At 74.0% G+C, this 55,601-nt stretch carries 55 protein-coding genes and 1 pseudogene (1 of these 56 running past the window's edge); 32 read left to right on the plus strand and 24 right to left on the minus strand.

Going from position 1 to position 55,601, the window contains the following annotated elements; all coding sequences use genetic code 11:
• Both QC282_RS25195 and QC282_RS25200 read right to left on the minus strand, forming a co-directional pair.
• On the minus strand, window positions 1–775 hold a 775-nt coding region (locus QC282_RS25195), incomplete at its 3' end, for a maltotransferase domain-containing protein (RefSeq protein ID WP_279551844.1).
• An 84-nt stretch (window positions 776–859) separates the two neighbouring features.
• Complete coding sequence (locus QC282_RS25200) at window positions 860–1,159, minus strand: DUF5133 domain-containing protein (RefSeq protein ID WP_279551845.1); 300 nt, start codon at window positions 1,157–1,159, stop codon at window positions 860–862.
• 301 nt (window positions 1,160–1,460) lie between these two features.
• Here QC282_RS25200 and QC282_RS25205 point away from each other — a divergent pair, with 301 nt between their 5' ends.
• Complete coding sequence (locus QC282_RS25205) at window positions 1,461–1,973, plus strand: pep a2 (protein WP_279551846.1); 513 nt, start codon at window positions 1,461–1,463, stop codon at window positions 1,971–1,973.
• Window positions 1,970–4,111, plus strand: a complete 2,142-nt coding sequence (gene glgX, locus QC282_RS25210; RefSeq protein WP_279551847.1) for a glycogen debranching protein GlgX — start codon at window positions 1,970–1,972, stop codon at window positions 4,109–4,111. Before QC282_RS25205 ends, glgX begins: the two co-directional genes overlap by 4 nt.
• Window positions 4,112–4,117: 6 nt before the next feature.
• On the opposite strand, the gene QC282_RS25215 is transcribed toward glgX, so the two are convergent.
• Window positions 4,118–4,921: a VOC family protein gene (locus tag QC282_RS25215; RefSeq protein WP_279551848.1), complete on the minus strand. Its 804-nt coding sequence runs from the start codon at window positions 4,919–4,921 to the stop codon at window positions 4,118–4,120.
• 216 nt (window positions 4,922–5,137) lie between these two features.
• On the opposite strand from QC282_RS25215, the gene QC282_RS25220 reads away from it, so the two are divergent.
• Window positions 5,138–5,458 carry an ANTAR domain-containing protein gene (locus tag QC282_RS25220; RefSeq protein WP_279551849.1) on the plus strand — a complete coding sequence of 107 codons (321 nt, stop codon included), beginning with the start codon at window positions 5,138–5,140 and terminating at the stop codon, window positions 5,456–5,458.
• Between the two features lie 57 nt (window positions 5,459–5,515).
• Here the strand turns inward: QC282_RS25220 and QC282_RS25225 are convergent, their stop codons facing one another.
• Window positions 5,516–6,307: an RNA polymerase sigma factor SigF gene (locus QC282_RS25225; protein ID WP_279551904.1), complete on the minus strand. Its 792-nt coding sequence runs from the start codon at window positions 6,305–6,307 to the stop codon at window positions 5,516–5,518.
• 521 nt (window positions 6,308–6,828) lie between these two features.
• Between QC282_RS25225 and QC282_RS25230 the strand changes: the two genes are divergently transcribed.
• A complete protein-coding gene (locus tag QC282_RS25230; protein ID WP_279551850.1) occupies window positions 6,829–7,350 on the plus strand; it encodes a hypothetical protein in 522 nt (173 codons plus the stop codon).
• Window positions 7,351–7,381: 31 nt separating this feature from the next.
• Here QC282_RS25230 and hemC read toward each other — a convergent pair whose 3' ends face one another.
• From hemC to QC282_RS25245, 3 genes are all read right to left on the minus strand, one after another.
• Window positions 7,382–8,320, minus strand: a complete 939-nt coding sequence (hemC, locus tag QC282_RS25235; RefSeq protein WP_279551851.1) for a hydroxymethylbilane synthase — start codon at window positions 8,318–8,320, stop codon at window positions 7,382–7,384.
• A 100-nt stretch (window positions 8,321–8,420) separates the two neighbouring features.
• Complete coding sequence (locus QC282_RS25240) at window positions 8,421–9,197, minus strand: NPP1 family protein (protein ID WP_279551852.1); 777 nt, start codon at window positions 9,195–9,197, stop codon at window positions 8,421–8,423.
• Window positions 9,198–9,353: 156 nt separating this feature from the next.
• The gene (locus tag QC282_RS25245; protein ID WP_279551905.1) at window positions 9,354–10,334 is read right to left on the minus strand and encodes an ATP-dependent DNA ligase; all 981 of its coding nucleotides are present in this window, start codon (window positions 10,332–10,334) and stop codon (window positions 9,354–9,356) included.
• A 317-nt stretch (window positions 10,335–10,651) separates the two neighbouring features.
• On the opposite strand from QC282_RS25245, the gene QC282_RS25250 reads away from it, so the two are divergent.
• The gene (locus QC282_RS25250; protein ID WP_279551853.1) at window positions 10,652–11,032 is read left to right on the plus strand and encodes a hypothetical protein; all 381 of its coding nucleotides are present in this window, start codon (window positions 10,652–10,654) and stop codon (window positions 11,030–11,032) included.
• Window positions 11,029–11,511: a peroxiredoxin gene (locus QC282_RS25255; RefSeq protein ID WP_279551854.1), complete on the plus strand. Its 483-nt coding sequence runs from the start codon at window positions 11,029–11,031 to the stop codon at window positions 11,509–11,511. Before QC282_RS25250 ends, QC282_RS25255 begins: the two co-directional genes overlap by 4 nt.
• Before the next feature lie 12 nt (window positions 11,512–11,523).
• On the opposite strand, the gene QC282_RS25260 is transcribed toward QC282_RS25255, so the two are convergent.
• Window positions 11,524–12,147, minus strand: coding sequence for a DNA polymerase ligase N-terminal domain-containing protein (locus QC282_RS25260; protein WP_279551855.1), 624 nt, complete (start codon window positions 12,145–12,147; stop codon window positions 11,524–11,526).
• A gap of 91 nt (window positions 12,148–12,238) precedes the next feature.
• Window positions 12,239–13,069: an aldo/keto reductase gene (locus QC282_RS25265; RefSeq protein ID WP_279551856.1), complete on the minus strand. Its 831-nt coding sequence runs from the start codon at window positions 13,067–13,069 to the stop codon at window positions 12,239–12,241.
• Window positions 13,070–13,235: 166 nt separating this feature from the next.
• On the opposite strand from QC282_RS25265, the gene QC282_RS25270 reads away from it, so the two are divergent.
• Window positions 13,236–14,213: a TauD/TfdA family dioxygenase gene (locus tag QC282_RS25270; protein WP_279551857.1), complete on the plus strand. Its 978-nt coding sequence runs from the start codon at window positions 13,236–13,238 to the stop codon at window positions 14,211–14,213.
• Window positions 14,214–14,397: 184 nt separating this feature from the next.
• On the opposite strand, the gene QC282_RS25275 is transcribed toward QC282_RS25270, so the two are convergent.
• The 3 genes from QC282_RS25275 to QC282_RS25285 form a co-directional block, all read right to left on the minus strand.
• Window positions 14,398–14,889, minus strand: a complete 492-nt coding sequence (locus QC282_RS25275; protein WP_279551858.1) for a DUF1360 domain-containing protein — start codon at window positions 14,887–14,889, stop codon at window positions 14,398–14,400.
• 97 nt (window positions 14,890–14,986) lie between these two features.
• The gene (locus QC282_RS25280) at window positions 14,987–15,742 is read right to left on the minus strand and encodes a dienelactone hydrolase family protein (protein WP_279551859.1); all 756 of its coding nucleotides are present in this window, start codon (window positions 15,740–15,742) and stop codon (window positions 14,987–14,989) included.
• A 133-nt stretch (window positions 15,743–15,875) separates the two neighbouring features.
• Window positions 15,876–16,496, minus strand: a complete 621-nt coding sequence (locus QC282_RS25285) for an L-threonylcarbamoyladenylate synthase (protein WP_279551860.1) — start codon at window positions 16,494–16,496, stop codon at window positions 15,876–15,878.
• A 282-nt stretch (window positions 16,497–16,778) separates the two neighbouring features.
• Here QC282_RS25285 and QC282_RS25290 point away from each other — a divergent pair, with 282 nt between their 5' ends.
• The 11 genes from QC282_RS25290 (at window position 16,779) to rfaE2 (ending at window position 29,905) form a co-directional block, all read left to right on the plus strand.
• A complete protein-coding gene (locus QC282_RS25290) occupies window positions 16,779–18,311 on the plus strand; it encodes a helix-turn-helix domain-containing protein (protein ID WP_279551861.1) in 1,533 nt (510 codons plus the stop codon).
• 429 nt (window positions 18,312–18,740) lie between these two features.
• Entirely contained in the window at window positions 18,741–18,977 is a 237-nt protein-coding gene (locus QC282_RS25295; RefSeq protein ID WP_279551862.1) for a hypothetical protein, read from the plus strand.
• Window positions 18,978–19,551: 574 nt separating this feature from the next.
• Window positions 19,552–20,076 (plus strand): hypothetical protein, encoded by a 525-nt coding sequence (locus tag QC282_RS25300; RefSeq protein ID WP_279551863.1) that lies wholly within the window; start codon window positions 19,552–19,554, stop codon window positions 20,074–20,076.
• A 629-nt stretch (window positions 20,077–20,705) separates the two neighbouring features.
• Window positions 20,706–21,698, plus strand: coding sequence for an NAD-dependent epimerase/dehydratase family protein (locus QC282_RS25305; protein ID WP_279551864.1), 993 nt, complete (start codon window positions 20,706–20,708; stop codon window positions 21,696–21,698).
• Between the two features lie 53 nt (window positions 21,699–21,751).
• Window positions 21,752–23,413 carry a carbamoyltransferase C-terminal domain-containing protein gene (locus QC282_RS25310; RefSeq protein ID WP_279551865.1) on the plus strand — a complete coding sequence of 554 codons (1,662 nt, stop codon included), beginning with the start codon at window positions 21,752–21,754 and terminating at the stop codon, window positions 23,411–23,413.
• Window positions 23,410–24,474: a glycosyltransferase family 2 protein gene (locus tag QC282_RS25315; protein WP_279551866.1), complete on the plus strand. Its 1,065-nt coding sequence runs from the start codon at window positions 23,410–23,412 to the stop codon at window positions 24,472–24,474. The genes QC282_RS25310 and QC282_RS25315 overlap by 4 nt, the downstream gene beginning before the upstream one ends.
• Before the next feature lie 94 nt (window positions 24,475–24,568).
• The gene (locus QC282_RS25320) at window positions 24,569–25,657 is read left to right on the plus strand and encodes a glycosyltransferase family 9 protein (RefSeq protein WP_279551867.1); all 1,089 of its coding nucleotides are present in this window, start codon (window positions 24,569–24,571) and stop codon (window positions 25,655–25,657) included.
• Window positions 25,654–26,619: a glycosyltransferase gene (locus QC282_RS25325; RefSeq protein ID WP_279551868.1), complete on the plus strand. Its 966-nt coding sequence runs from the start codon at window positions 25,654–25,656 to the stop codon at window positions 26,617–26,619. Before QC282_RS25320 ends, QC282_RS25325 begins: the two co-directional genes overlap by 4 nt.
• Complete coding sequence (locus QC282_RS25330) at window positions 26,616–27,893, plus strand: glycosyltransferase (RefSeq protein WP_279551869.1); 1,278 nt, start codon at window positions 26,616–26,618, stop codon at window positions 27,891–27,893. Before QC282_RS25325 ends, QC282_RS25330 begins: the two co-directional genes overlap by 4 nt.
• 84 nt (window positions 27,894–27,977) lie before the next feature.
• Complete coding sequence (locus tag QC282_RS25335) at window positions 27,978–28,601, plus strand: SIS domain-containing protein (protein ID WP_279551870.1); 624 nt, start codon at window positions 27,978–27,980, stop codon at window positions 28,599–28,601.
• Window positions 28,598–29,905 (plus strand): D-glycero-beta-D-manno-heptose 1-phosphate adenylyltransferase, encoded by a 1,308-nt coding sequence (rfaE2, locus tag QC282_RS25340; protein WP_279551871.1) that lies wholly within the window; start codon window positions 28,598–28,600, stop codon window positions 29,903–29,905. Before QC282_RS25335 ends, rfaE2 begins: the two co-directional genes overlap by 4 nt.
• Before the next feature lie 543 nt (window positions 29,906–30,448).
• On the opposite strand, the gene QC282_RS25345 is transcribed toward rfaE2, so the two are convergent.
• Window positions 30,449–31,696, minus strand: coding sequence for an MFS transporter (locus QC282_RS25345; protein ID WP_279551872.1), 1,248 nt, complete (start codon window positions 31,694–31,696; stop codon window positions 30,449–30,451).
• A gap of 548 nt (window positions 31,697–32,244) precedes the next feature.
• Here QC282_RS25345 and QC282_RS25350 point away from each other — a divergent pair.
• On the plus strand, window positions 32,245–33,321 hold the full coding sequence (locus tag QC282_RS25350) for an NAD-dependent epimerase/dehydratase family protein (protein ID WP_279551906.1): 1,077 nt from the start codon (window positions 32,245–32,247) through the stop codon (window positions 33,319–33,321).
• Window positions 33,318–34,238 (plus strand): glycosyltransferase family 9 protein, encoded by a 921-nt coding sequence (locus tag QC282_RS25355; RefSeq protein WP_279551873.1) that lies wholly within the window; start codon window positions 33,318–33,320, stop codon window positions 34,236–34,238. Before QC282_RS25350 ends, QC282_RS25355 begins: the two co-directional genes overlap by 4 nt.
• 92 nt (window positions 34,239–34,330) lie before the next feature.
• Here the strand turns inward: QC282_RS25355 and QC282_RS25360 are convergent, their stop codons facing one another.
• Window positions 34,331–34,891 carry a hemerythrin domain-containing protein gene (locus tag QC282_RS25360; protein WP_279551874.1) on the minus strand — a complete coding sequence of 187 codons (561 nt, stop codon included), beginning with the start codon at window positions 34,889–34,891 and terminating at the stop codon, window positions 34,331–34,333.
• 91 nt (window positions 34,892–34,982) lie between these two features.
• On the minus strand, window positions 34,983–35,516 hold the full coding sequence (locus QC282_RS25365) for a DoxX family protein (protein ID WP_279551875.1): 534 nt from the start codon (window positions 35,514–35,516) through the stop codon (window positions 34,983–34,985).
• A gap of 211 nt (window positions 35,517–35,727) precedes the next feature.
• Here QC282_RS25365 and QC282_RS25370 point away from each other — a divergent pair, with 211 nt between their 5' ends.
• The 6 genes from QC282_RS25370 to QC282_RS25395 all read left to right on the plus strand — a co-directional run bounded on the left by QC282_RS25370 (window position 35,728) and on the right by QC282_RS25395 (window position 40,113).
• A complete protein-coding gene (locus QC282_RS25370; protein ID WP_279551876.1) occupies window positions 35,728–36,048 on the plus strand; it encodes an ANTAR domain-containing protein in 321 nt (106 codons plus the stop codon).
• A gap of 179 nt (window positions 36,049–36,227) precedes the next feature.
• Entirely contained in the window at window positions 36,228–36,413 is a 186-nt protein-coding gene (locus tag QC282_RS25375) for a hypothetical protein (protein ID WP_279551877.1), read from the plus strand.
• Between the two features lie 22 nt (window positions 36,414–36,435).
• Complete coding sequence (locus tag QC282_RS25380) at window positions 36,436–37,122, plus strand: hypothetical protein (RefSeq protein ID WP_279551878.1); 687 nt, start codon at window positions 36,436–36,438, stop codon at window positions 37,120–37,122.
• 83 nt (window positions 37,123–37,205) lie between these two features.
• Window positions 37,206–38,114, plus strand: a complete 909-nt coding sequence (locus tag QC282_RS25385; RefSeq protein ID WP_279551907.1) for a hypothetical protein — start codon at window positions 37,206–37,208, stop codon at window positions 38,112–38,114.
• Window positions 38,111–39,031: a hypothetical protein gene (locus QC282_RS25390; RefSeq protein ID WP_279551879.1), complete on the plus strand. Its 921-nt coding sequence runs from the start codon at window positions 38,111–38,113 to the stop codon at window positions 39,029–39,031. Before QC282_RS25385 ends, QC282_RS25390 begins: the two co-directional genes overlap by 4 nt.
• Complete coding sequence (locus tag QC282_RS25395) at window positions 39,028–40,113, plus strand: serine hydrolase (protein WP_279551880.1); 1,086 nt, start codon at window positions 39,028–39,030, stop codon at window positions 40,111–40,113. Before QC282_RS25390 ends, QC282_RS25395 begins: the two co-directional genes overlap by 4 nt.
• A gap of 71 nt (window positions 40,114–40,184) precedes the next feature.
• Here QC282_RS25395 and QC282_RS25400 read toward each other — a convergent pair whose 3' ends face one another.
• Window positions 40,185–41,564: a carbohydrate-binding protein gene (locus QC282_RS25400; RefSeq protein WP_279551881.1), complete on the minus strand. Its 1,380-nt coding sequence runs from the start codon at window positions 41,562–41,564 to the stop codon at window positions 40,185–40,187.
• A gap of 171 nt (window positions 41,565–41,735) precedes the next feature.
• Window positions 41,736–43,400 carry an alkaline phosphatase gene (locus tag QC282_RS25405; protein ID WP_279551882.1) on the minus strand — a complete coding sequence of 555 codons (1,665 nt, stop codon included), beginning with the start codon at window positions 43,398–43,400 and terminating at the stop codon, window positions 41,736–41,738.
• 251 nt (window positions 43,401–43,651) lie between these two features.
• Between QC282_RS25405 and QC282_RS25410 the strand changes: the two genes are divergently transcribed.
• The gene (locus QC282_RS25410; RefSeq protein WP_279551883.1) at window positions 43,652–44,668 is read left to right on the plus strand and encodes a sigma-70 family RNA polymerase sigma factor; all 1,017 of its coding nucleotides are present in this window, start codon (window positions 43,652–43,654) and stop codon (window positions 44,666–44,668) included.
• 87 nt (window positions 44,669–44,755) lie between these two features.
• On the opposite strand, the gene QC282_RS25415 is transcribed toward QC282_RS25410, so the two are convergent.
• The 3 genes from QC282_RS25415 to QC282_RS25425 are packed head-to-tail and all read right to left on the minus strand — an operon-like array spanning window position 44,756 to window position 46,556.
• Complete coding sequence (locus QC282_RS25415) at window positions 44,756–45,511, minus strand: metallophosphoesterase (protein WP_279551884.1); 756 nt, start codon at window positions 45,509–45,511, stop codon at window positions 44,756–44,758.
• A complete protein-coding gene (locus QC282_RS25420) occupies window positions 45,508–45,795 on the minus strand; it encodes a BON domain-containing protein (RefSeq protein WP_279551885.1) in 288 nt (95 codons plus the stop codon). The genes QC282_RS25415 and QC282_RS25420 overlap by 4 nt, the downstream gene beginning before the upstream one ends.
• Window positions 45,792–46,556 carry a nucleotidyltransferase family protein gene (locus QC282_RS25425; RefSeq protein WP_279551886.1) on the minus strand — a complete coding sequence of 255 codons (765 nt, stop codon included), beginning with the start codon at window positions 46,554–46,556 and terminating at the stop codon, window positions 45,792–45,794. Before QC282_RS25425 ends, QC282_RS25420 begins: the two co-directional genes overlap by 4 nt.
• Window positions 46,557–46,728: 172 nt before the next feature.
• On the opposite strand from QC282_RS25425, the gene QC282_RS25430 reads away from it, so the two are divergent.
• The 3 genes from QC282_RS25430 (at window position 46,729) to QC282_RS25440 (ending at window position 49,107) form a co-directional block, all read left to right on the plus strand.
• Window positions 46,729–47,181 carry a flavodoxin family protein gene (locus QC282_RS25430; RefSeq protein WP_279551887.1) on the plus strand — a complete coding sequence of 151 codons (453 nt, stop codon included), beginning with the start codon at window positions 46,729–46,731 and terminating at the stop codon, window positions 47,179–47,181.
• A gap of 116 nt (window positions 47,182–47,297) precedes the next feature.
• A complete protein-coding gene (locus QC282_RS25435) occupies window positions 47,298–47,870 on the plus strand; it encodes a TetR/AcrR family transcriptional regulator (RefSeq protein WP_279551888.1) in 573 nt (190 codons plus the stop codon).
• A 52-nt stretch (window positions 47,871–47,922) separates the two neighbouring features.
• The gene (locus tag QC282_RS25440; RefSeq protein WP_279551889.1) at window positions 47,923–49,107 is read left to right on the plus strand and encodes a GDSL-type esterase/lipase family protein; all 1,185 of its coding nucleotides are present in this window, start codon (window positions 47,923–47,925) and stop codon (window positions 49,105–49,107) included.
• Window positions 49,108–49,153: 46 nt separating this feature from the next.
• On the opposite strand, the pseudogene QC282_RS25445 reads toward QC282_RS25440, so the two are convergent.
• Window positions 49,154–49,492 (minus strand): annotated as a pseudogene (locus QC282_RS25445) (ABC transporter substrate-binding protein); the annotation flags it as partial.
• 69 nt (window positions 49,493–49,561) lie between these two features.
• Between QC282_RS25445 and QC282_RS25450 the strand changes: the two are divergent.
• Window positions 49,562–50,188, plus strand: a complete 627-nt coding sequence (locus QC282_RS25450; RefSeq protein ID WP_279551890.1) for a hypothetical protein — start codon at window positions 49,562–49,564, stop codon at window positions 50,186–50,188.
• 45 nt (window positions 50,189–50,233) lie between these two features.
• Here QC282_RS25450 and katG read toward each other — a convergent pair whose 3' ends face one another.
• Both katG and QC282_RS25460 read right to left on the minus strand, forming a co-directional pair.
• Entirely contained in the window at window positions 50,234–52,450 is a 2,217-nt protein-coding gene (katG, locus tag QC282_RS25455; RefSeq protein WP_279551891.1) for a catalase/peroxidase HPI, read from the minus strand.
• Between the two features lie 24 nt (window positions 52,451–52,474).
• On the minus strand, window positions 52,475–52,921 hold the full coding sequence (locus QC282_RS25460) for a Fur family transcriptional regulator (protein WP_279551892.1): 447 nt from the start codon (window positions 52,919–52,921) through the stop codon (window positions 52,475–52,477).
• Between the two features lie 800 nt (window positions 52,922–53,721).
• On the opposite strand from QC282_RS25460, the gene QC282_RS25465 reads away from it, so the two are divergent.
• Window positions 53,722–54,618, plus strand: coding sequence for a winged helix-turn-helix domain-containing protein (locus QC282_RS25465; RefSeq protein WP_279551893.1), 897 nt, complete (start codon window positions 53,722–53,724; stop codon window positions 54,616–54,618).
• 21 nt (window positions 54,619–54,639) lie between these two features.
• Here the strand turns inward: QC282_RS25465 and QC282_RS25470 are convergent, their stop codons facing one another.
• Window positions 54,640–55,601, minus strand: partial view of a glycoside hydrolase family 32 protein gene (locus QC282_RS25470; RefSeq protein WP_279551894.1) — the 3' portion only. The gene runs 592 nt beyond the window's last position; the window shows 962 of its 1,554 coding nt (coding positions 593–1,554); its start codon lies beyond the right edge, outside the window; it ends in the stop codon at window positions 54,640–54,642.

Raw genomic sequence — 55,601 nt, forward strand, 5'->3', positions numbered from 1 at the left:
GGGTGTTGTTGCGGCCCTTGCGGAACGTGGTGCCGATCGGATGGATCGGGGGCAGGTAGACCACGTCGAACCCCATCGCCGCGATCGCCGGCAGCCGGCGGGCCGCGGTGCGGAACGTGCCGTGCGGTTGCTGGGGCGTGCCCTCCGACCGGGGGAAGAACTCGTACCAGGAACCGAACAGCGCCCGCTCCCGCTCCACCAGCAACGGCAGCCGCGTGGAAGCGGTGACCAGCTGCCGCAGCGGATGCCGGGACAGCACCGCCTCGACCTCCGGCGTCAGCGCCGCGGCCAGCCGCTCCTCGGGCGGCAGCGAGTCGTCGCGCAGCGTCCGCGCCGCCGCCATCACCACGGCACGCCCGGCGTCCTTGGGAACACCGCGCGCCGCCCGCGCGTAGAGGTCGCCGCCCTCCTCCAGGACAAGGCCCGTGTCGATGCCCGCAGGAACCTTTACCCCGGCGATCCGGCGCCAGGTCGTCACCGGATCGCTCCACGCCTCCACCCGGTACGTCCACAGGCCCACCGCGTCCGGCGTCGCCTCGGCACCCCAGCGGTCCGACCCCGGCTCCAGCTCGCGCATCGGGGTCCACGGCCCGTGCCGGCCGTCCGGATCGGTGAGCACGACGTTCGCCGCGACCGCGTCATGACCCTCACGGAACACGGTGGCGGTGACCTCGAACGTCTCTCCCACGACCGCTTTGGCCGGACGCCTGCCGCAGTCCACGGCCGGCCGGACATCGCGTACCGGGATCCGGCCGATGGCCGAAGTGGTGCGCATCGGTTCACCTCCGCCGAGCTCGAAATCGTGTAGAAGCCGGGCCCCTTGGCCCGGCCTTGGATCACACTGTGCCGGAAAGTTGTGTTATGTCCCGGCAGGGAAACGCCGGTCCGACGCCGGAGGTCCCCGCCTGACGACGGCGCCCCTCGCCGGCCGCTCGCTTTGCTCGCGCAGATACGAGCCGAGCGCCGAGCGCAGATAGCGTTCCGCCGCGTCCGCGGCCTCACGCGCGCAGCGCTTCCCCATCAGCACGCACAGGGTGTAGCCCGCGTCCTCGAACGTGGCCCGTACGGCGCGGTCGGTGGGGGACGCCAGCATCGCGCGTTCCCATGCCCGGTACTGCCGCAAATGCCGGGCGACTTCGGCTTTGGCGGGTAGCAGCATGGCACCGTTCACCTTTCGGGGGGTCTCGGTCGGCGCGTGTCCCGACGGTCGGGCCGGCGTCCGTGCGCACAGCGGCACGGTTCCGTTACGGCGATCGAGGCTTTCACTCATAGTGCAGGCGCGGGGACTCTACGTCTTGTTGGATCTTCAACCGCCACAGGAGTCGCTCGTGTTGCACGAATGGCGTAGTGCCCTCACTGTGGAGGTTACTCAGAAGCGATCACCGCTCACGTTCTGTGTACGGGGCCCGTCCCGCAGGGGCGAGGAGAACGAGAGCTTTCGCGGTGAGGAGCCAACGACGATGAAGACCGCAGTGCCCTGCTACTACCACCTCGACGTGGAAGTCAGCCCCGAACGGGTCGGACAGGTCAGGCGCATTCTGGCCGCGCACCTGAGGTTCTGGGACCTGGAGGATCTCGTCGAGCCCGTCTGCAACGGCGCCGAGATGCTGCTGAAGGCCATCGACGAGTACGCCACCGACAAGAACACGTCGATCGAGATGTGGTGGAACGGCCAGCACCTCATCACGGCGATCGGGGAGAACGACCACGAGCTGCGCCCCGACCAGGAGCTGCGCGGCTGCCTGACCCGTATCGCCGCCATGAGCGACGGCTGGGGCTGCTGTGCCACCGACACCGGCAGCAAGATCATCTGGTTCTCGCAGCGGGCCCGCGCCGGCCAGCGCGTGCCGCTGGTGCCCAAGGCGCCCGCGCCGACCCTCCGCGACGGCCTCGACATTCCCCGCGAGCCCGCCGTGGCCGTACTGGCGAGCAACGCCGGCACTCCCGAGCCCGTGCTGGAGGAGGCGCGGTGACCGCGCGAGGAACCGCGAAAGGGGTGCCCGTGTGGAGCGGGTACCCCTACCCGCTGGGCGCCGCGTACGACGGACAGGGCACCAACTTCGCCCTGTTCAGCGAGGTCGCCGAGCGGGTCGAACTGGTCCTGGTCGACGACGCCGGACGGCACACCGCCGTGCCGCTGACCGAGGTCGACGGCTTCGTCTGGCACGGCTACCTGCCCGGCGTCGGCCCGGGGCAGCGCTACGGCTTCCGGGTCCACGGACCGTGGCAGCCCTCCGTCGGCCACCGCTGCAACCCCGCGAAGCTGCTCCTCGACCCCTACGCCCGCGCCGTGGACGGACAGATCGACAACGACGCGTCGCTGTACGAGCGGGAGCCGGACGGACCCGCCCCGGCCGACAGCGCCGGGCACGGCATGCTCGGCGTCGTCACCGACCCGTTCTTCGACTGGGGCGAGGACCGCCCGCCCCGCCGGCCGTACGCGGACACCGTGATCTACGAGGCGCACGTCAAGGGCCTCACCCGCACCCACCCCGAGGTCCCGCCCGAGCTGCGCGGCACCTACGCGGGCCTCGCGCACCCGGCGGTCCTGGCGCACCTGACCTCGCTCGGCGTGACCGCGGTGGAACTGATGCCGGTCCACCAGTTCGTGCAGGACGGCGTGCTCCAGGGCCGCGGCCTGGCCAACTACTGGGGCTACAACACCATCGGCTTCTTCGCCCCGCACAACGCCTACGCCGCGCACGGCACCCGGGGCCAGCAGGTCACCGAGTTCAAGTCGATGGTCAAGACGCTGCACGCCGCCGGCCTCGAGGTGATCCTCGACGTGGTCTACAACCACACCGCCGAGGGCAACGAGAAGGGCCCCACCCTGTCGTTCCGCGGCATCGACAACGCCTCCTACTACCGGCTCGTGGACGGCGACTGGCAGCACTACTACGACACCACCGGCACCGGCAACAGCCTGCTGATGCGCCACCCCTACGTGCTCCAGCTGATCATGGACTCGCTGCGCTACTGGGTCACCGAGATGCACGTCGACGGCTTCCGCTTCGACCTCGCGGCCACCCTGGCCCGGCAGTTCCACGAGGTGGACCGGCTGTCGGCGTTCTTCGACCTGATCCAGCAGGACCCGGTGATCAGCCGCGTCAAGCTGATCGCCGAGCCGTGGGACGTGGGCGAGGGCGGCTACCAGGTGGGCAACTTCCCGCCGCTGTGGTCGGAGTGGAACGGCAAGTACCGCGACGCCGTACGGGACTTCTGGCGCGGCGAGGAGCACACGCTGGGCGAGTTCGCCTCGCGGCTGACCGGCTCCTCCGACCTGTACGCGCACAGCAGGCGCCGGCCGCGCGCCAGCGTCAACTTCGTCACCGCCCACGACGGGTTCACGCTGCGCGACCTCGTGTCGTACAACGACAAGCACAACGAGGCGAACGGCGAGGGCAACCGGGACGGCGAGAACGACAACCGGTCCTGGAACTGCGGCGCCGAGGGCGAGACGAAGGACCCGGCGGTGCTGGAGCTGCGCGGCCGCCAGCAGCGCAACTTCCTCGCCACGCTGCTGCTGTCCCAGGGCATCCCGATGCTCTCCCACGGCGACGAGCTCGGCCGTACCCAGCGCGGCAACAACAACGCCTACTGCCAGGACAACGAGATCTCCTGGATCGACTGGCGCCTGGCCGACGAACAGCGCGAGCTGCTCGACTTCGCCCGCCACGTCATCGGGCTGCGCGCCGCCCACCCCGTGCTGCGCAGGCGGCGCTTCTTCCACGGCGAGACGGCCACCCGCAAGGGACAGCCGCTGCCCGACCTGGTGTGGCTGCTGCCGGACGCGAGCGAGATGAGCGACGAGGACTGGCAGCGCCCCGACGCCCACTCGGTCGGTGTCTTCCTCAACGGCGACGCCATCGCCGAACCCGACCCGTGCGGCAGGCCCGTCGTGGACGACTCCTTCCTGCTGCTGCTCAACAGCCACTGGGAGCCGGTCGACTTCCGGCTGCCGGACGTGCGCTACGGCGAGCGGTGGACGACGCTGATCGACACCGCCGTGCCGCAGGGCCCGCCGGACGAGGCCGAGCACAAGGCCGGCACGGACATGACCGTGGCGGCGCGCAGCCTGGTGCTGCTGTCGCGCCCGTCCGCGGGCCGATGAGCGGGGTCAGCGCCGACTGCGCGACGTGACCGTGAACTGGGCGCCGTCGGGGTCGCGCAGCACCGCCTCGTCGGCGCCCTTGGTCAGCACGCTGCCGCCGTGCAGCTCGGCCGTGCGCGCGCAGGCCGCCACGTCGGACACCGCGAAGTGGACCTGCCAGTGCGGCCGGATCGCCGGGTCGGGCGCCTCGTCCAGGGTGCCCGACTCGATGCGCGCCACGATGTCGCCCCGGCTGCGCAGGACGACCTCGTCGCCCTCGTAGTGGACCTCGCAGCAGCCGGGCTTGTCGGAGGCCCAGTCGAGGACCTCGCCGTAGAAGATGGCGGAGTCGAAGGCGTCGCGGGTGTGGAGTCTGATGAACGCCGGTGCCGCCCGGCGCCAGGTCTCCCAGTCGCTGAACAGCTTGCCCTCCCAGATCCCGAACGTCGCGCCGTCGCGGTCGGCCAGCAGCGCGGCGCGGCCCGGCGGGAAGGAGAGGGGACCGACGGCCGCGGTGCCGCCGCGTTCCTGCACCCGCGACACGGCCTCGTCCGCGCTGGGCACGGCGAAGTACGGCGTCCAGGCCACCGCCATGTGCCACATCGAGGCGATCGCGGCGATCCCGGCGACCGGCGCGCCGTCCGACAGCGCGATGCGGAAGCGTTCGCCGAGCTTGCCCTGGCGCCACTGCCAGCCCAGCACGGCTCCGTAGAACTCCTCCGTGGTCCGCAGGTCGCGGCTGGTCAGGCTCACCCAGCAGGGGGCGCCGAAGACGGAATGGGTGGAGACGACGTGGGTCGTACCGGTGGCGGGTGTGCTGTCGTGGTTCATGGCTGTCGCGTCCTGGTGTCGTGGGCCGGCAGCCACCGGGACCGCACCGGTGTCGAGGCCGGGGCCGCTGCCGGCGCCTGCCGAGTACCCCGCAGACGTCTGTGAAACGGGCAGCGGCACCGGGTGGCACCGTGCGGGCCGAGTGGCGACGATGGAGGAAATCGGAGCAGCACCCCAAGGCTGGGGCGGAGCGACACACCGGACCCGGAGGTGACCATGCCCACGGACGGGGGCTCGGAGCGGATCTTCGAGCTGCAGGAGGAAGTCCAGCAGCTGAAAGAGGCGGTCGTCTCGCACGCCGTCGTCGACCAGGCGATCGGGATGGTCGTCGCGCTCGGCCGGGTGACACCGGACCAGGGATGGGCGGTACTGAAGGACGTTTCCCAGCACACGAACGTCAAGCTCCGCACCGTCGCGGAAATGATCCTCGTCTGGGGACGCAGCGGCGTCATGCCGCCGGAGATCCGGGCCGCGTTGGAAGAGGCCCTGGACCGCTACGGCCCCACGGAGATTCCCGGCGTACCGCCCCCGCCCTGAGCCGGCCGGGGCGCTGCGGCGCGCGGACCCGGGGCGGGGGCGGGTCCGTGCGCCGGGTCAGCGGACCTCGGCGAGGAGTTCCTCGCGCAGCCGGGCGAAGCAGCCGCTGAGCAGCCGGGAGACGTGCATCTGCGAGATGCCGAGCTGCTGCGCGATGCAGCTCTGCGTCATGCCGCCGAAGAAGCGCAGGTAGAGGATGGTCCGCTCGCGTTCCGGGAGAGCCTCGAGACAGGGCTTGGCCGCCACCCGGTCCACGATGGTGTCGAACGCCGTGTCCAATCCACCGAGCGCGTCACCGAGGGCGTACCCCTCGGTGCCGGGCATCTCCGCCTCCAGGGACAGCGCGGTGAAGCAGTCGATGGCCTCCATGCCGGTGCGCACCTCGTCCTCGCTCAGGTGCGCCAGCTCCGCGATCTCGGCGACCGTGGGCGGCCGTCCGGGTGTCGTCTGCGAGAGTTCCTTCGCGGCCTGCCGGACGCGATTGCGCAGGTCCTGGACGCGCCGGGGCACGTGCAGGGTCCACATGTGATCGCGGAAGTGCCGCTTGATCTCACCGGTGACGGTCGGCACGGCGTACGCCTCGAAGGCGTTGCCGCGGGCCGGGTCGTAGTGGTCGACCGCCTTCACCAGGCCGAGGGCGGCCACCTGATACAGATCCTCCAGGGTCTCGCCGCGACCGCGGAAGCGGACGGCGATGCGCTCGGCCATCGGAAGCCAGAGCTGGACGAGTTCGTCGCGGAGCGCCTTGCGCTCCGGTCCCTCGGGCAGCCGCGCGAGCCGCTCGAACGCCTCCGTGGTGTCCGGGGCGTCGTCGTGCGGGTGCGGTTTCCTTCTGCTCGCGACGGGCATGGTGCGCACCTCCCAGAGCAGGTGCTCGATGGACAGACACCGGGGGGAGGCTCGGTTCGGACCCACGAAGGACATCCGGGGCCCCGGCGGGCGGCTCCCACGAACATGCCTCCGGTCCGAAGCACTGAAAAGCACATTCCCCCCGGCGGCCGATCCGAAACAATTCCCGGAATGCGCCGACGGCCGCTCCCACGGCCTTTAACAAATACTGCGCAAAGGTGCACGAGGAGAAATCGAAGGAATTCATGGAGTGAAAATCCGGGGGTCCGTGCGGGCGCGGTCGGCCGCCGCTCCGTTCGTCCGCGTGTTCGATGCCGGGCCGCTCGCGGTCCGAGACGGGGAACGTGATGTGCGGCACGCCGCCGGCGGACGCCCGGCGGGCCCTCGGCGGATTGTTCCTGCGCACGGCTTGATCAGCGATCAAAACGGCTGAATTACCTGGCCACAGCGCATTCCGCTCATTTGACAGTGCACTGAGCGCACAGATAGGAAGCAGCGTCCAGAGGTCGAGAGGGTGCACTGTGTACGAGCCGAACGTGGTCGGGGACTGGCAGGAGTACGACGAGCATGCCGGTCTGCGGGTCCGCGTCCACCGCCTTGAGCAGGCCGAGCCGCCGCGAGGACGGGACGACGCCGCCGAGGGAATGACGTACTTCAGTGTTCGCGTGACCGTCGAGAACCGCGGCGAGCGCCGTTTCGGAATCCATCTCGAGGACGGCCAGATCGATGTGCGTCTCGGGCCGGACGGCGAGAGCGCGTTCATCGACTGGCGCAACTCGCAGTTCGTCGAGGGCTTCGACGTCTATCCGCTGCGCCGTGCCACCGCCGTGCTGTTCGCGGCGGGACCCGAGGCGGCCCTGAGCCAGGTGGACGTCCAGGTGCAGTTGCGCGTGGACGAGGAGTGGTGCGAGCGCCGGCTGTGGACCGGCGGCATCGGGCTCCGGGAAGAGGGCGCCGGCACCCACCACGGGGCGGTCCGGGACAGCATCGCCCACCAGGTGAGCAGCTTCCTGCGGGACCAGGCCGAGGAGGGCACCGCCTGACGCGGTGCCCCGCGGGCCCGGCCCGGTGCGCTCAGTCGTGCGGGATGCCGTCGATGATCTCGCGGGCACCCTGCCGCAGCAGGGCCACGGCGACCGACGTGCCGAGGGTGGCCGGATCCAGTCGGCCGGCCCACTCGTGGGCGTTCAGCCGCGTCTTGCCGTCAGGGGTGAACACGCACGCCCGCAGCGACAGTTCCCCGCCGCGGTCCACGCGCGCGTAGCCGGCGATCGGGCTGTTGCAGTGGCCCTGGAGCACGTGCAGGAACATCCGCTCGGCCGTGGCCTCCCGGTGCGTGTCCGGATCGCCGAGGGCGCTGACCGTGTCGATGAGTTCGATGTCCCCCTCGCGGCACTGCAGGGCCAGGATGCCCGCGCCGATCGGCGGCATCATCGTCTCCGGGGACAGCACCTCGCTGATCACGTCGGTGCGGCCGATGCGCTCCAGGCCGGACACCGCGAGCAGCAGCGCGTCCGCCTCGCCGGCGGCGAGCTTCGCCAGCCGGCGGTTGGCGTTGCCGCGGAACGGCACGCACCGCAGATGCGGGTGGGTGGCGGCCAGTTGGGCGACGCGGCGCACCGAGGAGGTGCCGACGCGGGTGCCGGGCGGGAGTTCGTCCAGAGCGAGTCCGCCCGGATGGACGAGCGCGTCGCGGATGTCGTCGCGCTTGAGGAACGCGGCGAACACGGTGCCCGCCGGCAGCGGCCGGTCGGCCGGCACGTCCTTCACGCAGTGCACGGCGAGATCGGCCGCACCGGCCAGCAGCGCGGCGTCGACCTCCTTCGTGAACGCGCCCTTGCCCTCCACCAGGGACAGGTCGCCCAGCCACTTGTCCCCGGTGGTCTTCACGGGCACGACCTCGGTGCGCACGCCGGGGCGCAGGGCGGTCAACTCGGCCTGCACGCGCGCCACCTGGGCCAGTGCCATCGGCGAGTCGCGGGAGACGATGCGGATCGTTTCGGGAGCGGGCATGCGGACCACCCTAGACGGTGGTCCGCATGCGGCACGCCCAATGAGCCAACCCCCCGGTTCCGGCGCGGCGTTGCCCGCCGGAACCGGGGAGCGGGCCGCGTCATGCGTTCGGGTCGAAGGGGATCCCCGAGGGCTTCGCCGAGGCCAGGTGGGAGGCGAAGCTGCCGTCCTTCAGGCCGAAGTGGGCGCTGCCGAAGTCGTACGACGTCAGCTTTTCGCGGATGCCGGCCGGGTAGCCGTTCCAGCCGACCAGCGGCGGGTACTGCCAGGTGCCCTTGTGGTTCTCCGGCGGCTCGTCGTTGCTGCCCGCGAGACGGAAGCAGTGCGTGCTGATGCCGTCCTTGTGGTAGACGATCTTCGCGTGCGTGCCGTCGAAGCGGACCTGCGAACGCGCGTGCACGGTGAACGAGCCGTGGTTCGACGTCGACACGTACTGCACGGTGCCGTTCTGCACCCACACCACGACGTGCTCCCAGTCGTGCCGGTGCCCGCCGATGCTGCTGCCCGCCACGGCCTGGTCCTTCTCGAAGTACAGGCCGTACAGGTAGGCGCACCAGCCGTTGTTGCACTTGTAGCGCGAGTAGCTGTTGGTGTTGTCCAGGTCGGAGGCGTCCCGGCAGTTGCCGTTCAGCGCGCCCGTGGGGTTCAGACCGCCGTTGACGGCCCCGTCCGGGCCGATGGCCGGCGTCGCGTAGCAGCCGTCGGTGTCGTAGTCGAAGGCGGGCTGGTACGTCCGCTCCGCCGGCTCGGCGTTGGCCGGCAGGGCCGGCGGCGGGGCCGCGAACGCGGTGGCGGGGAAGGCGATGACGAGGGCGGCGGCACCGGCCAGACCGGTGAGCCATCTCCTGCGGTGGGTACGGGACGTGCTCGACGACACTGCGTCCTCCTCCTGGTTCCGGGCGCAGCCGAACGGCTGTGGGGGGAAACGGAGTTCAGCATCCCGGTCGAGCAGGTCCATGCCAAGAGGGCGCAGGCGTCCCGACGGTGAAGCACAGCCCAATAGTTGGCGGCCGGACGGACGTTCGGCGGCGTCTCACACCAGGTCGTCCGGGATGTCGGCCGCGGCCTCCTCCGGTGCCAGGTCCGGACGCAGCCGCAGCCAGGACGGCTGGCGCAGCATGCCCTCCCGGGTGCGGGTGCTGTAACGGACCTCGCCGACCAGACGCGGCACCACCCAGCGGGCGCCGGGCACGTGCGGCACCGGGTCGAAGGGGCACACGTCGGTCGCCGCCGCCCGCAGCAGCCCGGCGAGCCGGACCCGCTCGGCCTCGCTCCAGCCGGTGCCCACCCCGCCGACGTAGCGCAGCCGCCCGGCGGCCCGCTGGCCGACCAGCACCGCGCCCGGCAGACCCGTCAACCGGCCCTTGCCGGGCAGCCAGCCGCCGACCAGGACGTCCTCGCTGCGCATGTTGCGGATCTTCAGCCAGGCGCGGGAGCGCACGCCCGGCTCGTACACCGAGTCCAGCCGCTTGCACACCAGCCCCTCCAGGCCGTGCTCCCGGGTGGCCCGCAGGGCCTGCTCGCCGTGCCCGACGAGCGCGGCCGGGGTCGACCAGTGCGGGCCCCGCAGGGCGAGCCTGTCCAGTGCGGCGCGGCGCCGCGTGTAGGGGAGCCGCAGCAGGGACCGCCCTCCCAGATGCATCACGTCGAACAGCACCAGATGCACGGGCGTGCGGGCGGCGAGCCGGGCCGCCCTGGCCGGGGCGTGCGCCAGGCCCATGCGGGACTGGAGCAACTGGAAGTCCGCGCGGCCCTGTTCGTCGAGGGCCAGGACCTCCCCGTCCAGCACCGCGGGCGTGGCGCCCAGGGCGTCCCCCAGCGGCCCGAGTTCCGGATAGGCGCCCGTGATCTCCAGGCCCGAGCGGGCCCGCAGCACCAGGCTTCCGTCGCCCGGGAGATAGATCACGACGCGCTGGCCGTCCTGCTTGGTCTCGTAGGCCCAGCGCGCGTCCTGCGCGGCGGGCGGCAGCGTACCGGGCGTGGCGAGCATGGGCGGGATCAGCGGCAGGGTCACGGGTGAGTTGTCGACGCGGGCGGGCTCCGTCACGCGCGTCGGCCGGGAGGTTCCCCTGAACGGCCCGGACCCGTCGCGGGACGGCGCGCCCGGATGCCGTCCCGCTGCCCCGGTCCCCGGCCCGCCGACCGGGCGTCCGCCGTGCGCTCCGGGACCGCCGCCGACGGCGCGGCGGCGCGCGCCCCCGGCGCGAACGCGAGCGCGCACGCCGGAAGGGCCGCGTCGGCGCCGGTCACGGCAGGGTGCCGGCCGACCCCGCCCGCACCGCTCGGTTACCGTCCAGTAAGCTCCGGCGGCAGGTCGTCAGAGGAGGCACCGTGCCACGGTCCGAACGCTCGCCCCTGCTGCTCGCCGGTCTGCTGGCCGCCGCGGGCGCCGCCCACTTCGCGTCACCGCGCCAGTTCGACGCGATCGTGCCGCGCGCCCTGCCCGGTTCGCCCAGGACCTGGACGTACGTCAGCGGCGCCGCCGAACTCGCCCTCGCCGCCGGGGTGGCCCTGCCCAGCACCCGGCGCAGGGCGGCGCTGGCCACGGCCGCGTTCTTCGTGGGCGTCTTCCCGGCGAACGTGAAGATGGCCGCCGACTGGCGGCATCGCCCCGCGCCGCAGAAGGCCGTGGCCGTCGGACGGCTGCCCCTGCAACTGCCGCTCGTGCTGTGGGCCCGTGCCGTCGCCAGGAACGCGGAGGACGCGCGATGACCGCCACCGTACGGATCGGCGACACCGTCGAGGACTTCTCCCTGCCGGACGAGACGGGCCGGACGCGCACCCTGTCCGGGCTCCTCGCCGACGGACCGGTGGTGCTGTTCTTCTACCCCGCCGCCATGACCCCCGGCTGCACGGCCGAGGCCTGCCACTTCCGCGACCTGGCCGCCGAGTTCGCCGCGGCGGGCGCGCGGCCCGTCGGCATCAGCGGCGACCCCGTCGACCGGCAGCGGGAGTTCGCCGGACGGCACACCCTCGGCATGCCGCTGCTGTCCGACACCGACGGCGCGGTCCGCGAACGGTTCGGCGTGAAGCGGGGGTTCTCCCTCGCGCCGACCAAACGCGTCACCTTCGTCGTCGCGCAGGACCGCACCGTCCTGGAGGTCGTCCGCAGCGAACTGCGCATGAACACCCACGCGGACCGTGCCCTCGCCGCGCTGCGCGCCCACCGGGGGCGGTCACCCGCGTCCTGAACCGGGCGCGGCTCATTCGCCGGCACCGTCCGCGGTGACCTGCGCCAGGGTGCGGCCGCTGCGGACCGAGCGCGCCCGGCGCGGGTCCGGTGTGCCCGCTCCGCGGGAGGTGCCGCCGCCCGCCGTCTTCACCAGCAGCCACGCCTCCTCCTCGCCGGCGGAGCCCGTTCCGCCGCGGAAGCGGGTGAGGGCGTAGTCGCCGCGCAGCTTCGAGCCGTTCAGACGGAACCTGGCGTGACCGTGCTCCAGGGACTCGCCGAAGTCGACGCGGCGGCCCTTCCGGTCGTGGCTCAGCGGCTCGTACGTGCCGCGGTCCCAGACGATGACGGCCCCGCCGCCGTACTCGCCGCGCGGGATCACACCCTCGAACTCCTCGTACTCCAGCGGATGGTCCTCGGTCGGAACGGCGAGCCGCTTGTCCGAGGGATTCCCCGACGGCCCCTTCGGGACCGACCACGACTTCAGGACGTCGCCGACCTGGAGCCGGAAGTCGAAGTGCAGGGTGCTCGCGTCGTGGATCTGCACGACGAACCGGGGCCGGTCCGCAGCCGCGTCCCCGGTCCCGCCCCCGGGTTCGCCGGTCCGTCCGAAGTCCCGCTTGCCGTGGTAGTCCCGCAGCCGGTCCCGCTCGCTCACCTGCCGCCCCTTCCCGGTGCCCCGCTCCGCGAGGCCGCCGGGGAGCCGGGTACCCCGCGCCGTCCGACGCGCACCACCGGCGCGGGCCGGCTCAGAACTCCTCGTGCCGCTCCGGGTCCCCGCCCAGGCGCCGGTGGGCACGGTCGGACACGGCCCGCATCTCCTCGTCGGTCAGCTCGAAGCCGAACACGTCCAGGTTCTCGCGCTGCCGCTCGGGGCTCGCCGACTTCGGGATGGGCAGCGCCCCGAGCTGGACGTGCCAGCGCAGCACGACCTGGCCCGGCGTGACCCCGTGGGCGCCGGCGACCGCCACGAGCGCGGGGTCCGACAGCAGCTCCGACCCGCGGCCCAGCGGGCTCCAGCTCTCCGTGACGATGCCCTTGCCGGCGTGGTGGGCGCGCAGCTTCTCCTGCGGGAACAGGGGGTGCAGCTCGATCTGGTTGACGGACGGCAGCACCCCCGTCTCGCGCTCCAGCCGGTCGATGTGCTCGGGCGTGAAGTTCGAGACGCCGATCGAGCGCACCAGGCCCTCCGCGCGGAGCTCGACCATGGCCCGCCACGAGTCGACGTACTTGTCCACGCGCGGCAGCGGCCAGTGGATCAGGTACAGGTCGACGTACTCCAGGCCGAGGCGGCGGCGGGACTCCTCGAAGGAGGCGATGGTCTCCTCGTAGCCGTGGTGCCGGCCCGGGAGTTTCGTCGTCACGACGATCTCCTCGCGGGGCACGCCGCTGCGGGCGACCGCGCGGCCGACGCCGGTCTCGTTGCGGTAGTTCGTCGCCGTGTCGAGGAGGCGGTAGCCGCTCTCCAGGCCGGAGAGCACCGCCCGCTCCGCACCGTCGTCGTCCAGCGGCCAGGTGCCGAGGCCCAGGGCGGGGATCGTCGTGCCGTCGTTGAGGGTGTGCGCCGGGATGCTGAGCACGGTGGGACCTTCCCGTTGACTGCGTCGTACACCCAGTATGGGAGGCGGGGGCGGGTTCCGCCGGGGCGCGCGGCGAGGCCCTGTCGCCAGGCCCGCCGGACACTGCCACGATCATGGGAGACCGGCCCGAGGGGAGCCGGCGGACCACCGACGGAAGCGAGCCCGCATGACGACGGACAGGAGCACCGTGGCCGAACACCAGCGGCCGGACGCGCACATCGAGGTGAGACCCGCCGCCGGGCACATCGGGGCCGAGATCACCGGCGTCGACCTGGCCGGGCACCTCGACGACACTGCGGTCACCGCGATCCGGGCGGCGCTGCTGCGATGGAAGGTGCTGTTCTTCCGGGACCAGCGCCTGGACCACGCCGGACACGTGGCCCTCGCGCGCCGGTTCGGCGAACCGGTCGTCCTCGCCCGGCGCGGCACGGCGTCCCCGGCCGACTTCCCGGAGATCGAGACGACCGCCGACCGGCTGGAGCTGGGCGGCCGGTTCGGCATGGAGCACGACGAGTGGCTGCGGCGCCGCCGCCACACCCTGCTGCGCGGCTGGCACTGCGACCACGGCGCCCGCGTCGACCCGCCCGCCGCGACCATCCTGCGCGCCGAGACCGTCCCGCCCTACGGCGGCGACACCACCTGGTCCAACCTGGCCGCCGCCTACGCCGGACTGTCCGCGCCCGTGCGGGAGTTCGCCGACGGGCTGCGGGCCGAGCACCGGCTCGGCGTCGGCTACCAGCCCCGCCCCGGCGACGACGCGTACGTCCGCCATCTCCTGGACCACCAGGTCGCCTCGGTGCACCCGCTGGTGCGCGTCCACCCGGAGACGGGGGAGCGCGTCCTGTTCGTCAACGGCTACTACGTCGAGCAGATCACCGGCCTGTCCCGCGCGGAGAGCCGCGCCGTACTGGACATGCTGCTGGAGCAGGCGACCCGCCCCGAGTACACGGTCAGGTTCCGCTGGGAGCCCGGCAGCGTCGCCTTCTGGGACAACCGGGCCACCATCCACCTGGCCCCGAGCGACACCGCCCACCTCGACCACCCGCGCATCATGCACCGGGTGATGCTCGCCGGCGACGTGCCCGTCGGCCCGGACGGCAGGCCGTCGGAGCCGGTCACCGGGACCGAACCCGGCCGCTGGTGACCGGCGGAGCGGCCGGGCCGGAGCGCCGGGTCACTCGTCGTTGTCCTGCCGACGCCCCGCCCTCGGGCGGGGCGTGCGGGCTGCTAGTTGGGTCGTTCCGTCCCACCACCAGCCTTACTCACGGGCGTCGGCCGTCAGCGGCTGGGACAAGCGCGCTCCTTTCCGGCCGGGCGGACACGGCCGCTCACTCCGCGGTGGCCTGCGTGCGCGTCCAGGCGTACTGGAGCCAGTCCGCCATCGTCACGGCGGTCAGCCCGGCCGCCAGCAGCCGCGCGGCCCGCGGCGCGCAGGCGTACGTGCCGGTCAGCGCGCCCGCCACCCACACGGACGCGCAGAACGGGCAGGTCACCAGATCGCCGACGGCACGCCGCGCCTCACTGCCGCGGGGCTCGTCCGTGACCTCGTTCCCGGCGCCCTCTCCCACGCGGCGGGTGAACGGGGCCCGCAGGAAACCGGTCACCTTGTCCCTGGACAGCAGGCGCGACGCCTTGAACGTCGCCGTGCCGAGCAGAGCGACGTCCCACGGCGGTACCTGGTCGGGCAGCCGCAGCCCCCGGCGCCAGGCGGTCACGGTGAACAGGGCGGCACCGGCCACGAAGGTGCCCGCGAGTGCCGCGTAGCCCTTCAGGGGGGCCTCGGCGTCGTCGTACTGGTTGTCGTGTTGCTGGTCAGGCACGTCCTGGCCTCCTTCCGCGGCAGGCCGAGTGCCCCGTCGCACCGCCGCCACACGCGCCGCTCCCACGGGGCCGCGTCGTGCGGGCTCCGGCAGGCCGTCAGAAGGTGCGCTTGAGCAGGTCCAGCAGGGCCGTCCAGTGCCGCTCGTCCCCGTCCCGGTCGTACGCGGCGGTGTCGGCCTGCGTGAAGCCGTGGCGCGCCCCGGCGTACACCTCGCAGCGGTGCCGTACGCCGGCCTCCGTGAGGGCGTTCTCCAGGCGCTCGATCTGCTCGGGTGGCAGCGACGGGTCGTCGTCCGCGTGCCCGAAGTACAGCTCGGCGGTGATCCGGGGCGCGACCAGGTGCGGGCTGTCGGGCGCGTCCGGCGCGAGCTGCCCGCCGTGGAACCCGGCCGCCGCGGCGACCCGCTCCGGACAGGCGCCCGCGGTCAGCAGGGCGAGCCGCGCGCCCATGCAGTACCCGGTGAGCGCGACCGGCCCGTCGGCCGCCGCCGGGCAGTCGGCCAGCCACCGCAGGTAGGCGCCGGCGTCCCGCATGGCGAGCTCGGCCGTGAGGGACGCCATGACCGGGCGGAGCCGCTCGAAGATCTCCGGACGCGCCCCGGGATCGATGAAGTCGGGCAACTCGGTGGCCGGGGCGGGCCCGTGACGGTGGAAGAGGTTGGGCACCAGCACCGTGTACCCGGCCCCGGCCAGCCGGTCGGCCATGGACCTGAGCTGCGGACGCAGCCCGAAGGCGTCCATGTAGAGCAGCACCGCCGGGTGCGGTCCGCCGTCACCGGGGTGGGCCAGATACGCGTCGGCGGTGCCGTCGTCGGTGGGAATCCCTACGGCGGAGCCCTGTACGGCGGTCATGTCCTGGACTGCCTCTCTGCGGGGGGTGGGGCACGGGACCCGGCCCGGCGAGAGGGACCGGATCACGGCCATCGTGACACGCGCAGCTCCGCCCGCGGCGCCCGCCCCTGCCCCCGCCTCCCTGGCCCGGGGCTCACTCGAAGCGGGAGGTGTCTCCCGCCCCGTGCCGGACGATCTCGGCCTCCCCGGAGGAGAAGTCCACGACCGTCGTCGGCTCGGTGCCGCACTCCCCGGAGTCGAGCACCGCGTCCAGTACGTGGTCCAGCCGGTCCTTGATCTCCCAGCCCTGCGTCATCGGCTCGTCCTCGCCGGGCAGCAACAGCGTGCTGGACAGCAGCGGTTCGCCCAGTTCGGCGAGGAGCGCCTGCGTCACGACGTGGTCGGGGATGCGTACGCCGACCGTCTTCTTCTTCGGGTGCTGGAGCATGCGCGGCACCTCCCGGGTCGCCGGGAGGATGAACGTGTAACTGCCCGGCGTGGAGGCCTTGATGAGGCGGAACACGTCGTTGTCGATCCGCACGAACTGGCCGAGCTGCGCGAAGTCCTGGCACACGAGGGTGAAGTGGTGCCGGTCGTCCAGCTGACGGATCGTCCGGATCCGGTCGATGCCGTCACGGCTGCCCAGCCGGCAGCCCAGCGCGTAACAGGAGTCCGTCGGGTACGCGACGAGCGCGTCGGAGCGGATGCCGTCCGCGACCTGGGCGATGGTGCGCGGCTGCGGGTTGTCGGGGTGCACGTCGTAGTACTTCGCCATCCGCCGAGCTTATGCCCCTCGCCGGACCGGGGCAGCGCAGGCCGGACGAACCCCGGCCGACGGGCGTCCCGGATCGTCGTCCGTGGCACTGCGGGGCCCGCGTCCGTGACCGTGCCGGGCCGGCCGGTCAAACCCGTCACGGGGCGCCGTCCCTGGCCGAAAAGCGCCGGTGGAGGGCCTGTCGGCCCCCGCATTGCCGCCCTCGCCGACGTCCGGTTCAGGCCACCCGTGAGGTAACGTCCGGACCGGGGGAGGCCGACGAGGAACGAGGAGAAGGCCGACATGGCGGGCCGAGAGGACGGCGGACGACCGACGGCGGCGGTGGACGGCGCGCCCGCGCCGTGGGCCGAGAAGCTGCTGGAACACCTGCGTCCGACCGGACGTGACATCGGCAGGGTCCTCGCCTGGCTCGCCGAGACCGTGGACGGTCCGGTGTGCCTGCGCGACGACACCGGCGCTCTCCTCGCCGGCACCCCGCTCACCCTCGACGAGAAACTCGTCGCGAACATCGTCACCGGCCGCATCGCCTCCGCCGCCTGGGAGGACCGGGGGGACCACATGCGCCTGGTGCGGGTGGAGCAACCCGGCTCCGCCCGGGCCGCCGTCCTCGCCGTCTCGCGCCGGGAGCCCTTCGACCGGCGGGCCTCCGACATCGTCACGCACACCGCGCAGGTGGTCGAGGTCCTGCTGCGGGCCCACGAGTCCACCGCGGCCGGACACCGGCTGGAACGCGCGACGTCCGACCTGCGGCTGGCCATCCTCCAGTTGCTGATGGTCGAGGACACCGTCTCGGCACGCCGCGTCGCCGCGGGCCTGTGGCCCGGCCTGCTCGACACGGAAACCGCCTGCGTGTACGTCGTGGAGAGCTGCACGGAGGAACGCGACCGGCTCGCCGCGGCCTGCCTGGAGGTGACGGGCGAGCACGCGCTCGTCGTGCGCTGTCCGGCCATGGACGGGCACGTCATCGTCGTCACCTCCCGCGAGAGCGTCGGCGGCGCGCTGCGCTCCCTGGTCGCCCGGCACCCGGACACCTTCCTCGGCGGCAGTGCCAGACAGCGCCTCGCCAACACCGCCGCCGCCTACGGACAGGCCGTCAGCGCCCTCGCCGTGGCCCGCTTCCGGCCCGACAAGACGGCCGTCTACGCCGAACGCACCCACCCGGAACGGCTGATGGACCCGGCCGCACTGCGCGACTGGACGCACCACGTCCTGCGTCCGCTCGACGCGCTGCCGCACCACACCCGCGCCGAACTCCTCGCCACCACACGCCTGGGCCTGGAGTTCACGGCCGTCAGCACCGCCAGGATCCTCGGCGTCAGCCGCAACACCGTCCGCGCCCGCATGGAACGCGTGGAGGCCCTGCTGGGCATCGACTTCACCGACCTCACCGTCCGCGCCACCGTGCAGCTCGCCCTGAACACTCAGATCGCCCTGACCGAGACCGTCCCCGACGGCGCTGCCCCCGACGCGGACGGCGCCCGGCTCGGCGACCTGCTGGCCTCGCCCGCCGTGCGCAGCTGGGCGCGGGACCTGCTCGGCAAGCTGGACGACGACGCCCGGAACCTGCGCCGCACCCTGCGCACCTGGATCGCGGCCGGGGGCAACGCCGAGCGGGCCGCGCAGACCCTCGGCGTCCACGCGCAGACCGTGCGCGAACACGTCCGCAGCGCGGAACCCGTCCTGGAGCACCAACTCCTCGCCGGCGGCGGCGACCTGTACGAAGTCGTCCTCGCCCATCTCGCCGTCGGCGACCTCGACCGGCCCGCACTGGGCGGGACGAAAACGGGCCATCCGGACTCACTTGTGCACGGCTGAGTGCCGACGGGCGTGCAGCGGGCACCGACGCGATTCACAACCCCTCCGCCCGGCACGTAGGTTCATCGAGCCGGGGGCACGACCGGAACGGGGGACCGGTCGCGCCCCGCGGCCCTCCTCCTCGCCCGCGCGGTCGGCCGCGCGGCCCCACCGAGATCTCCCGGATCTCCCGCGAGCCGGACGTGACGAACGACCACGGCTGCCGCTGCGCGCACCCGCACCCACCGTGACCGACCCGCCCCGCCCTGTTAACGGGGGCCTCCTTGCGCATCCTCCGGCCTGTCTCTGTTTCCGGGACGGCCCATCTCCCGGCAGGTGGGAACGAGGTTGTGTGCCCGGCGGGAGGCCGGGTACCCGGCCCGCGCCGACGGGTCCGCCCACCCGCGGGGACCCGGCACGACAACCACGAAGCAGATGGAGGAGGCCCGCATGACCAGTGGCGGCGAGACCGGAGGCGTGACCGGTACGCAGGACAAGGACTACAACCTGATCTGGTACGTGGAGGCGTGCCTCAGCAACGCGCTGCGCCTGGAGAGCTACATCGAGGACGCGGAGCGCGCCAAGGACACCGAGGTCGCCGACCTGTTCCGCAAGGCCCAGGCGGACAGCCGCAAGGGCGCCGAGCTGGGCAAGAAGCTGCTGCGCGCACGCCTCGACGGCGGCTGACGACACGTCACCCGCAAGGCCCGGACCCCTGTGACCAGGGGCCGGGCCTTCGTCGTGCGGGGCGCCGTTGGGGGGCAGGCGGTCGGCGGGCAGGTGGTCGGGGGCGGTGGGTGTCCGGCCGGCGGGACGGGAAGGGGGCGAGGGCGGTCGGTGTGCGGTCGGCGGCGGGTGGTCGAGGTCGGTGGGCGCCGTCGGCGGGCAGGTGGTCAGGGGTGGTCGGCGCGAAGCCGTCGGCCAGGGGCGGCCGGTGCCGTCGGCGGGCGGGTGGTCAGGGGTGGTCGGTACGAAGCCGGCGGCCAGTGCCAGGGCGGGCGGTGCCCATCGGCGGCCAGGGGGTCAGGGGTGGTCGGTCCGTAGGCCTTGGCCGGTCACCCCCCTCCCGTGCTCGTCGATCCGGACCGGGGGGGGCAGGGCGTCGCCGTCCCGGTGGGGGAGGTGCGGGTGCCGCCGCGGCCGGGCCGGTGTGGGGGAAGCCACGTCCTGGGCGAGGCGCCGCTCACATCGTGCGGGCGGAGCCGCCCACTACCGTCTGCCGTACTGTCCCCTTTCCCCCAGCAGTCCGGGCGGCCCGCCAGTGCACGCAGAACTCTCCCCGGTCGTCGCCGCGACCGCGCAGTGGCTCACCCGCGCCTTCCCCGCCGGCGGCGGTGCGCTGGCTGTGGCGCTGTGCGAGGCGCAGGCGCGGCAGGCCGTCACGGTCGCCGCGTGCCTGCGCTACCCGACGCCCATGGACGCCGCGCTCGTCGCCATGGCGGGCCCTGGCGGTTCCGCCCGGCTGGACTGGGTGACGGGCGCCGACGGGGCGACGGGGGAACCGGGCGAGCACGCGTGGCGGACGTGGGTCGACGAGGTCGTCGCGAGCTGGGCGGCCTGTCTGCTCGGCGACCCCGGCCTGGCGGCGCTCGCCGTGACCGCGCTCGCCGAGGCCGGCCGTGCCACCGGCGCCCCGGCGGACTTCCGCAGGCTGCTCGCGCCCGACGAGTCGGACCGGCGGGCGGCGGCGCTGCTGCGCCACCCCGACCTGCTGGCACCCGTCGCGGAACTGCACCAGCCCCAGCTCCTCGACCGGCTGAAACCCGGACGCACGCTGATCGCCTGACCGGGCGCCCACCTGCTGCGGTGGGCACGCTGATCGCCTGACCGGGCGCCCGCCCCGCCTCGCCGGGCACCCGCACCCCCGCGCGAGCGCCCCGCACCGCTCCCGCCGGGCACCCGCACCGCCTGACCGGCGCCCCATCCCTGCCCCGGTGAGGCACCGCACCGCCTGAGTGGGCGCCCCGCCCCTGCCCCGGCCGGGCACCCGCCCCTGCCCCGGCCGGGCACCCCCCCCGGCCCCGGCCGGGCACCCGCCCCGGCCCCGGCCGGGCGCCCGCACCGCTCCGGCCGGGCGCCCGCACCGCCGAGGGCCGCCCCCCGTTTCCCTGAGCGGATCACCGATGCCCGGGCCGCGCACCCCATCCCCTGCGCGGATCGCCGACGCGCGCCCCGCCCTCGACGGCTGCAGCGGTCGTCGGGCCGTCCCGCCCGCGCCCTCCCCGTGACCTGGGCAAACACCCGCCACCCGGAGGTCGTCACCCTCCGTGAGTCACGCGATTGCCGTACGCGACCGTGCCCCGGACCGTCGGACGACGGAAGCTGAGGCGGGGCTCGAAGGCCTCCGGAGAAGACAGGGCGACCCGGCCGCGAACCCCTCGTGCCGGGCTCCACGCCGACGGAGGAGAGAACCGCATGACCACCGCCAACCCACCGAGTTGGAAGCACGCCGTCGTCACCGGGGGAGCCGGCTTCCTCGGCTCCCACCTGTGCGCCGCCCTGCTGGACGCGGGCACGGCAGTCACCTGCGTGGACGACTTCAGCACCGGCCGGGCCGAGAACATCTCACCCCTGCTCGACCGGCCGGGCTTCACCCTCGTGCACGCCAACGTCGCCGAGGGCATCCCCGTCAAGAGGCCCCCCGACGTCGTCCTGCACCTGGCGTCCCCCGCGTCCCCGGCCGACTACCTGCGGCTGCCCCTGCACACCATGGAGACCGGCAGCCTGGGCACCCGCCACGCCCTGGAACTCGCCCACACGTCCTCCGCCCGCTTCCTGCTGACCTCGACGTCCGAGGTCTACGGCGACCCGCAGCAGAACCCGCAGGACGAGCGCTACTGGGGCAACGTCAACCCGGTCGGCCCGCGCAGCGTCTACGACGAGGCGAAACGCTTCGCCGAGGCGCTGACCACCGCGCACGCCGAGACGCACGGCACGGACACCTGCATCGTGCGGCTGTTCAACACCTACGGCCCGCGGATGCGCGGCCACGACGGTCGAGCCGTGCCGACGTTCGTACGGCAGGCCCTCGCCGGTGAACCCCTCACCGTGACCGGCGACGGACGCCAGACCCGGTCCCTGTGCTACGTCGACGACACCGTGGCCGGCATCCTCGCGGCGGCCGCGCACGGCATGCGCGGCCCGGTCAACCTCGGCAACCCGGCCGAGATCACCATGCTCGACCTGGCCCGCCTCGTCATCGAACTCAGCGACTCCGGCTCGGACATCCGCTTCATCGAACGCCCCGTGGACGACCCGGCGGTGCGCTGCCCGGACATCACGCTGGCCCGCGACAAGCTCGGCTGGGAACCGCGCGTGAGGGCCGAGGAGGGCCTGCGCCGCACGATCGCCTGGTTCCGCGCCGAGGCCGACGCCGACGGCGCGGCCCGGCCCGCAGCCGACGCCTGACCGCCCGCGCCGGCGCGGCCCCGTCCCGATCCGCCGAAAGGCCTGGCCACCCCATGCGAATCCTCGGAATCAACGCACTCTTCCACGACCCCGCCGCCGCCCTCGTCATCGACGGACGCACCGTCGCCGCCGCGGAGGAGGAGCGCTTCTCGCGGCGCAAGCACGGCAAGCGGCCGGTGCCGTTCTCCGCCTGGGAACTGCCGGAGAAGGCCGCCGCCTGGTGCCTGAAACGCGCCGGCCTGCGCCCGCAGGACCTCGACGCGGTGACCTACTCGTACGACCCGTCGCTCGCCCGCCCCGCCCAGGAGATGGGGCTGGACGACCCCTGGGACCACCTGCGGCAGACGTACGCGCGCGAGGCCCCCGGCTTCCTGAAGGCGGCGCTGCCCGGCCTGGACCCCGGCATCGTCCGCTTCGTGCCGCACCACATGGCGCACGCCGCGTCGAGCGCGTTCGCCGCGCCCGGCGCCGAGGAGTCCTCCGTCCTCGTCCTGGACGGCCGCGGCGAACGCGCCTCCCACCTCGCCGCCCGCCGGGTCCGCGACCGCGTGGAGGCGCTGCACTCCCAGGAACTGCCGCACTCCCTGGGCCTGGTCTACGAGGAACTCACCGAGCACCTCGGATTCCTGCGCTCCTCCGACGAGTTCAAGGTGATGGCGCTCGCCTCCCACGGCGCCCCTCGGATGCTGGACGAACTGCGCCGCCACGTGTACCCGACCGGTGACGGCGGCTTCCACGCCACCGGGGTGCCCTGGCCCGAGCTGTGCCCGCCGCGCGGCCCGGACGAGCCGTGGACGCAGGCCCACGCGGACGTCGCCGCCAGCGCGCAGGCCGTCCTGGAGGAGACGCTGCTCGACCTGGCGCGCTGGCTGCACGGCCGTACCCACGACAGCGTGCTCACCCTCGCCGGGGGCGTCGCCCTCAACTGCGTCGCCAACTCCCGCATCGCCCGCGAGGGCCCCTTCGGCAAGGTGTGGGTGCAGCCCGCCGCCGGCGACGCCGGAACCGCCCTCGGCGGCGCCCTGCTGCTGTCCGCCGCCACCGGCGACGAGCCGGAGCCGATGACCGGCGCCGACCTGGGCCGCGACTGGTCCGACGCGGAACTCGGCGCCTGGCTGAAGACCGCAGCCGTCCCCTTCGAACGCCCGCCGGACATCGCGGCCACCGTGGCACGCGCCCTGGCCGACAACGCGATCGTCGCCTGGTTCCAGGGCCGCTCCGAGTACGGGCCGCGCGCCCTCGGACACCGCTCGCTGCTGGCCCACCCCGGGCACGCCGGCAACCTGGAACGCCTCAACGACGTCAAGGGCCGCGAGCAGTTCCGGCCCGTCGCGCCGATGGTGCTCGCCGACCGCGCCGCCGACATCTTCGACGGCCCGCTGCCCAGCCCGTACATGCTGTTCGTGCACGACGTGGCCCCGGCCTGGCGCGACCGCATCCCCGCCGTCGTCCACGTCGACGGCACCGCCCGCATCCAGACCGTCGACCCGGCGGGCGAACCGCTCGTCGCCCGCATGCTGGGCGAGTTCGAGCGGCTCACCGGGCTGCCCGTCGTCGTCAACACCAGCCTCAACACGGCGGGCCGCCCCATGGTGGACGACCCGCGCGACGCGCTGGAGTGCTTCGGCTCCTCGCCCGTCGACCTGCTGGCCATCGGCCCGTACGCCATCCGCCGCGGCGACTTCTTCCGCACCGACGACGGAGGCCCGCGATGACCGGGCACGACGGCACGCCCCGGTACGCCGTGGTGATCCCCACGCTCGGCCGGCCCAGCCTCGGCGCCTGTCTGCGCGCGCTCGCGCGGACGGCCGGGCCGGGTCCGGAACGCGTCGTCCTCGTCGACGACCGTCCCGACCCCGGCGGCCCCGCCGTCACCGCCCACGTGCCCCCGGCCCTGCGCCCCCGGACCACCGTCGTGCGCGGCGCGGCACGCGGTCCCGCCGCCGCCCGCAACGCCGGGTGGCGGGCCGCCGGCGACGTGCCGTGGCTCGTCTTCCTGGACGACGACGTCGTGCCCGGCGCCGGCTGGGCCGAGGACCTCGCCCTCGACCTCGCCGGGGCCACCGACCGCGTCGCCGGGATCACCGCCCGCATTCAGGTGCCGCTGCCCGCCGACCGGCGGCCCACCGACTGGGAGCGCAACACCGCCGGGCTCGCCACCGCCCGCTGGATCACCGCCGACATGGCCTACCGCCGTAGGGCACTGGAGTCCGTCGGCGGCTTCGACGAGCGCTTCCGCCGCGCCTTCCGGGAGGACGCCGACCTCGCACTGCGCGTCCTCGACGCCGGCTGGACCCTCACCGGGGGCCGGCGGACGACGACCCATCCCGTGCGGCCCACCGGACGCTGGACCTCCGTCCGCGTCCAGGCAGGCAACGCCGACGACGTCCTCATGACACGGCTGCACGGCCCCGACTGGTGGCACCGGGCCGGGGCGCCGCGCGGACGCCTGCCCGCCCATCTGGCCGTGACGGCGGCAGGCCTTGCGGGCGTGGCCCTCGCCCTGCTGCGCCGACCACGCCCGGCGGCGTGCTGCGCGGCGGCCTGGCTGGCCGGCACCGCCGAGTTCGCCGCGGCCCGCGTGCTGCCCGGGCCACGCACCCGCGACGAGATCCTCACCATGCTGCTGACCAGCGCGGCCATCCCGCCGGCCGCCGCCTGGCACTGGCTGCGCGGCCGGATCGTCCACCGCGACGTCCCGCCGCACCGCGCCCGGCAGTCGCGCCGCCCGGCGCCGCCGGTGCCTTCCGCGACCGGGGAACGGACCGGCTCATGACACGCCGCCGCACCCCGTCCGACGCCACGGGCCACGGCCCGCCCGGCGCCGTACGCCTGCCCGTCGGCCCGGCCCGCGGTCCCGCGGAGCGGCGATGACCACCGCCCGAAGCGGCCTGCCCCGCACGCTCGTCGTCCGCCTGGACAGCGCCGGGGACGTGCTGCTGGCCGGGCCCGCCGTGCGTGCCGTCGCGGCCGGGTCCTCGTACACCGCGCTGCTGTGCGGACCCCAGGGCACGCCCGCCGCGCGGCTGCTGCCCGGGGTGGACGACGTCCTCACGTACGACGCACCGTGGGTGGGCCTCCAACCGCCGCCCGTCACGGACACCGCCACCCGGCACCTGCTCGACGCGGTCGCGGCAGGCCGCTTCGACCGGGCCCTGGTGCTCGTGTCGTACCACCAGAGCCCGCTGCCCGCCGCGCTGCTGCTGAAGCTGGCCGGAGTCGGCCGGACGGCCGCCGACAGCGAGGACTACCCGGGCACCCTGCTCGACCTGCGCCACCACCGAAGGCCCCACCGGCACGAGGTGCTCGCCGCCCTCGACCTCGCGCGGGCCGCCGGATTTCCGCTCCCGCCCGGCGACGACGGCAGGCTCCGCGTCACCACCCCGCTGCCCGACACCACACCCCTCACCGGACGCGGACCGTACGTCGCCGTGCATCCCGGCGCCGCCGTACCGGCCCGCGCCTGGAGCCCGGCGCGGGCGGCCCGCGCCGTGGCCGCGCTGGCCGCCGCCGGCCACCGGGTCGTCGTCACCGGCGGGCCCGCCGAACGGGCCCTGACCGCCCGCGTCGCCGGACGGCACGCCCGCGACCTCGGCGGCGCCACCGACCTGCGCACACTCGCCGGGGTACTGGCCGGGGCCCGCGTCCTGATCGCCGGGAACACCGGCCCCGCCCATCTGGCCGCGGCCGTCGGCACACCCGTCGTGAGCCTGTTCGCGCCCGTGGTGCCCGCCGACCGGTGGGCCCCCTACGGCGTGCCGCACGTCGTGCTCGGCGACCAGTGGGCGCCCTGCGCCGGCAGCAGGGCCCGGCACTGCCCGGAGCCCGGGCACCCCTGCCTCGACGGCATCGGCGACGCCGAGGTGCTCGCCGCGGTGGCGACGCTCGTCCGGTCCCGGGGGGACGCACGAGACCGGGGTGAACAGGGGGAACAGTCGGAACGAGGAGCGCCCGTATGAACATCCTCCTGTGGCACGTGCACGGCTCCTGGACGACGGCGTTCGTGCAGGGCCCCCACACCTACGTCGTCCCCGTCACCCCGGGCCGCGACCCGGACGGGCTCGGCCGGGCCCGCACGTTCACCTGGCCCGCGTCGGTGCGCGAAGCCACCCCCGGGGAACTCCGCGACACGCCGGTCGACCTGGTCGTCCTCCAGCGCCCGCACGAACTCGGCCTGGCCGAGCGCTGGCTGGGCGGCCGCCGCCCCGGACGGGACCTGCCCGCCGTGTACCTGGAGCACAACGCCCCGGACGGCGACGTGCCCGGCACCCGGCACCCGTGCGCCGACCGCGACGACCTCACGATCGTCCACGTCACGCACTTCAACCGGCTGTTCTGGGACTGCGGCACCACCCGCACCGAGGTGATCGAGCACGGCGTCGTCGACCCCGGGCACCGGTACACGGGCCGTCTGGCCCGCGCCGCCGTCGTCGTCAACGACCCGTTGCGGCGCGGCCGTCACACGGGCACGGACCTGCTGCCCGCGCTCGCCGAGGCGGCGCCGCTCGACGTCTTCGGCATGCGCACCGACGGCCTGGCCGGACACCTCGGCCTGCCGCCCGACCGGTGCCGCACCGCCGACCTGCCCCAGAGCGAACTGCACGCGGCCATGGCGGACCGCCGGCTGTACCTGCATCCGGTGCGCTGGACGTCCCTCGGTCTGTCCCTGCTGGAGGCGATGCACCTCGGCATGCCCGTCGTCGCGCTCGCCACCACCGAGGCCGTCGAGGCGGTCCCGCCCGGCGCCGGCACCCTGTCCACCCGGCCCGACGTCCTGGCCGAGGCGGCGCGCCGCTACCTGGCCGACCCCCGGATCGCCGCCGAGGACGGGGCGCGTGCCCGCCAGGCGGCCCTCGAACGGTACGGGCTCAAACGCTTCCTGGCCGACTGGGAGCGCCTGATCACGGAGGTGTGCGCATGACCCCGTCCCTCAGCCCCTTCCCGACGGGTGCGTTCGGCGGCGACCGCCTCGACCCCGGCACCCTGCACATCGCGATGGTGTCGGAACACGCGAGCCCTCTCGCCGCGCTCGGCGGCGTCGACGCCGGCGGGCAGAACGTCCACGTCGCCTGCCTCGCCGCCGCCCTCGCCGACCGGGGACATCGCGTCACCGTGCACACCCGGCGCGACGCGCCCGACCTGCCCGACCGGGTCCGGGTGCGCGACGGCGTCGAGGTGCACCACGTGCCCGCCGGGCCGCCCGAGCCGCTCCCCAAGGACGAACTGCTGCCCCACATGGCGGAGTTCGGCGAGATCCTGGCCCGCGAGTGGCGACGCGGCGTACCCGACCTGGTGCACTCGCACTACTGGATGTCCGGCCTTGCCGCACTCGCCGCCGCCCGGGACCGCGGCCTGCCGCTGGTGCACACCTACCACGCGCTCGGCACGGTGAAGCGACGCCACCAACGGCTCGCCGACACCAGCCCGCCCGAGCGCATCCCCGGCGAGATCGAGGTGGGCCTCGCCTGCGACCGCATCGTCGCCACCTGCCGCGACGAGATCACCGAACTCGCCCGCATGGGCATCCCCACCCGCAAGACGGCCGTCGTACCGTGCGGCGTCGACACGGACCGGTTCACGCCCACGGGCCCGGTCGCCCCGCGCGGACCGCACCGCCACCGGCTCGTCCAACTGGGCCGGCTCGTGCCCCGCAAGGGCGCCGCCGTGTCCGTCGCCGCGCTCGCCCGGCTGCCCGAGACCGAACTCCTCCTCGTCGGCGGGCCCCCGCCGGACCGGCTCGACGACGACCCGGAGGTGCGCCGGCTGCGCGGCATCGCCCGCGACGCCGGGGTCGCCGACCGGGTCCGCTTCACCGGCGGGGTGTCCGGCGAGGACGTGCCGCGGCTGCTGCGCTCGGCCGACGTGGTGCTCTGCCCGGCCGACTACGAGCCCTTCGGCATCGTCCCGCTGGAGGCGATGGCCTGCGGGCGCCCCGTCGTCGCCAGCGCCGTCGGCGGACAGCTCGACACCGTCGCCGACCCCGGCACCGGACGCCTGGTGCCGCCCCGCGACCCGGAGGCGCTGGCCCGCGCCGTCGCCGGTCTGCTCGCCGACCCCGCCGCCCGCGCGGCGTGCGGCGCCGCAGGCCGCCGCCGGGTCCTGAGCCGGTACGGCTGGAGCCGCGTCGCGGCGGCCACCGAGTCGGCGTACTGCGACGTCCTCGACGCCGAGCCCGCAGCCACCGGAACCGGCTGACAGCCCAGGCCGCCCCGACCGCCGACGCCCGAAGGGAGGTGCGGGTCCCGCCGCCGTCCACGGCCGGCGGCACACCCGGACGACATGACCGAACATCCCGCACTAGACGCCGCACGACTGCACTGCCGGTCACTGGAACTGGCCCTCGACCGGTTCCGCCGCAACGACCTCGACCGGATCGCGGACTGGGGAGCGGCCCTCGCCGACGCCCTCACCGGCGGGGCACGGCTGCTCGCCGCCGGAAACGGCGGCAGCGCCGCCCAGGCCCAGCACCTCACCGCCGAACTCGTCGGCCGCTACCGCCAGGAGCGGCGCGCCTACTCGGCGATCGCCCTGCACGCCGAGACCTCCAGCGTCACGGCCATCGGCAACGACTACGGCTTCGACCACGTCTACGCCCGCCAGGTCACCGCCCACGGCCGGCCCGGAGACGTCCTGCTCCTGCTGTCCACCTCCGGCCGCAGCGCCAACCTGATCGCGGCGGCCGTCACCGCCCGGCAGGCCGGGCTCACCGTGTGGGCGCTCACCGGACGCGCCCCGAACCCGCTGGCCGAGGCCGCCCACGAGGCGCTGTGCGTCGACACCGACAGCACCGCGACCGTCCAGGAGACCCATCTCGTCGCCGTCCACCTGCTGTGCGAGTGCTTCGACGCGGTCGTGTCGACGCCCCTCGCGCGCCGCGCCGTCACCCCCGGGAGGGCGTCATGACCGCACCGAAGCCGCTCGCCGTGGTCGGGGACGTCCTCCTCGACGAGGACATCGAAGGCGTCTCCACCCGCCTGGCACCGGACGCGCCCGCCCCCGTCGTCGACGTCACCGGCGACCGCCGCCACCCCGGCGGGGCGGGGGTGGCCGCCGCCCTCGCGGCGCGCGGCGGACGCGACGTGATCCTCGTGACGGCACTCGGCGACGACGCCGCCAGCGAGGCCGTACGCCGTGACCTGCGCGGCCGGGTCCGGCTGCTGGAGATCCCGCTGAACGGCACCCTGCCGGTCAAGACGCGGGTCCTGGCCGGCGGCCGTCCCGTCGTGCGCATCGACCGGGGCGGCGGCACGCCCGGCGGCCCCGAGGACACGATGCCGCTCGACGCGGTGCGGGACGCGCTTGCCGAGGCGCACGCCGTGCTGGTCGCCGACTACGGGCGGGGCACCGCCGACGCGCTGCGCCCGCACCTGCACTACGCGGCCCGTCACACGCCGCTGGTGTGGGACCCGCACCCCAGGGGCGACGCGCCGGTGCCCGGAGCGCGCGTCGTCACCCCCAACGCGGCCGAGGCGCGGGCACTGTGCCCCGGCGACGGCGGAACCTCGCTGGGCGCCTACGCCGAGCGCGGCGCACGGCTCGCGGAGCGCTGGCGGGCGGCGGGCGTCGCGGTCACGCTGGGCGAGCGCGGGGTCCTGCTCGCCCGGTCCGGCACCGGTACGCCCAGGCTCGTGCCGGCGCCGTACCAGGCCACCGGTGACCCGCGCGGCGCGGGCAACCCGGACCTGTGGCACACGCGGGCCCCGGCCCGCCCGGCCGACGTGCCCGGCACCGACGCGTTCGACCTGGCCGAGCGCGTACGGGCGCGCGGCGGCACGGTCGTCGCCACCGGCGGCTGCTTCGACCTCGTGCACGCCGGTCACGTCGGCCTGCTGGAGAGCGCCCGGCGCATCGGCGACTGCCTCATCGTCTGCCTGAACTCCGACGCGTCCGTCACCCGCCGCAAGGGCCCCGGACGCCCGCTGAACCCGGCCGCCGACCGGGCCCGTGTGCTGGCCGCCCTCGGCAGCGTCGACGCGGTCGCCGTCTTCGACGAGGACACCCCGGAGGAGCTGCTCACCCGGCTGCGGCCCGACGTGTGGGTCAAGGGCGGCGACTACTCCGTCCAGGACCTGCCCGAGGCAGGCGTCCTGCGCGACTGGGGCGGTCAGGCGGTGGTCCTGCCGTACCTCGACGGCCGCTCCACGACCCTCCTGACCCGCCGCGCGGCCAAGGCGGCGGCGGGAGCCCTGCGCACCACGGGGTCGTGACGCCGCGGGCGTCGGCACGGAGGGCGGGGCAGCGGCGCGCCGTCCGGGGCCGCCCTGGTCGGCGCGCGACCGGCGGCATCGCTGATCCGGCGGGCCGCAAGTTCGGTCCCGGTCGGCCGACCACACGGGTGGGACCCGCGTCTGCCCTGGTCTGCGGGCCGGGGCGCGGCGGTCGGCACCGGGGCCCGGGGTCGGAGAGCTACCGACAGTTACGGCGCGGACCCCACCCCCCACCTCGCACCCCCCGCCTTCACCGCAAGGCCCGGTCCGCACAGTGGCGTCGTCGCCCGGAGGGCGGCCGCGTGGCGGGCGTCGCACGGCTGGCGCCACGTCGCCGACCAGGCCCGGGAGCAGCACGGCCCGGGAGCAGTACGGCCCTGGAGCGGTACGGCCCGGGAAGGGGACGGGCCGGGAAGGGGACGGCCCGGGAGCGGCACGACCCGGAAAGGTACCGCCGAGGAAGGGGACGGCCCAGGAAGGGGACGCCCCGGGAAGGGGACGGCCCAGGAAGGCACGGCCCGGGAACGGTAAGGCCCCGCCCCGTCAGGCGGCCGTGCCCAGCGCCGCCCGGCCCGGCACGTCGCCCTCCTCCGCGCGGAGCACGACCGGCGCGGCCGTCCGGCCTTCACGCAGCACGTACCCCGCGCCGATCGAGCCGGCGATGATCAGCCCGCCCGCGACGAGCGCGCCCCGCGCACCGGCCAGCTCCATCAGCAGGCCGAGCGCGGGCGGCCCGCCCAGGCCCCAGACCGTGCCGATGCTGCCCCACACGCCGAGGACGCGGCCCCGCAGGCGGGCCGGGGGATCGGTCTGCAGGACGGCCGTACCGGCGGTGTCCGACACGGACTCCACCACGGCCATCGGTACGACGAGCGCCAGCAGCACGGCCAGCGACGGAGACAGCCCCGCCACCACCTGGAGCAGTCCCCCCGCCGCCGCGAGGGCGCCCACGAGCTTCACCGAGGGTCGCCTCAGCCGCGCCCCGAGGACGGCGCCGAGAATGCCGCCGACGGCGAGCACCGTGGACACCGTCCCGAACGCCCCGGCGCCGCCGGCCAGCGGACCGGTGACGAGCACGGCCAGGGTCAGCGTGTAGTTGCGGCCGAAGACCGCGCTGACCCCGGTGACCCCGGCGAGCGCGAGCAGCCGGGGCCGCGTCACGAAGAACGCCAGCCCTTCCCGGACGGTCATGCCGGGTTCTGCGCTCCGCCGCTGCGCCGGCAGGGAGACCTTCGGGGCCGCGCCGGGGGCGGGCCGGAGGAAGGGGACGACCGCGGCCACGAACAGGAACGACAGCCCGTTCGCGAAGTAGGCGGCGGCCGTGCCGAGGAACCCGACCGTCACGCCCGCCATGGCGGCGCCCACGAGCCGTCCCGCCTGGTGCACCAGGGCGCCGACGCCGATGGCCGAGGGGACGTCCTCCACCGGGACGAGGTCGTTGCCCAGCAGGGCGCAGGCCGGGCCGTCCACCGTGGCGACGACGCCGGTCACGGCGGCCAGCACCATCAGCGTGGTCATGTCCAGCCGGTCCAGCGCCACCAGGACGGCCGTCACGAACGCGACGGCGCCGAGGAGGGCCTGGCTGACGGCCGCCGTCAGCTTCCGGGGCCAGCGGTCCACGGCGGCGCCGCCCAGCAGGCTCATCAGCAGCGCGGGAGCGGCCTGCACGGACATCGACAGGCCGGTCGCGGCGGCGGACCCGGTGATCTGCAGGACCAGCAGGTTCTGCACCGTGAGCTGCATCCACGTACCGGCGTTCGACACGAAGTTCGCGACGGACCACCAGCGCATGCTGCGGTGCCTCAGGGACCGCCACGGAGAGTGGGACGGCCGCCGGGCGGGCGCGGACGCGGGCACCGGCGTGGGTGCGGGCAGGGCGGGGGAGGGGGATGAAGTCACAGTGCGCTACTCGAAGACGAGTCGGAGGACTCAGCGGAGGGCACGACGGGAGCGGGGAACACCGGCTGCGCTGCGCGGTGGCTCCGTGTCGTGGGCCGGGAGGCGCCGACCATCGTGGCAGAAGGGACCGGCGAGTCGTCGCCGACGGTCTTCGCCCGGACGCCGCGCCCGGCCAAAGCCCGCCTCCAGGACGGGATTTGCCGGCCGAGTGTGGTTGATCACAGGTCTCGGCCGCCGGATCGGAGGTGGCGCGGCGCACGTGACCGCGCCCACCGACGACCAAGGCCGGGCACCCGGGCCGCTCCCGCACCGGCGGACCCGGCGCACATCGCCCCGGGAGCACCTCCCGCACCGAGTGGCCGTCGGAGCATGAACGCGACTCGCCGGGGCACTCGTCGGCCCGTCGTCCGCGGTTGCGGCCGAGGAGGAAGGGCGTGCTCATGATGCCTACGACGACCTTCACCGGCACAGGATCGGCACCGGCACCCAGGACGGCCCCGTGGCGGCGGGCCCTGGTGACCGGCGGGGCGGGCTTCCTCGGCTCGCATCTGTGCGGGCGCCTGCTCGATTCAGGTGTCGAAGTCGACTGTCTCGACAACCTCCGCACCGGCCGGCCCGGCAACGTCCGGCACCTGGCCGGACGCGAGTCCTTCCGGTTCCTCGAAGGCGACGTCGCCGATCCCGGCTGCCCCGCCGACCTGCCGGGTCCGTACGACCTCGTCCTGCACCTGGCCGGCCCCGCCTCACCGCGGGACGAGGAGACCCACCTGCTGGAGACGCTGGACACGCGCAGCCTCGGCACCCGCAACGCGCTGGCCGTCGCCGACCGCGACGGCGCGCGGTTCCTGCTCGCCTCCTCGCCCGAGGACGACACCCGACCGGACCGCGACGGCCACCCGCACGCCCTCGATCCGCTCGCCCCCCGCAGCGCCTGCGCCGAGTCCCGCCGCTTCTCCGAGGCCCTGGTCGCCGCACACGCCGCGCGCGGCAGCGACGCCGGGATCGTTCGGCTGTTCCACGCCTACGGGCCCCGGATGCGCCCGGACGACGGCCTGGCGATCCCCGTCTTCGTCGAGCGGGCCCTGGCCGGGGAGCCGGTGACGGTCCCCGGAAACGGTCGTCAGGTTCTCTCCCTCTGCTACGTCGACGACATGGTGGACGGCGTCCTGCTGGTCGCCGCGGGCCGCTCGGTGCGGCCGGTGGACCTCGGCGGGGACGAACAGGTCACGGTCGCCGACGTCGCCCGCAGGGTCGTCGAACTGACCGGGTCCGGCTCGCCGCTGGCCTTCGCCGACGGGCCGGCCGCCGACCCCGCGACCGGTCCGGAGCACTCGTCCGGCACCGGTCCGCGACCCGCGACCGGCTTCGCCCGAGAGCTGTTCGGCTGGGTGCCCAAGGTGGGCTGGGAAGAGGGCCTCGCGCGCACCGTCGCCGCCTTCACGCCCCGGCCGGAGCAGGCACCGTCGGAGCGCGTTGCGGTCACGGTCACGGGCAGCGCAGGGGAGTGGTCCGCGTGAAGGCCCTGGTGGTCCCCGACGCCGGCTTCGACGGCACCCTCCTCGCGGGCCCGGCCGTGCGCGCCGTGTCCACGGGCGCCGACCACGTGACCCTGCTGTGCGACCCCGTCGGTGCCGCCGCGGCAGAGCTGCTGCCCCACGTCGACGCCGTCGTCGTACGCCGGGACGACGCGCCCGCGGTGGCGGACCCGGACGGCACGGCCGCCGAGGACGCCCTCGTGGACCGTCTGCGCGACGAGGCCTACGACGTGGCGCTCGTCCTCACGGGGCACGACGAAGGGCCGTTGCCGCTCGCCCGGCTGCTGCGCCGCGCCGACGTCGCGCGCATCGGCGCGGCGGGCACCGGCGGGCCCGACGGACCGCTCGACGTCCGGCACCGGCGGCTGCCCGGCCGGCACGAGGCGGAGGTGGCCCTCGACCTGGCCGCCGTGATGGGCTTCGCCCCGCGCACCGGCGACGACGGACGCCTGCGCGTGCTGCCCGCGCCCGACACCGCGACGCTGACCGGCAACGGCCCGTACGTCGTCGTGCACCCCGGTAGCGCGGCGGGCCCGCAGGACGTCGAGCGCTGCGCGGAGGCGGTCGACCTGCTCGCCGACGCCGGACACCGCGTCGTCGTGACCGACGGTCCGGGCGAGCCGGGCCCGACCCGTCGGGTCGGCGGCGCCACGGCCGTCGACCTCGGCGGCCGGACGAACACCCGGACCCTGGCCGGGGTGTTCAGGGCGGCGGACGTCCTCGTCACCGGCGCCACCGGCCCGGCGCAGCTGGCCGCCGGGGTCGGCACACCCGTCCTCGCCCTGTCGTCGCCGGCCGAGCACCGGGTGCCGTACCGGGTCCCCGCGCTCCTCCTGGACGGGGGCACCGCCCAGGACGTGGTGCGGGGCGTGCAGAAGCTGATGAAGGCGCACGCGTGACGCGTAGTCATGCCGAGGTGGTCACGCCTGGGTAGTCACGCACGAGGGCCCGTCGCCGACGGCGACGGGCCCTCGTGCGAGGTGCGCTCCGGTCAGTGCTTGCCGCGTCCGGACAGCGCGTCCCTGATGCGGTCGACCAGTCCGGCGCCCGGCGCCAGCAGCTTGTTGGCCGGCGGCTTGTCGGGGGCGGACGGGTGCGGCCGGGTCGGGGCGGTCTTCTTCGCCTGCCGGATCTTGTCGCCCAGCTCGTCGAGCTTCTCCGGCGGGCAGGCCGCGCGCAGGCTGGGGAAGAGGTTCTCCTCCTCGTCGGCCACGTGCTCGCGGATCTCGGTCATCAGCTGCCCCATGAGCCGGTCGAACTCGGCGTCCGCCGGGTCGCAGCCCTCCAGGTCCTTCATGATGCGCTCGGCCGTGGCGTGGTCCTCGAGTTCCCTGTCGGCCATGGCGTCGCCGTTCGGCACGTGTTCGCGCACCGCCGGATACAGGTAGGCCTCCTCGGCCACCGAGTGCCGGATCAGTTCCATCGTGACCTGATCGGCGTAGACCTTGCGGTCCTTGTGCCCGGCCGGCAGTGCTTCGATCTTGCCGAAGAGTTCCTCGACCTCGCGGTGGTCCGTCACCAGTTCGTCGATGACGTTTCCTCCGTGTCCCACGTCCTTCACCTCCATCGGGTCGTGGCGGCTCCGGGGGCGGACCCACCGGGGCTCGGGTCCCCAGCCTGCCGGGGACCTAACGCGGCGGGGTTCAGACCGGCAGCTTCGCCCGGACGCGGCCGACGGCCCCGGCCGGGCCCGCGCCGGCCATCAGGGAACGGCGCACCAGCTTCGCGTCGCGCCGCAGGTCGTGCGTGGCGTGCCGGCCCCGCCACAGCAGCGAGGGGTCGCCCGCGGTGTCGTCGGCCGCGATCAGCAGACCGCCCAGCATGGACAGGTTCTTCAGGAAGTGGATGCGCTGCTGGGCTCGTTCGCCGGGGTCGTCCGCCTCCCAGAAGCGGTGTGCCGCCAGGGTGGTGGGCACCAGCGTGGCCGCGATGGCCAGCGCGGCGATCCGGGGCATCCTGCCCGTCGCCAGCATCAGTCCCGCGCCGAGCTGCACGGCGCCGTTGAGCCGGACGAGGTCCTCGGTGCGGTCGGGCAGGGACGGAATGCGGTCGGTGACCGGTTGGGCGACGGGTTCGGCGGCGGGGGCGACCTCCTCGGGGTTGCGCACGGAATGCATGCCGCCGGCGAGGAACATCGAGGCCAGCATGGGCCGGCCGAGGACGCGCAACACACTCATGGCCATCTCCAGGGTGTGGGTGGGTGTCGGTGAGTACGGCGCACGCCGGGTTCCCCGTCCGGGCGCGCCCTCACGCCGTGCCCGGTGTTGCGGCTGCCCGACCCGGGTGTGAGTGTGAAAGGGACGCTTCGGCGGCCGGTTCCTCGCGCTTCTGCGCGCTGCGGACCGGCCGCCTCTTTCCCCTGGCGGTCCTTTCCACGGCGGAGGCGACGTGCACGACGAGCTCCCTGCTGCGGTCCAGCAGCCGGACACCCACCGCGACCGGATCAGGCAGCTGGAGAACAAGGTCGCCCAGCTGGAACAGGCCGTCGACTCCCACGCGGTGATCGACCAGGCGATCGGTGTGCTGGTGGCCGTGGGCCGGATGACTCCGGCCGAGGCGTGGGACGTGCTCCGGGAGACGTCGATGTGCACCAACATCAAGGTGCGGCACGTGGCCGACCTGGTGGTCACCTGGGGCGAGAGCGGCAGGCTCGCCGCGGACATCCGGGAGCAGCTGTCCATGAGGCTGGGGCATCGGCCCACGGCCTAGGAGGCGTTGGGGCTTCGCCGGTCCGGTCCAGGCCTCAACTGTCCCGCTTTCCAGTTTCGTCGGCCTTGAGATGTTGAAGAAGTGAACCATATGGCCTGTGGGGCGTTTTGCATCTTTTGTGGTGATGCGCTCAACTGGAAGTGGAAGGTACCGGATTCACCCGAGAGGGAGATGGTCGAATGACTCCGGAAGAAATCATCGAAGAGGTCACCGGCATCGAGAGCGCCGACATCGACGCGGCACTCGACCCTGCCGAGCCCGACGGGGTCTACCGCGACAGCCGCCGGTGCGCGGCACTCGCGCTGGCCTCCGGGACGACCAAGCTGCTGCTGTCGCCGCCGACCCCCCGCCCGAAGAAGGGCTGACCGGATCGACGGGAGTAGTCGAATGGAGCAGTCTGGCACTTCCGCCCTGTTGCAGGGCGCGGTGCAGGACCTCGCCTCCGACGTGGTCTCCGCTCTTCGGAGCGGAGACCACGCGCGAGTGTCCGGCACGACGACGAACGGTGACGCGGGAGGCCTCGGCCTCGCCGCCCTGCGGGTCCTGGGCGCCGACGCGCTTCTCCCCGAGGTGCTGCTGCGCCGACCGCCCGACCCGCGACTGGTGACCGCCTTCCGCACGGCCGTCGAGGCCTTCCCGCCCGCCGCCGACGCGGCACCCACCGTCGTCTGGAGCCACTGGGCGATGGCCCGCACGCTCCGACGGCTGGGCGACCCCGTCGCCGGCGACGCGGAACCCGACGCCTCCTGGCTCGACGGGTGCACCTGGCAGAACCTCACGCACCAGCTCGCGGTACTGGCCCCCCTCGCCCTGCCCGGCGAGGACAGCGCGGTGGCCCGCGCCGCCCGCGCCCGACCGGTCGACGTGGCCCGCGGCTTCGTACGCGCGGTGCGCCGACGGGACTGGCGCCAGGCCGCCGGGGCGGGCCGCTGGCTCACGCTGCTGACCGGCGTGCCCGACACGCTGGGGCTCGACACCGGGCTGGACTTCGTGGAGCTGATGGGCGGCGAGGACCCACGGATCGCCCTCCAGGTGCGGGCGGCACAGCTCATGCGCACCGAGGTACTCGTGTGACGGCGGCGGGCACCGGGCCGGCCGGCCGGGTCGGCGGCCTCGCGAAGGCCGAGCGGGCCGCGGACCCCGAACAGGTCGGACAGCTGGCACGGACCGCGCTGGCCTGGGTCGACGCGCACCGCGAGGACTTCGCGCTCGGCGACGACGCCCTGGCCCGCGACGGCCGCGTGAACAGCAGCTGGAAGCCGCTCGGAGAACTGGCCCGGGTCTGCGGCAGCATCCGCGCGAACACCGCGCCCACGGACCCGCTGCACACCCGCGCCGGCGACCTGCTGGAGTTCGCCTGGGCCCAGACCGGCCACGGCGAGCTGTTCCTCCGGCTGCAACGACTGGAGCCGTTCGCGACGTACCCGCTGGAGGTGTACGCGGCCTTCGCCGCCGCCGGCCTGCGCCACCCCGGTTACGAGACCGACGTCGCCCGCGTCGCCCGCACCCGCGGCTGGCGGCTCACGGAACAGGACCCGACCCGCCACCTCGGCGTGCTCAGCGCCGAGCGGAGCACCGGCATGAGCCGTCCCGGCCGCGCGGAACCGGCCCTGCGGCGGACCTGGCTCGGCGGCCTGCCGGAACCGTGGACCTTCGAGCGCGACGCCGGATACGCCCTCACGCACGTGGTCTTCCACCTCACCGACTGGGGCCGCGCCCCCGACGGCGTACCCCCGGACCTCGCCGCCTACCTGGCCCACTGGCTGCCGCCCTGGCTCGACACCTGCCTGGAGGCCGGGATGTGGGACCTGAGCTGCGAGCTCCTGGCCGTCGCGGCGAGCCTGCCACGGCCACCGGAGTCCGCCGTGCCGAACGACTCGTGGACCCGGCTCGCGGCCGCGCAGAGCGCCTCGGGCGCCATCCCGGAAGAGGGCCCCGGCGATCCGGCGCAGGCCGCCCGCGACGACGCAACGGACCCCGGACAGGACTTCTACCGCTGCTACCACTCCACCCTGATGGCCGCGTTCGCCGCCACCCTCACCATCGGACAAGGAGCGCCGGCATGACCGACACGCGCCTGATGCACACCGTCGGAGTGCGCGCCCTCGAATGGCTCTGGGCGCACCGCGACGGTTTCCGGCTGGAACCCGACGTCGACCCCGAGGTGGGGTTCCTCGAACGCTTCAAACCGATCGGCGAACTGGCCCTGATCTGCAGGGTGCTGTTCCGCGAGGGCGTCGCGGGCTCGAAGCAGGCCCAGCTGGCCGGCCAACTCCTCGACCACGTCTGGCGGGAGACCCTGGACGGCGGCGCGATGCTGGTGCGCGGCCAGCGGACAGAGCCCATCTCACCCATCCCGTTCGAGGTGTACCTGCCGTTCCGGGAACTCGGCTACAGCCGGCCCGACCTGGAACGGGCCGTCGTCCTCAACCATCGGCTCGACAGCTGGGTGGCGTTCGAGACCACGCCCACCCGCCGCCTGGGCCTGTCCGCCTTCCAGCGCCGCTTCGGCCTGCGTCCCCGCCCCCCGGAGAGCGACGCGGTCGGCGCCACCTGGCTGGCCCGCACCCCCGAACCGTGGACCGTCGAGGGCCACATCGCCTACGACATCACCCACGCCGTCTTCCACCTCACCGACTGGGGCGAGAAACCGCAGGGCCTGCCGCCCCACGTCGCCGACTACCTGGCCACCTGGCTGCCCGTGTGGATCGACGACTGGCTGGACCTGCGGCGCTGGGACCTGCTCGGCGAACTGCTCATCGTCGACGCCTGCCTGCCCCGCCCCACCCTCGACGAACGCGCCTGGGAGGGCTTCGCCGCCGCCCAGCAGCCCGACGGCGCGATGCCCGCGGTGCGCACCATGCCCGAGGGTGCCCCCGACGAGGTGTTCGACATCGTCTACCACCCCACGCTGGTCGCCGCGTTCGCGTCCTTCCTGGCCACCTCCCGTGCCCTGACCGCGCTGGCGCACACCGCGTCATGACCGCCCCGGCGACACCCTGGCCCGGCGCTCCGCCTGACACCGGTACCGAGACGGCACCGCCCCGCGCCGGCCACGACGCCGCGGGACTGCGGGACCGGCTCGAAGCGGCCGTCGACGCCGCCGACGCCCCCGACGCCGTCTTCGCCGCGTCCCGGGGCGGCCACCGCGTGGTGTGCGCGGGCGGCACGGCGCCGCCCGGGCCGGTGCCCCGGCAGGACCTGCGCTACGAGATCGGCTCCGCCACCAAGGCGTTCACCGGACTGCTGCTGGCCGCCCTCATCGACAGCGGCCCGCTGACCGGCCGGGAGCCCGCCGCCGCGTACCTCGGTCCCGGACGCGGACGGGCGGCGCCCGACGCGGTGACGCTCGGGCACCTGATCACCCACACGTCCGGACTGCCGTGTCTGCCGGCCGGGTTCTACGCCCGCGCCCTGCCCGGCTGGCGCACCAACCCGTACGCCCGCTACCCGGCCCCCCGCGTGATCGACGCCTTCCTGCGGTACCGCCCCCGGCACCGGCCCGGCACCCGGTGGCGCTACTCCAACTTCGGCGTCGCCGTGCTCGGCCACGCGCTGGCCGCCGCCACCGGCACGCCCTGGGAGGACCTCCTGACCGACCGCGTCCTGCGCCCGCTCGGCCTGGACGGGACCGCTCTGAACGCCACCGGTGCGCACACCGACGCCGTCGGCCACACCAAGGACGGCGAACGCCCCGTACCCGCCTTCGACGCCGGGGGATTCCAGGCGGCCGGCGCCGTGCGGGCCACCCCGCACGATCTGCTCACCTTCCTCGAAGCCCACGCCGACCCCGGGGGATCGGTTCTCGCCGGGGCGTTGCGTGCCGTGCGCCGGCCCGTGCTGCGGCGCGGGCTCGGGCACCGGCACGTGCACACCGTCAGCTGGTTCCGGCACCCGGCCGACGGCGGGCCCATGTACTTCCACAGCGGGGCCACCCTCGGCCAGCAGGCCTTCATCGGCTTCCGGCCGGACACCGGCACGGCTCTGGCCGCCGTGTGCACCCGCCGCTTCCGGCCGAACGACCCGTTCACCGCCGCCGCGTACGCGTTCCTCTCCGAGCAGTAGCGCGACCGCACAGCGAGGCGGCGGGCACGGCCGTACCCCGGGCCCGCCGCCCCGCTGTGCCGCGGTAGGGGTCAGGCGCGCTGCCAGAGCGCCGGCGTGCCCGCGGGCTGCCACGCGTCCTGCGACTGGTGGCTCTGCAGGCACTGGTAGCGCACCCCGTTGTGGGTGACCGTGGCCCCGGCCTCGTACACCCGGCCCGCGGCCCAGGCCCGCGCCACCGCCTGGTCCTGCGGAGCCGGGGTCACCGAATGCCCGGTCCCGGTCTTCAGGGTCAGCCCGAACTTTTCCAGCAGCGGGTTGACCGGCTGGTAGAACGTGGTCCCGCCGGACTTGCAGTCGCCCGTGCCGCCGGAGGTGACGCCCTGCGCCTGGGCGCCCGCGACGAACGGGCCGCCGGAGTCGCCCGGTTCGGCGCACACCGTCGTCTGCGTCAGACCGTCGACCGTCCCCTCGGAGTAGCTCACGCTCGTGTCGTGCTGCTCGACCGTGCCGCAGTGCCAGCCGGTCGTCGACCCGGACCGGCACACCGATGCCCCCACCAGCGCCTGCACCGAACCGGTGACCTGCACCTTCTTGTCGCCCTCGGCCTTCACGTCGGCGGTCGCGGTCCAGGCGTCGTTGACGCTCACCCAGGCCATGTCCCGGCCGGGGAACGTGGAGGCCTCGAAGGCGCCCTGGTCCGCCTTGTTGAAGCCGGTCGTCTTGGCGCCGGGCTTCCCGCAGTGCCCCGCCGTGGCGAAGCCCTGCTGCTGGCCCTTGGTCACCGAGAAGCCGATCGAGCAGCGGGCGGAGCCGTCGATGTAGTACGCGTCACCGCCGGTGATGTTCTCCAGCAGCCGCGGCCGGTTCTCCGACACCCGGACGGTCACGCTCGCGCTCTGGAGCCCGGCGGCCTTGACGAAGGAGGCCGCGGCCGACTCGGTGGTGGCCGCCACCGCGACCCGGTTGGCCGGCACGTCCACGTACCACAGCGGCGTCTCACGGGTGTTGCCCCGCGCCGCCGCTGCGTCGAGCTTCTCCTTCGCGGCCCGCAGGGAGGCCAGCGAGTTCTTGACGACGGCGGCCCGCGCGCCCTGGGCCTCGATGGTGGCCACGTCGTCGGCGCCGGTCGTCGCGACGGTGAGCCGCTCGGACGTCACCCCGCTCACCCACGCCCCGGCGAACCGCTCGCCCAGCGCGTTGCGCAGCCGTCCCGCGCGCGTCCCGGCCTCCGCCTCGTTGACGAGCCGCCGCGTCGCCTGAGCGGGCGTCAGCCTCAGATCGCGCTGCAGCGCGCGCAGCATCTCGGCCGACGGCTTGTCCGCGCCCAGCGTCTGCGCGGCGCCCGGCAGCGGGCCCGGCAGGGGCGGCGGAGGCTCGGCCGCGACGGCCGCGGCCGACTGGGTGAGGAGCAGCGCGCCGATTGCGGTCAGGGCGGCGCGACGGCCGGTCGCGGGATGTCTGTGGACCATTCGACTGTCTCCTTCGCTGGGAACAAAGTGAGGGCGATGCAGGACTCGGCACCTGCGCGGCGGACACGGCCTAGACCTAGCCGTGCCGGTCCGCGCGGATGCGGCCGGTGCCCGGCATTCGCGCTTTGGTGCCGCAAAGGGACCGCCAGGTGCAGTACGCCCGCCGCGGCGTCACACGCGCTGCAGTCCGGGGGAGCCCGCCTCGGTGACGAAGGACGCGGCCGTGGTGACGGGAGCGCCCGGCTTGGTCACGGCGGACACGGTCCGGTAGTCGGCCCGCGCCTCGCGCCGGTCGAACTCGACACAGACGTAGCCGCGCCTGCCGTCGTAGAACTTCATGTGGGGGTTGGCCGCCATGTAGGTGTCCCAGTTGGAGGGCCGCTCGGCGCCGTTGCCGCCACTGGTGACGGAGGTGCACGTCAGCTCCGTGCCCAGCGTGGCCGAACCCGGGTCGTCGAAGTCGGCCTTGATGTCGAAGGCGTAGGCGACGTGCACGTCTCCGGTGAGGACCATCCAGTTGGCGAGGCCGGCCGCCTTCGCACCCGCGACGATCCGGGCGCGCGAGGCGCGGTAGCCGTCCCAGGCGTCCATGGACAGCCGGGCGTCCGCGCCCAGTTCGAGCTTGCGCTGGGAGAAGCACACCTGTTGCGGCATCACGTGCCACAGCGCGTCCGAGGACCGCCAGCCGTCCAGCAGCCAGCGCTCCTGCGCGTCACCGGTGAGGGTGCGCGCCGGGTCGTCGGACTCGGGGCCCGGAGCGTGCGGCCGGTCGCCGTAGGCCTGGTCGGAGCGGTACTGCCGGGTGTCCAGGACGTCGAACTGGGCGAGGTCTCCCCAGCGCAGCCGCCGGTACAGCTGCGCGTCGGGACCCTTCGGGAGCTGGGCGGCGCGCAGCGGCTGGTTCTCCCAGTACGCGCGGTAGGCCGCGGCGCGCCGTGCGAGGAACTGCTCGGGCGGGCCGCCCCGTTCGTCGATGGCACCGGCGTAGTTGTTCTCGGTCTCGTGGTCGTCCCAGGCGACGACGAAGGGATGGGCGGCGTGCGCCGCCTGCAGATCCGCGTCGGACTTGAACAGGGCGTACCGCAGCCGGTAGTCGGTGAGGGTGACGGTCTCCCGGTTGAACACGTCGGGCAGTCTGACGTCGGTGTAGCGGCGGGCACCGCCCGCCTGGTCCACCGGGTACTCGTACAGGTAGTCGCCGAGGTGGAAGACCAGGTCGACGTCCTCCCGCGCGAGGTGCCGGTGCGCGGTGTAGTAGCCGTCGTGGTAGGCCTGGCAGGCGACGGAGGCGAGCCGCATCGACGTCGTGTACGCGCCCGCCTCCGGCGCGGTGCGGGTCCGGCCGACCGGACTGATCCAGGCGCCGACCCGGAAGCGGTAGTAGTAGTGGCTGTCCGGGGTCAGGCCGCCGACGTCGACGCGGACGCTGTGGCCGTACTCGGGATGGGCGTTGGCCACGCCCTCGCGCACGACGAGCGCGAACCACTCGTCCATCGACACTTCCCACTGCACGGCGACGCGCTGTCCGCCCAGTCCGCCGTCGGCCTCGAACGGGGCGGGCGCGAGCCGCGTCCACAGCAGCACCGAGTCGGGCAGCGGATCACCGGAGGCCACACCGAGCGTGAACGGGTCGTCGGTGATGCGGGCGGCGTCGAGTTCGGGCGCGGCGGTCGCGCCCCGGGCCGGCAGGTTCGTACCGAAGGCGAGGGCCGCCGCCGCGGCGGTGACGGTGAGGAAACGACGGCGGGCGAGATGCGGCGCCGCGGCGCGCAGCACCTCGTCGTGGGAGGAGAGCGCGGGCTCGGACAGCGTTCTGTGACGGCCCGTGGGCGCCATGGAGGGTCCTCTCGTACGGTGCGCGGGCTGACGGACGAGCAGCCCGCCGGACGCAGACCTGGATGCTAAGCAGACAAAATGCGTAACCCGGGTGAGGCGTGCGGGGTGATCAGGGGCGATCACACGAGAGGACCACGGCGGTATGAGGGGTGTGTGACGAGGCTCCTGGTGCCGCAGTGATATGTGAGGTTCGCGGTGTTTTGTCCGGGTACCCGAGCGGCCCGCAAACGGAGGGGACGGAGGAACCGACGATGTCTCCCCTGGCAGCACCCTTTGTGACGGACCCCGGCGCGGACCGCCGGGAACCCGTGCGCAGCACTCGCCCGCGCCGCGACAGCGGCCCCGACCAGGAACCCGACCTGCTGGGCTGGTATCTGCGGCAGATCGCGGCCACCCCGCTGCTCACCGGGCCGGAGGAAGTACGCCTGGGCCGCCGCATCGAGGCCGGCGCGCGCGCCGCGGAGGAACTGCGGCGCGCCGACGGCGGAACACGCGAACCGGCCCCGGGACGGCGCCGCGAACTGGAGGAGACCGTACGCGACGGCCGGCAGGCCCGGGACCACATGGTGCGCGCCAACCTCCGCCTGGTGGTGGCGATGGCCAGGCGTCACGCCCACCGCGGGCTGCCCCTGCTGGACGTCATACAGGAGGGCAACCTCGGACTCATACGGGCCGTCGAGAAGTTCGACCACACCAACGGCTACAAGTTCTCGACGTACGCCACCTGGTGGATCCGGCAGTCCATCGAACGGGGCCTCGCGGCACACGCCCGCACCGTCCGGCTGCCACTGCACGTACTGGAGCAACTGCACAGACTCGCCCGCGTCGAACGGCGCCTCCAGCTCAGCCTCGGCCGCGAGCCCACCGCCGAGGAGGTCGCCAGGGACGGCGGCATCGACCTGGACAAGGTGTTCTGGCTGCGCCGCGTGGGACGGCAGGCGGTCAGTCTCGACACGCCCGTCGACGAGACCGGCGAGACCGTGGTGGGCGACCTCATCCCCGACACCGACGTCCTGCAGGCCCCCGACCTCGCCGAACAGCGGGCGCTCGCCGAGGAGTTGAGGGAGGCCGTCGGCACGCTCGAACCCCGCGAGGCCCGCATCCTCAGCCTGCGCTACGGGCTTCACGACGGCCGGGCCCGCACCCTGGAGCAGGTGGCCCAGCACGTGGGCCTGACCCGCGAGCGCGTCCGTCAGCTGGAGAAGCAGTCACTGATCCGGCTGCGGGAACGCGAGACCGGCGCGCGGCTGATGGCCTGGGCGAGCTGACGCCCCGCAGGACGACCACATGACGAAGGCCCCGCCGACCCGGCGGGGCCTTCGCCCGACTCCTCAACGCCTCAGCCGGTCAACGCCTCAGCCGGCAGCGGCGCCCAGCGCCGAACGCTCCCGGGCCGGCAGGTGGTAGACGTGGAACGCCCGCCCGATCACGGGCTGGGCCACGTTGCGCACCCGCACCCCGCCGCTCGTCATGCCGTGCTCGGTGCCCGCGTGCGCGTGCCCGTGCACCGCGAGATCGGCGCCCGCCGTGTCGATCGCCTCGGCCAGCAGATAGCTGCCGAGGAACGGATAGATCTCCAGCGGCTCGCCCGCCAGCGTCTCCGGCACGGGGGAGAAGTGCGTGAGGGCGACCCGCACGTCGCACCCCTCCTCGTCCAGCGCCTCCAGCGACGTCCGCAGACCGTCCGCGCAGTCCCGCGAGTGCTGCACGAACTCCTTCATCACGCGCTCGCCGAACTCGCCCGCGCAGCGCCCGGCGAAACCGCCGCCGAACCCCTTCGTGCCGGCCACGCCGATCCGGGTCCGCCCGTCGTCCAGGACCGTGCTCTGCCCCTCGAGAACCCGTGCGCCGGCGTCCCGGAGGATGTCCGAGACCTCGTCCGGACGGTCGTCGTGATGGTCGTGGTTGCCGAGCACGGCGACGACCGGGACGGCGAGCCCGTGGATCTCCCGGGCCACCACCCGGGCCTCCTCGGGCGTGCCGTGCCGGGTGAGGTCCCCGGCCAGCAGAAGGACGTCGGCGCACTCGGGCAGCGTCTCGAACGCCGGGCGGAGGACGCCCTGGCTGTCGGGACCCATGTGGATGTCTCCGACGGCTGCGATCCGGATCATGCCAGCTCCTCCGCGTGATCGGGGGACGACGGCTCGGCGACGACGAGGTCGCAGTGCACCGGATGCCCGGACAGCGCCTGGCGGGCGACGCGCTCGATCTCGTCGCGGCAGTGCACGGACGGCACGGTGCCGCTGATCAGCACCGCGTCCCCGTGCACCTCGACCCGGACGCCCAGTTCGCCGAGCGGGCCCTGCGCGAACCGCTCGTGGAGGTGGGCGACGCGGTAGTCCAGGTTCTGGGCCGCCGGAGCGTCGGATGCCTGCTCGGGACCACGCTCGGTCATGACTGCTCCTTCCGCGGTGCGATGACGTTCAGACGTTCCAGGAGGAACAGGAAGGCGGCGGACATCGGTGCGTCGCCGCAGTCGTCGCGCACCCGCTCCCAGTCGACCCGCTCGCGCAGCGCGCGGGCGATCGGCAGGACCGCGCCGAAGTCGCAGTGGTGCTCCGAGAAGGCCGACAGCAGGCTGCGCACCAGATCCGTCGGCGACAGGACGGGCATGCGCACCGAGTCGACCGGGACCTCCTCGGCGCGGTCGAGCATCTCCGCGCTCACGGGCTGCTGGGCCAGTTCGAAGATGATGTCGATGTTCTGGCCGTAGCAGGTGGCCTTGATCAGCCAGTCCTCCGGAGGCGTGCGCACCTCGATGCCCGCCTCGGCAAGGGTGGCCGCGACCGCCTCGGCGTCCTGGGGCCGGACGCAGAAGTCGGCGTCGTGCTGCAGGCTCTTGCTCACGCCGTGCGCGTAGGCGGCGACGCTGCCGGCCAGGGCGAAGCGGTGCTCCTTCTTCTTCAGCAGGGCGCCGACCCGCTTGGCCGCCTCCAGGATGGCCTGGCTGCGGTCGGGCGGCAGCTCCCCCTCGGCCAGCGGGACCGGCGGCGGACCCTCGGGCGGCAGGCTCTCCGGCGGCGGGCCGTCGGGCACCGCAGGACTCCGCGGCGGCGGCGTGTCGTCGAGCCGCGGCTGCTGCGGGTCCGTGGCCAGACGCAGATCGGGCGTCTCCGCTCGCCGGGCGAGGATCGCCTCTTCTCCGTGCTGCGTCATGACCACTCCTCCGTTTCGTCGTGCCGACCCGGGCCGTCCCGGGCCGTACCGGAGCCCCGGGCGGCCTCCGTGCCAGCTCTGAGTACCCGGCGTACGGCCTTCGACACGGCACGGCCGCGTGGCCGGCGACCTCACTTGCGGTGCGGCGGCGCGGCGGGGGAGGGTGCGGAGCGTGTCCACCTTGCTGATCGTCCATCACACCCCGTCCCCGAACTGCCAGGCCCTCTTCGAGGCCGTCGTCTCCGGGGCGACGGCACCGGAGATCGAGGGCGTCCGTGTGGAGCGCCGCGCCGCGCTGTCCGCCACCGCCTCCGACGTCCTGGCCGCGGACGCGTACCTGCTCGGCACCCCGGCCAACCTCGGCTACATGTCAGGCGCCCTGAAGCACTTCTTCGACCAGGTCTACTACCCCTGCCTGGACCAGACCCGGGGCCGTCCCTTCGGCTTCTACGTCCACGGCGGCAACGACGTCACGGGCGCGGTGCGCGGCATCGAGTCGATCACGACGGGACTGGGCTGGCGGCGGGCCGCCGACCCGGTCACCACGACGGGCGAGCCGGACAGGGCCGACATCGAGGCGTGCTGGGAACTGGGCGCGACGCTCGCGGCCGGGCTGATGGACTGACGCGGGCGCCGACCGCCCGCGCGCCCGGCCCGACGGGCCGTTTCCTAAAGGAGATGCCTGTCTGCCTATACTGTTTAGGCACATGGGCGTACGGCCCCGTCGACCGGGAGGAACACATGGCGCGCGCCGGACTGACCACGGAACGCCTGACGCGCGCGGGGGCCGAGCTCGCCGACGAGGTGGGCTTCGACCGGGTGACCGTCTCGGAGCTCGCCCGGCGGTTCGACGTGAAGGCCGCGAGCCTGTACTCGCACGTGAAGAACTCCCAGGACCTCAGGACGAGGATCGCCCTGCTGGCCCTGGAGGAACTCGCCGACCGGGCCTCCGGCGCGCTGGCCGGGCGGGCCGGCAAGGACGCCCTGGCCGCCCTCGCCAACGTGTACCGCGACTACGCGCGCGAGCATCCCGGCCGCTACGCCGCGGCCCAGACCAGGCTCGACCCGAAGACCACGGCCGCGAGCGCCGGCGTACGGCACGCGCAGCTGACGCGCGCGCTCCTGCGCGGCTACGACCTGGCCGAGCCGGACCAGACCCACGCGGTCCGCCTCCTCGGCAGCGTCTTCCACGGATACGTCAGCCTGGAGATGGGCGGCGGATTCAGCCACAGCGCACCCGACACCCAGGAGACGTGGACGCGCATCCTGGACGCCCTCGACGCCCTGCTGCGGAACTGGCCCGCGCCGCGCTGACCGCACCGCGAGCCCGTGACGCCCCCGCACCCCTACCGACAGGCACACAGTCATGCACCACCGGCCCGGCTGGATCACCACGCCCCTCACCGCCGACCTCGTCCGCGGCGCCCTCGACCTGGAGCACACCGGGCACGGCCTGCTCCCGCACCGGCTGCCCGCCCACGCCCGCGCGCAGTGCGCCGACCCCCAGCTCGCCATGGCCGAATCCCAGCCCTCCGGCGTACGCCTGGCCTTCCGCACCCGCGCCACCGCCGTCGAACTGGACACGCTGCCCACCAAGAGGGACTACGTGGGCGCCCCGCCGCGCCCCGACGGCGTCTACGAGCTGCTCGTCGACGGCCGCCCGGCGGGCCGGGCCACCGTGACCGGCGGCAACACCCTCGCCATCGACATGACCACGGGCTCCTTCGAGTACCGGCCCGGCCCGCCGGGCACCGTGCGCTTCACGGAACTGCCCGGCCGGGCGAAGGACGTCGAGATCTGGCTGCCGCACAACGAGACCACGGAACTCGTCGCGCTGCGCACCGACGCTCCCGTCGAACCCGTACCGGCGCGGGGCCGCAAAGTGTGGCTGCACCACGGCAGTTCGATCAGCCAGGGTTCCGACGCCGCCGGCCCGACGAGCACCTGGCCCGCGCGCGCCGCGCTGCTCGGCGGCGTGGAGCTGATCAACCTCGGCCTGGGCGGCGGCGCCCTGCTCGACCCGTTCACCGCCCGCGCGATGCGGGACACGCCCGCCGACCTGATCAGCGTCAAGATCGGCATCAATCTCGTCAACCAGGACCTGATGCGGCTGCGGGCCTTCACGCCCGCCGTGCACGGCTTCCTCGACACGATCCGGGAGGGACACCCGAGCACGCCGCTGCTGGTCCTCTCGCCGGTGTACTGCGCCATCCACGAGGACACGCCCGGCCCCAGCACGCCCGACCTCGGCCACCTGGGCGACGGGCGGCTGCTGTTCCGGGCCGCGGGCGATCCGGCGGGGCGGGCGAGCGGGCAGCTGACGCTGGGCGTCATCCGCGACGAGCTGCGCCGGATCGTGGAGCAACGGGCGGCCGACGACCCGGACCTGCATTACCTCGACGGCCGCGAACTGTACGGCGAGGCCGACTTCGCCGAGCTGCCGCTGCCCGACGGGCTCCACCCGGACGCCGCGGCCCACCGCCGCATGGGCGACCGTTTCGCGGAGCTGGCCTTCACCGGCGGCGGCCCCTTCGGCGACCGGGACACGTGACGCGTGTCGCCGGGACGCCCAGGGGCCGCCGCGACGGTGGTGGGTGCTACTTGGTGAGGTGGCGCTCCAGGTCGGCGAGGACCTCGTCGGCGGCCGTCACGCCGAGGCCGAGGTACCAGGTCTCGTCCGGCACGTCGTGGGCGTGACCGGCCTTGACCGCCTTGAGGTTCTTCCACAGCGGGTTGCCCTGGGCCCTGGACTTGTCGGTGGCCTTCGGGTCGCCGTAGACGCCGGTGAAGATGCAGTCGGCGTCGGCCTGGTCGATGTTCTCGGCACTGACCTCGGCGGCGAGGTCGTCCATGTCCTGGTTCTTCGGCCGCGGGATGCCCACGTCCTTCAGGACGGTGCCGATGAACGAGGCGTTGGCGTAGAGGCGGATCTCGGGGCCGTACGTCCTCGCGGCCGGTTCCGTGCCCTGCCGGATCGGTGTCCCGCACACCGCATTGGGGGAACGATGCAGAACACCCGCACCCGCCGCACCCGGATCGCCCTGTCTGTCCTGGGCTCCGGGGCCGCACTCGCCCTGGCCGCCGTCCCGGCGACGGCCGCGGCCGGTGCCCAGTCCTTTGACACACCCCGGTTCCTGGAGCCGGCCGAACTCCCGCCGCACCCGACGTCGCCCTGGTACGCCGGCCCGGTCACCGCCGGGCAGCCGGACCCGCTCCCGGTCTGCGTGGGCGAGGCGCTGCCGTCGATCTCCGCCCACCGCGCCCACTGGACGGAGTACGACACCAACGCGCTCCAGGTGACGGTGGTCGAGCGGGACGAGCAGCGGGCCGCCGCCTTCGCGGCGCTGCTGCGCAAGAGGCTCGCCGACTGTGCCAGGACGCTGATGGAGCAGTACCCGGACATCACCGCGCAGCAGAAGTACTACGGGAAGCTGTTCGTCGAGGAGGGCGCCCACGTCTACGGCGTGCACACCGAGGCCGAGTGGGGCGCGTCCGACATCGCCCTGTTCTCGGTGGGCCGGGACGGCAGGACCGTCACGGTCGTGAAGTGGGCGCAGATGGGCACCTTCTGGCACGCCCAGGTCGCCGACTTCCGGGTCACCACCGCCACGGCCGTCAACAAGCTGTACTGACGCGTCGGGGCCGGCCGACGGCGGTCGGCCGGCCCCGAGGCGGGATCAGACCAGGTCGAACCGGTCCAGGTTCATGACCTTGTCCCACGCCGCGACGAAGTCCGTCACGAACTTCTCCTTCGCGTCGTCGCTCGCGTAGACCTCGGCGAGCGCGCGCAGTTCGGAGTTGGAGCCGAAGACCAGGTCGGCACGGCTGCCGGCCCACTTCAGCTCACCGGTGGCGGCGTCCCGGCCCTCGAAGGTGGTCTGGTCCTCGGAGGTCGACTTCCACGTCGTGCCCAGGTCGAGCAGGTTGACGAAGAAGTCGTTGGTCAGCGCGCCCGGGGTCTTGGTGAGGACACCCAGCTGCGACTGCTGGTGGTTGGCGCCGAGCACGCGCAGACCACCGACGAGGACGGTCATCTCGGGGGCGCTCAGCGTGAGCAGGTTGGCCTTGTCGAGCAGCAGGAACTCGGCCGGCAGACGGTTGCCCTTGCCGAGGTAGTTGCGGAAGCCGTCCGCGGTCGGCTCCAGCGCGGCGAAGGACTCCGCGTCGGTGTGCTCCTCGGTCGCGTCGACACGGCCCGGCGTGAAGGGGACCTCGATGTCGAAGCCGGCGTCCTTGGCGGCCTTCTCGATCGCGGCGCAGCCGCCGAGCACGATCAGGTCGGCGAGGGACACCTTCTTGGCGCCGGTGTTGTACTCCTGCTGGATGCCCTCCAGGGCGCGCAGCACGACCGCGAGCCGGTCCGGGTCGTTGACCTCCCAGTTGCGCTGCGGCTCCAGACGGATCCGGGCGCCGTTCGCGCCACCGCGCTTGTCGCTGCCGCGGAACGTCGAGGCCGACGCCCACGCGGTGCCGACCAGCTCCGAGACGCTCAGGCCCGAGTCGAGGATCTTCGCCTTCAGCGCCGCGACGTCGGCGGCGCCGATGACCTCGCCCTCCGGCTCCGGCAGCGGGTCCTGCCAGAGCAGCGTCTCCTCCGGCACCTCCGGGCCGAGGTACAGCGACTTCGGGCCCATGTCACGGTGGGTCAGCTTGTACCAGGCGCGGGCGAAGGCGTCCGCGAACTGGTCGGGGTTCTCGTAGAAGCGGCGCGAGATCTGCTCGTAGACCGGGTCGAAGCGCAGCGCCAGGTCGGTGGTGAGCATCGTCGGGAGGTGCTTCTTCGCCGGGTCGTGCGCGTCCGGGATGATCGCCTCGGCGTTCTTCGCCACCCACTGCTTGGCGCCGGCCGGGGACTCGGTCAGCTCGTACTCGAACTCGAAGAGGTTCTTGAAGAAGCCGTTGCTCCACTGCGTGGGCGTGCTGGTCCAGGTCACCTCCAGGCCGGAGGTGATGGTGTCCGCGCCCTTGCCCGTGCCGAAGGTGTTCTTCCAGCCCAGGCCCTGCTCCTCCAGGGAGGCGGCCTCGGGGTCGGCGCCGACGTTGTCCGCCGGGCCGGCGCCGTGGGTCTTGCCGAAGGTGTGACCGCCGGCGATGAGGGCGACCGTCTCCTCGTCGTTCATCGCCATGCGGCGGAACGTCTCACGGATGTCGCGGGCCGCGGCCAGCGGGTCCGGGTTGCCGTTCGGGCCCTCGGGGTTGACGTAGATGAGGCCCATCTGGACCGCGCCGAGCGGGTTCTCCAGCTCGCGGTCGCCGGAGTAGCGCTCGTCGCCGAGCCAGGTGGTCTCCGGGCCCCAGTACACGTCCTCCTCGGGCTCCCAGACGTCCGCGCGGCCACCGGCGAAGCCGAAGGTCTCGAAGCCCATGGTCTCCAGGGCGACGTTGCCCGCGAGGATCATCAGGTCGGCCCAGGAGAGGTTCTGGCCGTACTTCTTCTTCACCGGCCACAGCAGGCGGCGGGCCTTGTCGAGGTTGGCGTTGTCCGGCCAGCTGTTGAGCGGGGCGAAGCGCTGCTGACCGGCGCCCGCGCCGCCGCGGCCGTCGCTGATGCGGTAGGTGCCGGCGCTGTGCCAGGCCATCCGGACGATGAGGGGGCCGTAGTGACCGAAGTCGGCGGGCCACCAGTCCTGCGAGGTGGTCAGCACCTGCGCGATGTCCCGCTTCACGGCCGGCAGGTCCAGGGACGTGAACGCCTCGGCGTAGTCGAACTCCTCGCCGAGGGGGTTCGCGACGGCGGGGTTCTTGGCAAGGATTTTGAGGTTGAGCCGTTCCGGCCACCACTGGCGGTTTCCGCCGCCCTGGGTCGGGTGAAGTGCGCGCCCGTGCGCGACGGGGCAGCCGCCTTCGCCCTCCGTCTTCGGGTCAGTGACGATTGCCTCGTGGTTCTCGGACATGGGAATCCTTCCAAGCTGGGCGGATCATGGTGCTGAGGAACTGCGAGCGGTGGAGCAGCCGGGGCACAGGCCCCAGTAGATGACCTCGGCCTCGTCGATCGAGAAGCCGCGGTCCTCGGACGCCGTCAGGCAGGGGGCCTCGCCGGTCGCGCATTCGACGTCGGCGACGACTCCGCAGGAGCGGCACACGAGGTGGTGGTGGTTGTCGCCGACCCTGCCCTCGAACCGGGCGGGGCTGCCCGCCGGCTCGATTCGGCGTATGAGCCCGGCCGCGGTGAGCGCGTGCAGGGCCTCGTACACGGCCGGCAGCGATATGTGACCGACCCGGTCCCGTACCCCGGAGGCGATCGCCTCGACTCCGAGGTGGTCACCGTCCCGGACGGTCTCCAGCAGAGCGACACGGGCAGCCGTCACCCGCAGGCCTGCGCTGCGCAGTTCCTGGGCGGTCGTCGGGGTCCGGGGCGCTGTCATGCCGACGAACACTACCGCCATAAACACGAAAGGTTAAGGAAAACGAGAAGTTCAGGTTTTCGACGGCCGCCGGACGGTCCCCCGACGGCCGCCGGACGGTCCCCCGACGGCCGCCGGACGGCCGCGGGCCGCCGCCCGCACCGCCGTCAGCAGCACGTACGCCCCCTGGGGACGCCCACGAGAAGGCGCCCCCAGGGGGCGTGTCCCGGCCCCCGGCAGACCGGTACGTTCCGGTCGGCCGCTCACCAGTGCTTCCACCCCCGTGGGAAGCCTGGCCGTGCCGACACGGAGGCCGGGGCCCCGGACGGTCACCTGTGTGCCAGGACGCCGACGATGCCGAGAGGCGAGCCTCTCGCGCGCATGGCTGCCCACCTCCTGCCCGAACGACGCCGCGCCGCACCGGTGTTGCCCGGGCCGCGAGTGGCACGGGTCCGGCCGTCGCGCGGCGTCGTCGCGCGACGGGGACGTGCGGCAGTGCGCCAGAGGTGCCGCGCACTGCCCGTGGCCCCGATGCTCGCCGACGCGTGCCCGGCACGGAAGCTTTTCGAACCTGCTCGAAAGGCGGCCGGCACACAGGCCGGAAGGCGTCCCGGAAGTCGGCCGGATGTCGCCTTACCGGCCCGGAATCACGGACGGCGCAGGGGCGTTGGAACAGAGGGATACAGGGGGCGCGGCGTCGGCGACGACGCCGTGGACACACGGGGGGACGACCGGTGGGCGGATGCTCGGTTCACGTAGGACGGCTCGACCGCGTACCGCTGGCCGTCAGCCCGCACCCGGGAGCGACGCTGTTCTCCCTGATGTTCCAGGTGCTCACCGGCACGACACCAGGAGTGCCCGCACCCCTGCGCGCCCTCGTGCGGCAGTCCCTGCCGCCGTCGCACGCGGCCGCCATGAGCGCCGTGTTCGCCTCCGCGTGCTGGGCTCCCGACGCGCTGTCCCTGACGCGCGACCTCGACGCCGGCGGCGAGGCGGCGGTCCCGGCCGAACTGGACGCGCTGGAACCGGACGCCCTCCTCGCCGAACTGCACCGGCAGTTCGGCGACACGCCGCCCGCCCGCTGGCGCGCCGCCGCGGCCCGCCCCCGCGAGTTCCTCGACGCCTACCGCGCCGCGGTGTACGCGGTGTGGCAGAACCTGCTCCCGGTGTGGCGGACGGCGGAGCCGTACGTGCGCCGGGAGCAGGAACGGATCGGCCTGGCGGCCGTGACCGGCACCCTGGACGTGCTCGTCGGTTCCCTCGGCGGGCGTGCCCGGTACGCGGACGGCGCGTTCACCCTGCCCCACGAGTGCCCCCACCACCTCGCCGAACTGGGGCAGCGGCGCGTCGTCCTGGTGCCGCTGGCCTCCGGATACAGCGCGGACACCTACAGCGCGGAGCGCGACGACGTGCTCTGGTTCGGCTACCCCCTGCCCGGCCTGGGGCAGGTCCTGGCCGACGTGGCACCGCAGGCGACGACCGGCGCCGATCGCCTGACCACCCTCCTCGGCCGGGCCCGCGCCGGCATTCTGCGCAGCGCCCGGCGCAGGCCCTCGCTGTCGGAGACCGCGCGCCACATCGGCCTGTCGGTGAGCACGGCGTCGTACCACTGCGACCAACTCACCGAGTCCGGCCTGCTGCTGAGGCAGCGTCAGGGCCAACAGGTCCGGCTGCACCTCACCGAGCGGGGCGACGCGCTCCTCGACCTGCTGACCTGAACGACCGCGGACCGGGCGGTGTCACACCGTGAACTCCCGGACCACCACGTCCCGGAACACCGCCGCGCCGCCGATGGTGAACAGGGCGAGACCGGTGTCGATGAGATACGGGAACACCTCGCAGGAGTGCACGTACCGGCCGTCGTCCACGAACATCTCCACCGACGTCCGGTCCACCAGGATCCGCAGCCGCGCGCGGCGCGCGGCCGGGTCGAAGGGGCTCCTGCTCTCCTGCCACTTCCCGGAGGTGTCCGGGTTGGCCGCGGTCCGCCGGTTGAGGAAGGCGTAGTCCTGGTACACGCCCGCGTCGACGTGGCGGGTCCCGTCGCCCGACCGCCGCAGCTGAAGCCCGGCACCGGTCACCCGGTCCCAGGTGATCTCGCAGCTCACCTCGTACGCCGTGCCCCGGTAGTCCAGCACGCGCGTCCCGTCGACATCCAGGTCGCCGAGCCGCACCGTGCGCGACACGTACGAGTCGAGCGCGGGCACCGGCCGTGAGGCGAGGTAGTACGCGCCGGACGGCGCGCGTTTGAGGCTGACCTCGCGGACGACCGAGTCGGTGCCGTTGAAGCCGTCGGTGTCGATCGTGGGTGTGTTGGCGGAGTAGTCCCAGTTGTTCAGCCAGCCGATCGCGTGGCGCACCCGGTCGTCGACGCGGCCGGACGCGTCCCGCTTCTCGAAGGTGACGGCGCCGTACCAGTCCCAGCCGTGGTCCAGCCACTGCGGGTCGGCGGCGTCCGGAGTGAAGGCGCTGCCGTCGAAGGCGCCGGTCCAGTAGGCGTAGGTGTTGGGCTGCCCGGACGCCTTGGCGTTGGCGCTCACGCCCAGCACCCACTTCGCCGTGCCGTCCTCGGCGGTGATCCGGAACAGGTCGGGGCACTCCAGCACCCCGATGCCCTCCTTGACGAAGCCACCGGCGTACGTCCAGGACTTCAGGTCCCGCGAGTGGTAGAAGCCCACCTTGGTGTGCTCGGCCAGCGCCA

The organism is Streptomyces sp. DH24, assembly GCF_029813775.1.
Lineage (GTDB): Bacteria > Actinomycetota > Actinomycetes > Streptomycetales > Streptomycetaceae > Streptomyces.

What these genes read in the sequence shown, in the direction of transcription:
- QC282_RS25200 (WP_279551845.1), bottom strand. Translation starts at nt 1,159, where the DNA reads ATGCTGCTACCCGCCAAAGCCGAAGTCGCCCGGCATTTGCGGCAGTAC.
- QC282_RS25205 (WP_279551846.1), top strand. Translation starts at nt 1,461, where the DNA reads ATGAAGACCGCAGTGCCCTGCTACTACCACCTCGACGTGGAAGTCAGC.
- QC282_RS25215 (WP_279551848.1), bottom strand. Translation starts at nt 4,921, where the DNA reads ATGAACCACGACAGCACACCCGCCACCGGTACGACCCACGTCGTCTCC.
- QC282_RS25220 (WP_279551849.1), top strand. Translation starts at nt 5,138, where the DNA reads ATGCCCACGGACGGGGGCTCGGAGCGGATCTTCGAGCTGCAGGAGGAA.
- QC282_RS25225 (WP_279551904.1), bottom strand. Translation starts at nt 6,307, where the DNA reads ATGCCCGTCGCGAGCAGAAGGAAACCGCACCCGCACGACGACGCCCCG.
- hemC (WP_279551851.1), bottom strand. Translation starts at nt 8,320, where the DNA reads ATGCCCGCTCCCGAAACGATCCGCATCGTCTCCCGCGACTCGCCGATG.
- QC282_RS25255 (WP_279551854.1), top strand. Translation starts at nt 11,029, where the DNA reads ATGACCGCCACCGTACGGATCGGCGACACCGTCGAGGACTTCTCCCTG.
- QC282_RS25270 (WP_279551857.1), top strand. Translation starts at nt 13,236, where the DNA reads ATGACGACGGACAGGAGCACCGTGGCCGAACACCAGCGGCCGGACGCG.
- QC282_RS25280 (WP_279551859.1), bottom strand. Translation starts at nt 15,742, where the DNA reads ATGACCGCCGTACAGGGCTCCGCCGTAGGGATTCCCACCGACGACGGC.
- QC282_RS25285 (WP_279551860.1), bottom strand. Translation starts at nt 16,496, where the DNA reads ATGGCGAAGTACTACGACGTGCACCCCGACAACCCGCAGCCGCGCACC.
- QC282_RS25290 (WP_279551861.1), top strand. Translation starts at nt 16,779, where the DNA reads ATGGCGGGCCGAGAGGACGGCGGACGACCGACGGCGGCGGTGGACGGC.
- QC282_RS25295 (WP_279551862.1), top strand. Translation starts at nt 18,741, where the DNA reads ATGACCAGTGGCGGCGAGACCGGAGGCGTGACCGGTACGCAGGACAAG.
- QC282_RS25305 (WP_279551864.1), top strand. Translation starts at nt 20,706, where the DNA reads ATGACCACCGCCAACCCACCGAGTTGGAAGCACGCCGTCGTCACCGGG.
- QC282_RS25310 (WP_279551865.1), top strand. Translation starts at nt 21,752, where the DNA reads ATGCGAATCCTCGGAATCAACGCACTCTTCCACGACCCCGCCGCCGCC.
- QC282_RS25315 (WP_279551866.1), top strand. Translation starts at nt 23,410, where the DNA reads ATGACCGGGCACGACGGCACGCCCCGGTACGCCGTGGTGATCCCCACG.
- QC282_RS25320 (WP_279551867.1), top strand. Translation starts at nt 24,569, where the DNA reads ATGACCACCGCCCGAAGCGGCCTGCCCCGCACGCTCGTCGTCCGCCTG.
- QC282_RS25325 (WP_279551868.1), top strand. Translation starts at nt 25,654, where the DNA reads ATGAACATCCTCCTGTGGCACGTGCACGGCTCCTGGACGACGGCGTTC.
- QC282_RS25330 (WP_279551869.1), top strand. Translation starts at nt 26,616, where the DNA reads ATGACCCCGTCCCTCAGCCCCTTCCCGACGGGTGCGTTCGGCGGCGAC.
- QC282_RS25335 (WP_279551870.1), top strand. Translation starts at nt 27,978, where the DNA reads ATGACCGAACATCCCGCACTAGACGCCGCACGACTGCACTGCCGGTCA.
- rfaE2 (WP_279551871.1), top strand. Translation starts at nt 28,598, where the DNA reads ATGACCGCACCGAAGCCGCTCGCCGTGGTCGGGGACGTCCTCCTCGAC.
- QC282_RS25345 (WP_279551872.1), bottom strand. Translation starts at nt 31,696, where the DNA reads ATGCGCTGGTGGTCCGTCGCGAACTTCGTGTCGAACGCCGGTACGTGG.
- QC282_RS25350 (WP_279551906.1), top strand. Translation starts at nt 32,245, where the DNA reads ATGATGCCTACGACGACCTTCACCGGCACAGGATCGGCACCGGCACCC.
- QC282_RS25365 (WP_279551875.1), bottom strand. Translation starts at nt 35,516, where the DNA reads ATGAGTGTGTTGCGCGTCCTCGGCCGGCCCATGCTGGCCTCGATGTTC.
- QC282_RS25375 (WP_279551877.1), top strand. Translation starts at nt 36,228, where the DNA reads ATGACTCCGGAAGAAATCATCGAAGAGGTCACCGGCATCGAGAGCGCC.
- QC282_RS25380 (WP_279551878.1), top strand. Translation starts at nt 36,436, where the DNA reads ATGGAGCAGTCTGGCACTTCCGCCCTGTTGCAGGGCGCGGTGCAGGAC.
- QC282_RS25390 (WP_279551879.1), top strand. Translation starts at nt 38,111, where the DNA reads ATGACCGACACGCGCCTGATGCACACCGTCGGAGTGCGCGCCCTCGAA.
- QC282_RS25395 (WP_279551880.1), top strand. Translation starts at nt 39,028, where the DNA reads ATGACCGCCCCGGCGACACCCTGGCCCGGCGCTCCGCCTGACACCGGT.
- QC282_RS25400 (WP_279551881.1), bottom strand. Translation starts at nt 41,564, where the DNA reads ATGGTCCACAGACATCCCGCGACCGGCCGTCGCGCCGCCCTGACCGCA.
- QC282_RS25405 (WP_279551882.1), bottom strand. Translation starts at nt 43,400, where the DNA reads ATGGCGCCCACGGGCCGTCACAGAACGCTGTCCGAGCCCGCGCTCTCC.
- QC282_RS25410 (WP_279551883.1), top strand. Translation starts at nt 43,652, where the DNA reads ATGTCTCCCCTGGCAGCACCCTTTGTGACGGACCCCGGCGCGGACCGC.
- QC282_RS25415 (WP_279551884.1), bottom strand. Translation starts at nt 45,511, where the DNA reads ATGATCCGGATCGCAGCCGTCGGAGACATCCACATGGGTCCCGACAGC.
- QC282_RS25420 (WP_279551885.1), bottom strand. Translation starts at nt 45,795, where the DNA reads ATGACCGAGCGTGGTCCCGAGCAGGCATCCGACGCTCCGGCGGCCCAG.
- QC282_RS25425 (WP_279551886.1), bottom strand. Translation starts at nt 46,556, where the DNA reads ATGACGCAGCACGGAGAAGAGGCGATCCTCGCCCGGCGAGCGGAGACG.
- QC282_RS25435 (WP_279551888.1), top strand. Translation starts at nt 47,298, where the DNA reads ATGGCGCGCGCCGGACTGACCACGGAACGCCTGACGCGCGCGGGGGCC.
- QC282_RS25440 (WP_279551889.1), top strand. Translation starts at nt 47,923, where the DNA reads ATGCACCACCGGCCCGGCTGGATCACCACGCCCCTCACCGCCGACCTC.
- QC282_RS25450 (WP_279551890.1), top strand. Translation starts at nt 49,562, where the DNA reads ATGCAGAACACCCGCACCCGCCGCACCCGGATCGCCCTGTCTGTCCTG.
- katG (WP_279551891.1), bottom strand. Translation starts at nt 52,450, where the DNA reads ATGTCCGAGAACCACGAGGCAATCGTCACTGACCCGAAGACGGAGGGC.
- QC282_RS25460 (WP_279551892.1), bottom strand. Translation starts at nt 52,921, where the DNA reads ATGACAGCGCCCCGGACCCCGACGACCGCCCAGGAACTGCGCAGCGCA.
- QC282_RS25465 (WP_279551893.1), top strand. Translation starts at nt 53,722, where the DNA reads ATGTTCCAGGTGCTCACCGGCACGACACCAGGAGTGCCCGCACCCCTG.